Below are 57,671 nucleotides of genomic sequence, written 5' to 3' on the forward strand. Positions count from 1 at the left end.
CATCATTCAAACATCTTTATGCTCGGCGGCGAGAGCTATCGACTGAAGCAGAAAACATCCAGTTAGCAAAGAATGGGTGGGTCAATTTTATTGGCCAATAGTGGGTCAAAAGTAATGGCCATTGACACTCCACGTTGTCTGCTCAGGCATGCCCTCAGGAAAACGTGGGCAGTGCGCTGGCCATACAAAATAGCATCGGCTTCTCGCTCACGCTTGTTGCAATCTGGCTCGTGACAAGCCTGTATGCCAGCCTGGGCGCCCACGCAACATGGATCCTGCTGCCTGGACCGTTGATCGGCCTGTGGGCCATGCGAGGACTTGTGTACAGGCGTCGTGGACGTCTAGATCTGTAAGGTCAGTCGGGGCGTCCCGAATTCATCGCCACGCCACTATGCGCAGGGACTGAGCATTGCCACGTACCACACGCCACGAGACCCTCTACTGTCTTGTGCAGCAGGTCTTGGACTTTGATTGCTGCGATCGACATCGGCAAGGTTGCCGATCTGCCGGAGTAAATGGACCGGGTCATCCTAGGGTTTTTGAGCAGGGAATCATTACGAAATCCCGCCATTAATAAAACCGCTCGGTACATTAGTCGGCAAGACTACTCTTTGAGTTGCTGTTTACCGGGCGCTCGTTCAATGCACAAGAGGCCGCATCGCTCGGACTGGTGTGTCGTTTGACGGAAGACGGACAGGAACTTGAAGGTGCGCGGGTTCTCGCTCAGACCATATGTGGCAAATCCGCCGAAGTTGTTCGCATCGGGAGGACTGCATTTATGTACGCCAATGACAACGGCTATCGCCTAGCGGTTTCCGCAGCAGCGGACAGCTTCTGCAAGGTGGTGGCAACCGACGCAGCAAAAGAAGGCATTGCAGCCTTTGTGGAAAAGCGAAAGCCGATCTGGTAAGACTATTGCGGTCCTCGACGGACCATCCGGACGGGTTTGATATCGCTGCATCAAGAAGAAAAATTGGCACCTTTCTTGGCTAGTTAAGTTCTCACGTCCCACGAGGATCTTATTGTTGGAATACAAGTACTGTTATCCTTGGCGTTCACCGAGCAGCGCAATGGGTTGTCGATGCGACCAGCCAGTTTGCGCATGCTATCCATCAGAATCACCACAGGCATGCGCAGGCGCTTGACGAGCAATGACCAACATCGCAACAGAAGGGCATGAGGAAGAAGAAGGCGCTAAAGCCTGCGGTGGATGCCGCTCGGGCGAGCCCATGGATTTTGATTTCGACTATGCCTTCCAACCTATAGTCGACATGGATGATCGCTCGATCTATGCGCACGAAGCGCTCGTTCGCGGACCTAACGGTGAAGGAGCAATGTCGGTACTGTCGCAAGTGAACGAGGCGAACCGCTATCGCTTCGATCAGGCATGCCGGGTCAAGGCCATTACAACGGCTGCGCGACTCAATATCCGCGAGCGGATTTCCATTAATTTCCTGCCCAACGCCGTGTACAAACCTGAGGTGTGCATCCGCAGTACGCTGGAAGCCGCCCGCATGCACCACGTCTCGTTGGATCGAATCATTTTCGAGGTGACCGAGGGCGAGCGCGTACAAGATGGGCCATGGTTCACCACAATACTGCGAGAATACCAGCGTTGCGGATTCCTGACAGCCATCGACGATTTTGGCGCGGGCTATGCCGGGCTGACGCTACTGGCTGATTTCACACCTAATCTGATCAAACTGGATATGGCTTTGGTGCGAAATATCGAGCAGAGTCATTCCCGGCAAGCGATCGTAAAAGGCTTGCTGCATACTTGCCAGGATATGGGTGTAACGGTGATCGCCGAGGGTATTGAATCGACCGGCGAGCGGGATTTCCTTTATGAGGCCGGTGTGCGCCTGATGCAGGGCTATTTGTTCGGTAGACCTGCTTTTCAGGCGGCCGGGACAGTGGACCCGGCCGCCTGGAGCAAGTAAGGGTCAGCCGGGCCGAGACGTAGCGCACTGGGACGTATGACCCATGCCTGCCCGGAGGCAGCTTACCTAAAATATCCCCGTCCATCGACGGGAGAACACTATGCGCAGGCGGCTTCTTATTCTTCTGGCGCTTGCGGCTTGCGCCCTATCGTATAACGCCCATGCGGATCTCATCGTCTGCAATAAAAGTCCCACCAAGGCAATATCCGTTGCGCTTGCTTACCAACGCGGCACATTCATTACCACGCCCTACTATGTCAGCGGCTGGGAACATATCACCCCAAGCCGGTGCGAATTCATGGGTCGAGGCGACGTGACGGGAAGCCAGTTTTGGCTGCATGCCGTCTCGGAAAATACTATTTTGCCTCTAGGTTCACGCCCGCAATTCACCCGTCTGCATGCATCGGATCAGGAGTTCTGCATCGCCGACAACGATTTTGAATATGAAAGCCGCGGAGCTGGTGCAACACACGACTGTGCCGAAGGTCGGCGCCTGGCGACTTTCCCCATCACGATCTGGCATACGTCCGACCTTACCGATCTGACCATTGATATCAATCCCGATGATTTTGTACCCCAAGCCTCCAGCCAGGGCAGCGGACAAGGCCCCAAGCTGCCTGACTTATACGGAACCATAGGCAGGACCGACCTCGCCGTCTATACCAACAGGTTTGCGAGCACAGAGGCCGAAGGAAGAGCATCGGTTCTTGCGAATTGCCGCGCCAACAGCTTTGGCGCCAATGATCCGTGCGAACCCATACGGTATTCAAGCTTCAAGAATCAATGTGCCGCCATGGCATTCGCGCCAAACAGTGGAGTATTCTGGGTCTTGCGTGGGGAGCCCGATTGGAGCGAACAGAAAACAGTCAGCGTAGCGCTCGAAGAATGCAATAAAAAAGACGGTGGACAAGGCTGCGCCAAAGCCGCTTCGGTCTGCTCAACCTACACCGCCTTATCCGCCCAGAAAGCGCAACAAGACGCACAGGCCCAACAGCAAATATGGAACATGCTCGGTGGGGCCTTGCGCGGTTTAGGGTGGTGAAGCCAGCGTCTCGACGCCGTCATTGCTCTTATAAACCTATTAGGTTAATATCAGTTCCATGGAGAAAGGCACCCCGCACACCAAGCTCGATCGTGTAAAGACACTTGTGCGAGACGGAAAGATCCGGGCCACATTCTCTTCCATATCCGATGCGGCAAAGCTAGGCATGAGTGTCGCCGATATGGGCGCAGTCATAGAGGCCCTTACCATCCAGGACTTTTACAAGAGCATGACCACGCACGCCGATCACCGGATCTGGCAAGACGTCTATCGGCCCCACACTGCGGCAGGCCCCGTCTACCTGAAGCTCACCGTGGTGAAAGACGTGCTAATCGTTTCATTCAAGGAGCTATGACCATGAAATGTCCTATTTGTGGCGGCGCCGAACTGATCTTCACTATCCGCGACCTTCCCTACAGTTACAAGGGTCACAACACAACCATTAACGGCATCTCGGGCCACCACTGCCCTGCCTGCGACGAGTTCATACCGGAGCAGACGGAGGGCGAGCGCGTCAGCGATGAAATGCTGTCCTTTAACCGTTGGGTGAACGAGCAGGCCGGCCTGCCTCAGAAGGTGGCGCGTGTCCGCAAGAAACTCAAGCTAAGTCAACGCGAGGCAAGCGACATATTCGGTGGCGGCGTGAACGCATTCTCTCGCTATGAGCGTGGATACGCTACGCCGTCGGTTGCGCTAGTCAAACTACTGGACGTGCTTGAGCGTCACCCCGATCTGCTGCATGAAGTGCGCGAGTCCAAGGTCGACGACGTCCACTTCGTGCATACGTAAGGAAATGGGTTGTCCCGGTCATGAAAGAGTGACTTAAGTGCCAGCACGCGCATGCCGAATTTGGCTGCGGTCACCGCCCAGAGAACCGGTTCAATCCCCCTACTTCTGGTCCTTTTTCAGGCAATCCGTCATGCAGCGGGCGTTCTGCGTATCTGGACGATCATCGACATAAAAACCGTCGCGATTAGGCATCTTGACCTTCGGCAGGCTTTTCGCATCAAGCGACGCATTCTCGTCCAAAATACCGTTCATGTGCAGGACGTAGGCAGTCACGCTGTAGACCTCGTCATCGGTGAGGCTTTGCGGTGCGGTAAAGGGCATAGCGCGGTGGATGTAGTCGTAGAGCGTCGTGGCGTAGGGCCAGTAGCTACCCACCGTCTTCTTAGGCTTGTCAGTGGCAAGGCTGTCCTGCCCGCCGACCAGAGCCGGCCAGAAGGCCACCCCTTTCAAATCCGCACCATGACAGGAAAGGCATTGTGCCTGGTAAACCTGCTTTCCCTGCATGACCGTACCCGAACCAGGCGGCAGGCCATTGCCGTCCGGCAGCACGTCGATGTGCCAGCCCGCGATTTGTTCGTCGGTCGCCGGTGTACCCAGCCCGTAGCCTTCTTGCGCCCCGGCGGCACCCACCGACAGCGCGGCCAACCCGGTCAACCCGGTCAACAAAGCAAATTTAAGCGCGCCCATTGGTCAACTCCCCGTTTGCACCCACACGCCATGGCTGGATGGAATTATTGTGATAGAACGACACTTGGCCGCGAGCTTCGGTAAGCTGTTCGAGAGTAGGCTGCACATAGCCGGAAGTGATTAATCAGGGCTATCCAGCCAAGCTCGACCACGTATTTGCCACGGGGGAACCCTTCATCGGACGCGCGTTGCCGATTCAGTTACAGCGCTTGGCCGATGGTCCTTTAGAGCAGTGCTACATCGACCTGATTTATCAGCCCATGCGAGACCCACAGGGGAAGATTATGGGCATCTTCGTCCAAGGACACGATGTTACCGACGTCCATGAACTCGCTCAGGAAGTTTCTTACCAGGCTGCTCACGATTCCTTGACAGGACTGTACAACCGCCGGGAGTTCGCGAAACAAAGCCGCAAGGTTGAAGGGATTACTGGGCCTCATGCCTTGTTGTACTTGGACTTGGATCACTTCAAATCGTTAATGATCGGGGTGGCCATGCTGCGGGCGATGCGTTACTGATACAAGTGGCTGCGGTTCTGCGACGACACATCAGGACGTCAGACTTGCTAGCGCGCTTGGGTGGCGACGAGTTTGCCTTGATTCTCATCGGCTGCACGGAGGAAGACGCCCTTGAGTTGGCGCATACGCTGCTCCGAGAAATTCGCAACATTCCATTCATTTGGAACAAGCGTCGCTACAGCACCACCCTGAGCGCCGGTCTTGTGAGATTTGGCGATCTCCAGTCCCTCTCGTTTAATGAAGCTTTGAGCTTGGCGGATGTTGCCTGTTTTCTCGCTAAGGAAAAGGGCCGGAACCGTGTCCAAGTTAGCTGTGCCAGCGACCTGGAGATCACCCAGCGCCAGCGAGATATGGACTGGGCGGACCGCCTTAAGGATTCCCTCCGAGAAGACCGGGTTGTACTGCATGCGCAGCGCTTTACCGCCTTGCAAGCCCGGCACCAAGATGGTCTCGAGTGCTGCGAAGTGCTGGCCCGCCTACTGGATACCGAGGGCAATCTGGTCGACCAGGGATTTAGCTTTGCGTTGGACGATTTCGGTAGCGGCATGTCTTCTTTTTCTTACCTTGAGCAGCTCCCCGTCCAGTACATCAAGATAGACGGCGAGTTCGTCAAAGGTATTTTGACCCGTCCGGCAGGAGCCGCCATTGTGGAAGCTGTGGTGAAAGTCGCCCGTGCCATGAACATCCTTACGGTCGCCGAGTCGGTCGAGTTTCCTGAGTTGCTTCCCCACCTGCAAGCATTCGGCATCGACTACGGCCAGGGATTTGTATTGCATCGGCCAGAGCCGCTTTGACGTCCTCCTCGCCCTCAGCCTAGGGCTGCCGCGGCTAGCGCGGGAAGGACGAGGATTCCCGAGCCACAACAGCTCGGGGTTCCTTTTGCAAGACGGCCACGTCCGGCCGCTAGAATGTTTTTGGCCGCCGGTGCTTCACGAATCCGACAGCCGCCTCGATACAAGAAGTAGAAATAGTCCCGCAACGGCTAATACTAGCCCAATAGTGAATCCAAAATGTGTCGGCCTTACCTATGAGCCGTCTTGGCATCCCTCAGCCGTAGTTATTTCAGAATATCGACTTTTCCGGACCGCTTGCGAGGACTCCCAAATTTTCGCGCACGTTGTGGCGGCCTATCAGAGCCGATCGATCTTTATTTTTTCGCTTATCGGTATACATCGCAACATCAACGTCTTGCATCAACTCTTCCACGGATGAGAAGTGCGAAACCTGAACAATCCCTAGACCTGCCGAAAGATCGATGGACTCTTCTGCCACCCTAAGGTTTTTCAATGCTTGTTTTAACCGTTGTGCAATCTGCTGGGCAACGTGCTCGTCCGTGGAAGGCAGCAGGATCAGAAATTCATCACCACCCCACCGGGCTAAAACGTCCGCGGACCGGGTTGCATCGCGCAGATTCAGAGCCGCCGCTTTTAGGATTGCATCTCCGAACTTATGACCCCGCGTGTCGTTGACATTTTTAAAGTCGTTCAAATCTAGCATCAGAAGCATTGATGGCAACGCAGCAGATGTCACACTCTCAATTTCCAACTCAAGTCGTTTTTCGAAGGCGCGTCTATTCAGAAGCCCTGTCAGGTGATCCTGATAAGCGTGCGAGTGAAGATCCCGACGCATCAAATCCAGCTCCTGTATAGCTTCACGTTGAGTGAACTGAAGGCGTCGCGTTTCCAGAAGCCGCATGACTTGCCTGCGTAACAGATCGAGGGACTCGACTTGTTTCTCCGTCAGAGTCCGAGGACGGTAATCAAGGACACACAAGGTTCCAAGAACGTGTGGACCCGATTTGAGAAGAGCACCCGCGTAAAAACGAAGATCTTTATCTCCAGAAGACACCAGAGGATTGCTCGATGTCCGGCAGTCCGCCTGGGTGTCTTCAATCACCAGAATATCGTGTTCAACCAGCCCATGCTGACAAATTGAAATATCAATGGCTGTTTCGCGGATGCCCAGGCCGATTTCTGCTTTGAACCATTGGCGCTCCTGATCTATGAAGTTTATTACGGCGATGGGAGCATCACAGATCGTGGCGGCTAAAAGGACAAGCTCATGAAACGCCTCTTCGTATTCAGTGTCTAGAATTCGGTAGCTTGCCAGCGCCCTCAATCGGCGTCTGTCGTTAACGGCAGAATCAACGTGCTGAAAATGATTTACTGAATCCAATCGAAAGCCTTTGAGACGCTGGTGTATGTCTCGAGTAACGCACTCCATTTGCTGTTAGCTAAGTGGGACGTGCACGACCAGAGCACCTTCGCGCTGGGAAAACATACCAAAAAATCATCCCGAAGGGTGGCTTTTAGCTACATGCGTTTGAACTGATTACGCATAGCTTTGTCGATTATACCTTCCTTGTGAAGAGCGCAGGCTACGGCGAAGGGCCTGCGCCCGATGCGGTTAACGGACGTGCCGTTGAATGGGATCCAGCCTATCTAGAACTCATAGACCGCTTTTCTCTCGATGGATCCCGGCATTTGAACATTTCGGTGCTTCAAGGAAGAAATAAGGCAATCTCTAAGACCTTGCAGTCGGGAATGTTGTGCGTAGCTCTACTGGCCGACAGTCTACGGGTTCCAAAATCAGCCACTATTGAACAGGTAAAACGCCACCAAGGTACTAGAAAACCAAAGAAGGACTATGTGCAAGTACGCTTCAGCGTCTGGCTTACTACCGTATCGAAACTGACGATCGAGCGACGGCGCAGAGCGCACTTGAACGCGCCAAGGCGAGCGATTGCGGATATTGGAAGGAAGGGGGGACTGCTGGAACATACGTAACTCCGTGGAGATGGAGTACCGTATAAAAAGACGTCGGCACCTTGGAGCACGATTGGAGCATAAGGCCATTTCTTATGCTCCAATCCCCCGCAGCGAAAAACAAAAGGCCCCGTAAAACAAGGGCCTTTTATCGAAGGAACTGGTCGGGGCGACATGATTCGAACATGCGACTCCTGCGTCCCGAACGCAGTACTCTACCAGGCTGAGCTACGCCCCGATTCTAATGAAGCTTGGCGCCGGCCATCGTGTTGACAGACCGTCCGGCACCAACGGGATTCAATGATCGCGGTCCACCGCGAACGTACAAAATTCTATCAAAGATTCTTGATGCACGGAAATAGGGAAACCGGCCAATGAGTGGCGCGCAAGTTCAGCCTCGGCCACCGCTGCGTCACGGGTATATTCCAGGGCGCCGGTGTCGCGGATGGCCTGTGCCACCGCCGCAAAATCGGCGACGCCCGTGCGGATGGCGTCCTGGATCAGTTGCTTCTGCGCGCTGGTGCCGATTTCCATGACGCGTATCAGCGGCAAGGTGGGCTTGCCTTCACGCAGGTCATCGCCCACATTCTTGCCCAGAGCATCGACGTCGCCGTTGTAGTCGAGCACATCGTCGATCAATTGGAAGGCGGTACCTATGTGGCGGCCATAGGCGGCGGCAGCTTCTTCTTGTTCCGCCGTGGCACCGGCCACGATGGCGCCGACCTGGGCGGCCGCTTCGAAGAGCTTGGCGGTTTTGTAACGCACGACCTGCAGATAGCGCTCGAGCGACACATCAGGATCGTGGACATTCAGCAATTGCAGTACTTCGCCTTCTGCAATGACCGTCGTGGCGGCGGAGAGCACCGACATGGCGGGCATGGACTGGGACTCCACCATCATTTCAAACGAGCGCGAGTACAGGTAGTCGCCGACAAGTACGCTGGCCGCATTGCCGAACACCGCATTGGCCGTGCTGCGTCCGCGGCGCATGTCGGACTCATCGACCACATCGTCATGCAGCAAGGTGGCGGTATGAATGAATTCAACCACTGCCGCGAGCAGGTGGTGGGTAGTGCCTTGGTATCCCAGAGCCTTGGCCAACATAAGCACCATGGCCGGGCGCATGCGCTTGCCGCCGGCACCGACGATATAGTCTCCTATCGTGCGTATCAGGACGACATCGGAATCGAGGCGCTGGCGTATGACCGCATCGACCGCTTTCATGTCGTTCGTAATAGGGGCAATCAACTCGGTAAGATTCAAGGCACGGTCCGGCTTAGGTAGGTGTTGATAAGATCGGCGGGTCAAGCTTGGGATTATACGTGACGGGAATTTACCCAAAGCCGTCATTACTGGCCGCAAATTGGCGATAATGCTCGATTGTTTACGATTTATCACGGAGATTGCTTGTGACATCCACTGATCTGAGCACGCTCATCGGTCGCGCCGAACGCGTTCTGGCGCAACTGGAAGCGTGGCTTCCCCCTGCTCCGCCGGAAATAGACTGGACGGCTCACGCCTTTAGATGGCGTAAGCGCGGCGCGCGTGGATGGCTGGATGCGGTCGCGCACGTGTCGACGATCAATCAAGAAGACTTGCAGCACATCGAGCGCCAGAAAGGCGTGATCGATCGCAATACTCGGCATTTCCTGCACAAGAAGCCCGCCAACAACGTACTGATGACCGGCGCGCGCGGCACGGGGAAGAGCTCGCTGGTCAAGGCCATGCTGGCGTCATACGGCGACCAGGGCCTGCGCCTTATCGAAGTCGACAAGGCCGACATGGGCGATCTGGGCGACATCGTGGACCTGGTCAGCACACGCCCGGAACGCTTCATCATTTTCTGCGACGACTTGTCTTTCGAGGAAGGGGAACCGGGCTACAAGGCGCTGAAGTCGGTGCTGGACGGGTCCGTCAGCGCTTCAGGCGACAACGTATTGGTCTACGCCACGTCCAACCGCCGCCACTTGATGCCGGAATACATGAGTGAGAATCTCAGCGCCAAGCATCAGGCAGACGGTGAAATCCATCCCGGCGAAACGGTTGAAGAAAAAATCTCGCTCTCCGAACGTTTCGGGCTCTGGCTGTCGTTTTATCCGTTCAAGCAAGACGATTATCTGGATATCGTTTACTACTGGCTTAACGAGCACGGCTGCTCGGCGGATGATATCAAGGCTTCGCGCACGGAGGCCTTGCAATGGGCGCTGGAGCGCGGGTCGCGGTCGGGCCGGGTGGCGCGGCAGTTTGCGCGCGACTGGGCGGCCCGTCATGCATGAGGCTGCGTCGGCGGCGCAGGCACCTGATTCCAAGCTCTTCATTGATGTCGCCGCAGGCTTGATTACGCGGCCCGATGGCTCGCTGCTGCTGGCCGAGCGCCCAGTCGACAAGCCTTGGGCTGGATGGTGGGAGCTGCCGGGCGGCAAGATAGAAGCAGGCGAAAGCGTGCTGGACGCGTTGGCGCGCGAACTCAAGGAAGAGCTGAACATCGATGTCACCGAGTCCACCCCGTGGATCACGTATACGCATGAGTATCCCAAGAACATCGTGCGCCTGTCCTTCTGCCGCGTCACGGGCTGGACCGGCGAACCGTCCGGTATGGAAGGCCAACGGCTGGCCTGGGTTGATCCGCATCAAACACTGCCGGTAGGCCCATTGCTGCCGGCAACGGAGCCGCCATTGCGCTGGCTGAGGCTGCCCGATCACTACCTGCTGACATCCATAGGCAATCACACCGGCCTGGATTCCTTTCTTGAAAAGCTGGGGACCGCCCTGCACAAGGGTGTGAAGCTCGTGCAGTTCCGTGAACCCGCCTGGGCAGCTGCCGGATCACCTGCCGACGTCTATAAGGCGTTTCAACAGGTGGCGCAGCGCTGCCACGACGCCGGCGCGCGTTTCCTGATTAATAGCTGTCATCCCGAAGAGTGGTGGAAGCACGCGGACGGCGTGCATTTCAGGGCAGGCGATGCAGGTTCGGCCGCGGCGCTTGCCTATGCAAGCGCAATGAAGGCCTCTACGGCAGCTCCAGCCGAGCCAGCGGCGGCACCGGCAAATACAAGCACTTCATCCAGACACCTTATCGGCGTATCGGCCCACACGGCAAGCGATCTGGCTGCCGCGCAGGCACTCGACGCGGATTTTGTCGTGCTGGGACACGTGCTTGCCACGCCGTCGCATCCCGATGTCGCCGGCATGGGCTGGGAACGGTTTTCCGACTTGGCCGCACAAGCCGGTCGGCCTGTTTTCGCCATTGGCGGCCAATCGCCGCGCACGATTAAAACGGCGCGCCAGTACGGTGCTCATGGCATCGCGGGGATTCGGTTCCTGGAAATCTGAATGATGGCTCTTCCGCCGGCGATGCATAATACGGGAACTTGCCGCATAGGTTGAAGATGTACTTGGATAAACGGCTCAAGCCAAAGGCCCTGTTATGACCGACAACACGCCGTTAATCACCGAATGGTTGGCCGGTCAGCATGAAAACATGCTGGCGCTGCTTGAAGACCTGGTGAACATAGATTCCAACAGCTACGACAACGCAGGAGTCGTAGCCGTGTTCGAACGCCTCCAGACATTTTTCGGCACGTTCGACGTGAAGGTTGCCTGGCACGAGCACAAAGGCGTGAAGAACGCTATTTCGGTGAAAATCCCAAGCCAGCAGAATCCGGATAAAAAAGCCATCATGCTAATGGGCCATTGCGATACGGTCTATCCCAAAGGCGAAACACAAAAACGTCCTTTCAAGATGGATGGAAAACGTGCCTATGGGCCAGGCGTCGCGGACATGAAGTCTGGCATTGCAATGAACGCTTTTATCCTGGCCGCCTACGCCAAGTTCGGGGGCACCCACTCACCACTTGTGGGCCTGTTTACCAGCGACGAAGAAATCGGGTCGCCGACGTCCAAATTCATCATTGAAACGTTCGCCAAAAAGGCAGGCACGGTATTCAACTCCGAGCCTGGCCGCGCCAATGGCGACGTCGTCACGGGTCGTAAGGGCGGCGTGTTTCTCGAACTGGACGTTTTCGGCAAGGCAGCCCATTCCGGCGCCAACTTTTCTGAAGGCATAAGCGCCATCAACGAGCTGTGCCTGAAAGTCATAGAGCTAAACAAACTCACTGACTTAGAAAAAGGCATCACGGTGAATGTAGGCCTGATTTCAGGCGGACATTCGATCAATACCACGGCTCCTGATGCGCGTGCCGGGATTGATTTGCGCATTTTCAATCTTGAAGACCGTGAGAGCGCCGTGAAAGCCATCACGGCCATTACACAGCAAAGTTTTGTGCGAGGGACCAGATCGGAACTGAAGATCATCGGAGAATTCAGGCCTTTCGTGCCGACCTCTGCATCGACGCAGCTTTATCAACTCTACCGCGAATCACTACAAACGCTTGGTCATGATGCCGGTGGGCAATTCAGCGGCGGCTGCGCTGACTCCGGTATTACGTCGAGCCTGGGATGCACAACTCTGTGCGCGACGGGCCCGGTAGGCGGCAAGCCGCATACACCCGATGAATACATGGAGATCAATACTTTCGTCCCAAGGTCTCAAGCTATTGCGCTGACCATCTCGAAATTGCCCGCCTGATCTCTCGTACCGGGCACCCGGCTGAATCAAAGATCGGCCGCCCCAGCCGCCTCCCACCCACCACCCAGCGCAGCGATCAATTGCACGCTGGCGACCAGCCTGTCGGCCGTCAGCTGCAATGCCGCCCGTTCGGTGCTGAGCGCCGTCGTCTCGACCTGCACCACGCTCAGGTAATCGATCAGGCCGGCGTCGTACTGATTCTGGGTCAACCGCAGCGACTCACGGGCCGAGGCCAGCGCGCGGCCTTGAGTGACCTGCTCCTGACCCAGCACATGCAATTGCACCAGGTAATCTTCCACTTCCCTGAGTGCTGTGAGCACGGTCTGGCGATAGGCGGCTACCTGGGCATCGTACCCGGCCCGCGCCTGGTCCAGCTGCGCCTGCCGGGCGCCGCCATCGAATATCGTCAACGCCAATGCAGGGCCTAATGACCAGAAGCTGGCCGGCGCCACGAGCCATTGCGCCCATTGTCCACTGCGAAAGCCTGCCTGCGCGCTGAGTGTCAGATCAGGAAACCAGGCTGCCTGGGCGACCCCTATCTGGGCGTTCGCTTCGGCAGTACGACGTTCCGCCGCCGCCACGTCAGGACGCCGCTCCAGCAATTGCGAAGGCAAACCGACCGGTATCACGGGTACGGTCCCCAGGATCTGGGATGCATTCAAGGCAAATGCCGACGGCGGCTGCCCTGTCAGCACGGCAATGGCGTGTTCCAGCTGGGCACGTTGCCAGTCCAGCGCCAGCAACTGGGTACGGGTATTTTCCAGCTGCGTGCGTGATACCGCCACATCGGCCGGCGCCGCAATACCGGCCGCAAGGCGGTTCATCGTCATGGTGAGGGATCGCTCGTAGGCCTCGACCGTCTGGCGCAACAGGCGCTGCTCGGCATCCATGACACGCAAGCGGAAATAGGTCTGCGCCAACGTGGACTGCATGCTCAATCTGGTATTGGCCACATCGGCTGCCGAGGCCTCGAGGCCGGCGCGGCTGGACTCCACGCCGCGGCGCACCCTGCCCCACACGTCGGCTTCCCAGCTGACATCACCGCTGAGCATATATTGATTGACCACCCTATCGCGGCCAAAGGAATCGGAACCGGTACTGATTCGGTCCTCGCTGCCGCTACCGGAGCGCGTGCCGGATGCCGATGTGCCTACCGTAGGAAACAGGCCGGATCGCGTCGACTGCAACAAAGCCTGCGCCTGCCGGTACTGGGCTTCGGCCTGCGCAATACTGAAATTCGACGTTTGCAGCGTGTCCATCAAGCTGCTGAGGACGGGATCGTTGAACAATTGCCACCAATCGCCGCGCAACGCCTGATCGCGGGGCTGGGCCGGAACCCAGCCGGCATTGGCCGCCGGAATGGGGCTGGCATCTTGCCCGCCAGCCAACCCGCCTTGGGTGGCAGACGTCGCTTGCTTGTAGGCCGCACCCACTTCCATGCCGGGCCGGCGGTAGTCGGGGCCGACCGTGCAGGCGCTCAGCAAGAGCAAGACGCCGCAGGCCGCCCACGGCAGGAGTCGTGGCGTCGTAGAGGTGTCAGGTGATGCGGACATAGTCATGGATTCAAGTACTCTTCGTCTCGTACAAGGCACGTGGCTTGCGTTTGCGGTTGGCCCAAAGGCGGAAACGATCCAGGTACAGATACACCACCGGCGTCGTGTACAGCGTCAAAACCTGGCTCAGGATCAGCCCGCCTACGATCGTCAAGCCCAGGGGCCGGCGCATTTCCACGCCCGCCCCCGACGCCAGTATCAGTGGCAGGGCACCGAACAGGGCCGACACGGTCGTCATCATGATGGGACGAAAACGTACCAGGCACGCCTGGTAAATGGCTTCGCGCGAGGACAATCCATCGCGTCGCTCGGCCAACAAGGCGAAATCGACCATCATGATGGCATTCTTCTTGACGATACCGATCAGCAGGAACACCCCGATCAGGGCGATCAGGGTGAACTCTTCACCCAGCATGATCAAGGCCAGCAAGGCCCCGATGCCCGCGGATGGCAGCGTCGACAAGATCGTAATGGGATGCACATAGCTTTCGTACAGCATGCCCAGCACGATGTACATGGTCAGCAAGGCCGCGAGAATCAGCCAGGGCATCTGGCCCATGGATTCCTGCATGGCCTGCGCCGTGCCCTGGAAGCCCGCCTGGATTTGCTGGGTCGGCAGGCCCATGCGGGCCACGGCATCGTCGATGGCCCGCGTAGCAGCTTCCAGGGACACCCCGGGCGCCAGGCTAAACGACACGGACTCCGCCGCGAACAAGCCCTCGTGGTTGACACTGAGGGGCGCATTGCCCACCTCGAAACGCGTGAAGGCCGACAGCGGGACACGGTTGCCGTCTTGCGTCACCACCTCTACACGCTTCAGCGACTCGGCGTCCTGCGCATACTGATCTTCGACGCCCATGACCACGTGATATTGATTCAATGGGCCATAGATCACAGACACCTGCCGCTGGCTGAACGAATTATTGAGCGTCGAGGCAATCAGCGACATGTCGACCCCAAGCCGCGTGGCCGCGTCGCGATCAATGATGAGCTCTACCCGTCTGCCCTTGTCTTCCACATCGGAATCGACATCGACGAGTTCCGGCAACGACGCCATGGCGCGCTGTACGCGGGGCAGCCAGGTCTTGAGCAACGTCAGGTCGCTGCCCATCATGGTGTAGTCATAGGAGCCGGCGCTGTTCTGGCGCCCGCCTACGAAAATATCCTGCTGCGGCACCAGCGTCAGGCGTGCTCCGGGCACACCCAGGAACTTGCCGCGCAAGCGGTTGACCACCTCGGTGGCGCTGACATCGCGTTCGGACAGCGGCTTGAGCTGGATCTGCATGAAGCTGGAGTTGCTGCCGCCGCGCCCGCCCGCATAGCCGCTTACGCTTTGGATCGCGGGATCCTGCAACAGTGTTTGCCTGAACCGATCCAGCTTGGGCAGCATGGCGTTGAAGGAGGTGCCCTGGTCCACCCGGAAGAAACCCAGCAATTGGCCGGTGTCCTGCTGCGGGAAAAAACCCTTGGGGACCACCGCATACAGATAAAAGTTCAGCCCTATCGTGGCAAGCAGCAACAGCAGCATGATGCGCCCATGTGCCAGGGACCACGCCAGGGAACGCTTGTAGCCGCTCCAGAACCTGTCACCCATGACCTGGAAGGTACGCGTAAGCATGCCGGCAGTCCGCGGCTTGTGCTGGCCCTTGGCGCGCAGCATATAGGCGCACATCATGGGAGTCAGCGTGACCGACAGCACCAGCGACACCAGAATGGAGACCGACAGCGTAACCGCAAATTCCCGGAAAAGCCGCCCCGGCAAACCGCTCATCAGGAGCATGGGGATGAAGACGGCCACCAGGGAAAGACTCATGGCCAGAACCGTGAAGCCCACCTCGCGTACACCCCGGATGGCCGCGCGCAATGGCGCGACTCCCCGCTCGATGTGACGCATGATGTTCTCGAGCACCACGATGGCATCGTCGACCACGAAACCCGTGGCAACAATCAAGGCCATCAACGAAATGGTGTTCAAGGTATAGCCGAACCAAAGCATGAGGCTGAAGGTGGTGATCAGGGAAGCAGGCACAGCTATCGCAGGTATGAGCGCCGCCCGCCAGTTGCGCAGGAACAGCAACACCACCAGCACCACCAGGACGACAGCGATGATCAAGGTAAGCTCAGCCTCATGCAAGGAGGCGCGGATACTGGGAGTGCGGTCTTGCGCAACGGTCAGGGTCACGTCGGCCGGCAGCATGGCCTGGAAGGCCGGAAGCTGATTGCGGATGGCGTCGACCGTTTCAATGATATTGGCGTCGGCCTGGCGCCTGATGACCAGGAGCACGGCCCGCTGCTCGTTGAAAAATCCGGTGTTGAAAAGATTCTCGACGGAGTCCTCCACCGTGGCAACGTCCTGCACGCGTATCGGCGAGCCGTCGCGCCAGGCCACGATCAGTGGCCGGTATTGCGCCGCCTTGGTCAACTGGCCGCCCGAACTGACCTGCCAATGATAGGAGTCATTCTCCACGCCGCCATTGGGGCGCATGGTGTTGGCATTGGACAAGGCCGCGCGCACCTCGTCCAGCGACACGCCCGCGCTGGTCAAGGCTTGAGGATTCAGGCTCACGCGTATGGCTGGCAGCGAGCTGCCTCCCACCTCGACCTCGCCCACGCCAGGCACTTGCGACACCTTCTGGCCCAGCACCGTGGAAGCCAGATCGTACAGGCGGCCCTGCGTCGACGTATTGGACCTCAAGGCCAGGACCATCACAGGCGCCGACGCCGGATTGACCTTGTGATACGTTGGATTGTTGCGCAGGCTGGACGGCAGCATGGCGCGAGCGGCATTGATCGCCGCCTGCACGTCGCGCGCGGCACCGTTGATGTCCCGGTCCATATCGAACATCAGGAAAATGCGCGTCGATCCCTCGGAGCTGCGCGAACTCATTTCGGAAACGCCCGCAATGGCGCCCAATGACTGTTCAAGCGGCGTCGCCACGCTGGAGGCCATGGTCTCGGGACTCGCGCCCGCCATGCTGGCCGACACGGAGATCATGGGAAAATCCATCTGCGGCAACGGCGCCACAGGCAGGAAAAAGTAGGCCAGGCCCCCTGTCAGCACCAGTGCCACGCACAGCAAGGTCGTGGCCACCGGGCGCATGATGAACAGGGTGAACCACCTCATGGGGCCGACTCCGCCGGGTTAGCGTCGGCCCGGCGATTCGCCTTGACTCGCTGCGCAATGCGGTCAAACATCAGGTAGATGACCGGCGTTGTAAACAAGGTAAGCACCTGGCTGCACAGCAGCCCACCGACCATGACCAAGCCCAGCGGCTGGCGCAGCTCCGAACCCGAGCCGGTGGCCAGCATCAGCGGAATCGCACTGAACAGCGCCGCCAGCGTGGTCATGAGGATGGGGCGGAATCGCAACAGGGCTGCTTCGTGTATGGCGGCCCGGGGAGTTAGCCCCCGCTGGCGCTCGGCATCCAGCGCGAAGTCGATCATCATGATGGCGTTCTTCTTCACGATGCCGATCAATAGAATGATGCCGATAATCCCGATCATGTCCAGGTCGGAACCGGTAATCAGCAAGGCCAGCAGCGCGCCGACCGCCGCCGACGGCAAGGTGGAAAGGATGGTGATGGGATGGATATAGCTTTCATACAGTATGCCCAGCACGATATACATCGTTGCCACCGCGGCAAGCAGCAGCCACAAGGTTGATGACAATGACGACTGGAAGGCCTTGGCGGCACCCTGGTATTTCAGCTCGACGGATGCAGGCATTCCGAGCGCTTGCTGCGCCACGCCGATGGCCTCTACCGCGTCCGACAGCGCAACGCCGGGTGCCAGATTGAACGAAATGGTCGTGGCCGGGAATTGCCCCAGCCGCTCGATGGACAACAGCGCATCGCGCTGGCTGATCTGTGCCAGACTGCTGATCGGCACCGGTGTGCCGGACGCCGTGGGCACGTGGATCTGGGCCAGCGCCTGCGGATTCTGGCGAAACTGCGATGCCACCTCCAGCACCACGCGGTACTGGGTGGACTGCGTAAAGATGGTGGAAATCAGGCGCTGGCCAAAAGCGTCGTACAAGGCATCGTCGATGGCCGCATTGCTCACCCCCAGTCGGGCCGCCGCATCACGGTCTATGGTCAATACCGTTTGCAGTCCATCCCCTTGCAAGTCGTCCACGACATCGACCAGCTCGGGCAGCGCCTGCAAGGCATCCACCAGGCGCGGCGTCCATTCAAGAAGCACGGCGTGATCCGGCTCGGACAGGCTCATCTGGTACTGCGTGCGGCTGATGCGGTCATCCACCGTAAGGTCTTGCACGGGCTGCATGAACACCTGAATACCGGAGAGTGATTCCAGGCTCTCGCCGAGTCGCCGGATGACCGTCGAGGCATTGTCGCTACGCTCTGCCAAGGGCTTGAGCGCGATCTGCAGGCGCCCGGTATTCAAGGTGGCGTTGGTGCCGTCTATGCCGATGAACGACGACACCGCCGCCACATCGGGATCCTGCAATATCCGGTCAACGGCCAATTGCTGGCGCTGCGCCATGGAACTGAACGACACGGTCTGCGGGCCCTGGCTGATGGCCTGGATCAGGCCGGTGTCCTGCTGCGGGAAAAATCCCTTGGGCACCGCCACATAAAGCAGTCCGGTGAACACCAGCGTACCGAAGGCGACCCACAAAGTCGCCCGCTGATGGGCCAGCACCCAGATCAGGCCACGGTCATAAGCACTGACCAGCCGGTCCATGGCGGCACCTGACCAGCGCTGGAAACGCCCATACTTCATCTCCGATTCCGGCTTGAGCAGGCGCGCGCACATCATGGGTGTCAGCGTCAGCGAGATTGCGAGCGACAGCAGTATGGCGACGGCCAGTGTGATGGCAAACTCGCGAAACAGGCGTCCAATCACGTCGCTCATGAACAGCAGCGGAATGAGCACCGCAATCAGGGACAACGTCAGCGACACCAGCGTGAAGCCAATTTGCGAGGCGCCCTTCAGCGCGGCCTTCATGGCGCTTTCGCCCTTCTCGATATGCCTCGCGATGTTCTCGATCATGACGATGGCGTCGTCCACGACAAAGCCGGTGGCCACCGTCAGCGCCATCAGCGTCAGGTTGTTCACGCTGAAGCCGGCCAGGTACATGATGCCGAAGGTCCCGACCAGCGACAAGGGCACCACCACGCTGGGAATAAAGGTCGCCGTCCAGCTGCGCAGGAACACGAAAGTAACCAGCACCACCAGCGCAATGGCCAGCAGCATTTCGATCTGCACGTGGTCGATCGAATCGCGTATGGTCTGCGTGCGGTCGGTGGCCACCACCACGTCCACACCCGCAGGCAAGGCCGTTTTCAGCGATGGCAGCATGGCCAGCACCTTATCCACGACCTCGATGACATTGGCGCCGGGCTGCCGCTGGATGTTCAGCAAGATGGCCGGCGTCTTGCCTATCCAGGCGGCCTGGCGCGTATTCTCGGCATCTTGCTTGGCCTCGGCCACGTCGCGCAAGCGCAGCGGCGCGCCATTCTCGTAGGCCACGATCAATTGCTCGTAATCTTCGATCGTCTTCAGTTGGTCGTTGGCATTGATGGTGGTGGAACGCTCGGGGCCATCGAGGTTGCCCTTGGGCTGGTTCACGTTGGCGCCGGTGATGGCCGTGCGCAGGCTGGACAAGGTAAGGTTGTGCGCCGCCAGCGCTTGCGGATTGGCCTGTATGCGCACGGCCGGACGTTGCCCACCCGCAATGCTGACCAGACCCACCCCGGAAATCTGTGAGAGCTTCTGGGCCACCCTGATGTCGATCAGGTCGCGGACTTCGTACAGCGGCAGCGTGGGCGAGGTGATCGCCAGGCTGATCACCGGCGTATCGGCGGGATTGACCTTGTTGTAGATCGGCGGAGCGGGCAAATCGTTGGGCAACAGGTTCGACGCTGCGTTGATGGCCGCCTGCACTTCCTGCTCGGCCACATCGAGAGCCAGGTCCAGGTCGAACTGCAGGGTAATGACCGACGATCCGCCGGAGCTCGATGACGTCATTTGCGTCATGCCCGGCATCTGCCCGAACTGGCGCTCGAGCGGCGACGTGACCAGCGCCGTCATGACATCCGGGCTGGCACCCGGATACAGCGTACTCACCTGTATGGTCGGGTAATCCACCTGCGGCAAGGCCGACACCGGCAGCAGGCGATAGGCCAGGATGCCCGATATAAGCAGCGCCACCATCGCGAGCGTGGTGGCAACAGGACGCAGGATAAAAAGGCGCGAAAGGTTCACGAACCGTCCTTACTGTGCGCTGGGTGCGCCGGAAACCGGCGCACCCGCGGCCGGCGCTCCGGTTCGGGGAGCGCGCGCCTTGGACGCCGCGCTATCGTCCGGGCCGGCCGGTGTCGCCGCTGTGTCGCTGACGACCTCAACCTTCGCCCCTTCGCGCAAGCGGTCCAGACCTTCCACTACGACACGCTGGCCGGCCGTGAGGCCCGAAGCCACCGCTACGCGTCTTCCGTCGACCCTGCCAATGACAATCGCTTGCACGTGCACCTTGCTTTCGTCATCCACCACATAGACGAACGCGCCGATCGAACCCTGCTGCACAGCCATAGTCGGCACGACCAGCGACTGGGCGGTGCCGACCCGCAGGCGCACGTTGACAAATTGATTCGGAAACAAGGACTCGTCTTCGTTGGCAAAGCGCGCCTTGAGCCTTACCGTGCCGGTGGCGACATCGATTTGATTATCCAGCGCCATCAATTCACCCGTAGCGATCTTGCGGATGTCGTCCCGGTCGTACAGCTCGACGGCCAGCGTTTGCCCGGCACGGATCTTTTCCTGCACATCGGGTAATTGCGCCTGGGGCAAGGTAAACATTACAGAAATAGGTTGCGTCTGCGTGATGACCACGAGGCCGTCGGTATTCGACGCGTTGATCATGTTGCCTTGGTCAAGTTTGCGTAAGCCCAACCGCCCTGAAATCGGCGCGATGATGCGCGTGAAACTCAGTTGCAGCGCTGCGCTGTCGACGGCGGCCTGGTCGCTTTTGCGCGACCCCAGGAATTGCTGGACCAGCGCCGCTTGAGCGTCCACCTGCTGCTTGGCAATGGAACTCTGCTTGAACAGCAACTGGTAGCGCTGCAGGTCGCGTTGCGCATTCTTCAACTGCGCTTCATTCTGCGTCTGCTGGCCCAATGCCTGGTCCAGTTCCACCTGATAGCTGCGCGGATCGATCTGCGCCAGCAAATCGCCCTCTTGGACCTTCTGGCCATCGCGAAAGGCGATTTTTTGAAGTTCGCCATCGACGCGGCTGCGTACCGTAACGGTATTGAAGGCGGTGACCGTGCCTATGGCTTTCAGCGTGTGATCGATTGGACCGGTTTCGACCGTGGCCAGCCTGACTGGAACCGGCATGCCCGCAGGCATCCCTCGCCGCATCGACTGCCCGCCCTGATTGGCGGGCGCCGTAGAGCCCTTGGCAAAAAACCAATAGCCGCCGGCAATCGCCAGCACCAGCAAAATGGCCCACAGCCAAAGGCCGCCGCGGCGACGGGAAGGTTCGGAGCTTGATTCCGACATGCACAGTTCTCCGGTTCATACGAAACAGCCGCCATTTTCGCCGATCGGAGACGCGACGGGCATCGAAATTCCGCATTTGTAATGCAACGCAACAACAATTTATGCGACGGCTATCCACGTAGCATGAGTAACGCCGGTGGCGTCTTCGATCAGGGAGCGCCGCGACAGCGGCGCGAAAGTGGGAGGCCGGGCGAGGGAAATGACGGGCGCTACGAACGGTGTGCTGTTTGCCAAACAGCGCACCAAGCCCTACACGTTACAACGGGCCAGTTTGAAGGGTACATCGGCGGTGACGGGCTGGGGCTTGAGTTCGCTGTCTTGCTTGGCAAACCTTACCCAGATCACGTATTTATTGGCGCTCATTTCGGGGAAAACGTTCAGGGCGGCATCCACCCATACCCGCAGAAGCTGGAACAACTTGCCGCCCAACATGTCCTGATAGGCGCCCTGGCGCGCAACCGCGTCGACCACGTCGCCGGAGTCCCGCAGCATACGCAGGATCAGGGCCAGGCCTTTGTACAGCGGCATAAAAGGCATGATCCACTGGCGCAGGTTGTCGGAACGCGCCTCGGGCGGCTTGATCTGCCATGAAAAATACGAAGGCATGTCGACCTGGGAAGATCCTCCGGGCACCGACACCCTGCCCCGCAAGCTTGCGAGCCATTCGTTATCGCGCAATTCCTGGCCGACCCGGCCTTGCGCGCCAAGCTCGGCCGCTGCCGCCTGGATCTCGGCAAGCATGGCGTCAAGCATTTGGGGATCGACGCCAGGATGCTGGCGCAGCGCTCCCAGCGCCGTGCGCTGGCGTTCAAGGTCTTGAAGTACGGCACCGCGCAAGTCGGTTCGATCACAGATATCGAGCAGGTCGAACAGTGTCGTAACCGCGATATGGTGATAGTGCGCGTCGATGCCTTTGGCGAAGAAAAATAGCCTGTCGAACAGATGCTCGACCCTTAACAGAGACCGAACACGCTCATTGCAAGGATATTCATAAAGAATCACGCGACCAAAAACCTTTTTAATTTAACGAGGGCTGCTGCTTGAAAACTGACCGGATGATTGCTGTGCCTGGGCACACCAGCTGACGTGCAGTGCCCAGGCGCGACGCTCGAGTTCTTCGACCTTGGTCTGCCCATCGTTCAACACTACATCGTCAGCCACGGCCAGACGGGCCTCGCGCGACGCTTGTGCGGACATAATACGCCCAATAGCCTCTGACGTCAGCCCGCTGCGGGCCTTCACCCGCGCAACCTGAGTCGCCGTATCACAGTCAACCACGCAGATCCGGTCAACCCGATCGCGCCACCGGCCCGACTCCACGAGCAAAGGCACGACGAAAACAAGATAACATCCTTGGGCGGATTCAGCCCTTCGTTTTGTAACCGATCCTATCAGCGGATGTATGATGGCTTCAAGCTGGCTACGAGCCTCGGGGCTTTCGAACACCAGCTCACGCATGGCCTCGCGATCCAAGGCGCCGGTGGGAGCGATGACATCGGGCCCGAAATGCTGGCGGATAGGCTCCATGGCCGCCCCGCCGGGTGCGGTGAGCTCATGGGCGATGACGTCGGTATCGACGATGGCGGCGCCCCATGAAGCAAAGAAGTCGGCAACACGGCTTTTGCCCGAGCCTATGCCGCCGGTCAGTCCTATCTTCAACATGCTGGGATACCTTTTCACCAAAAATACCAATGTAACTCAGAGCCGGTCAAGACAGAACCGGTCAAATGGGCATGATCAGGTAAGACCCGAGCAGCAGGCCAGCCGTTCCGCTGGCTGCCAGGAAAGGTCCGAATGGATAGGCGCCGTCCGGCGCCAACGAGCGCTGACGCAGCATGGCGAACAACACTGCGGCGACGCACGACGCCAACAACACCATGGCCAGCGCGCGCCATCCCAGCCATGCACCCAGGGCCGCCAACAGTTTGAAGTCGCCATAGCCCATGCCCTCGCGCCCGCTCAGGCACTTGAAGACCCAGAACAAGGACCACAGAAAGCCGTAACCCGCCATTGCGCCCGCAACGGCGTCGCCCAATGAAATGCCGAAACCACCCCACGCAAGCGCCAAGCCCGCCCACATCAACGGCAGGGTCAAGGCATCGGGAAGCAACCTGGTATGGGCATCGATCAGGGCCAGTATCAGCAGCGTGGCACTGGCGACAGCCAGGGCGAGGGAAAACAGCGTATAGCCGTGCACCAGCCCCAGGATAGCAAAACAGCTTGCCATGAGCACCGTACAAGCAGACATGATCTGGAAGGTAGCCACCACCTTTTGTGGAGTCGGCTGTAAAGCCCGCCCCAGCGCCCTGCGCAGGCAGGGAGAGTCCGGCTCGCCGCCGGCCATGAGCGCGGCAACATAAGCGTCGGCGACCAAGGCGCAATACGCACCGGCCAGGCCTCCGAGGACAGCGGCCGGCACAAGAGTCGCCATCGTGTAAAGCGTCTCTTGCATAGCCACCCCGCTTGCTAATGAGTCCGGCACCGCTGCGTTTCTACAAACGACGACTTACCGGTCGGGCAATAAATGCGTAGAATGCTCATTGCCCCCTGTTGACGGAAAATTGCCATGTCCTCCCCTGCCCAGCTCACCCGACTTTCGTTTTGCAAGCCCTTGGGCGCCGCCGTGTTCGCCATGGTTCTCGCTGGCTGTGCCCAGCAAAAAACATCGGGCTATTACGACACGCCGCATGACAACACCATGACCGATGCCCAGATGCAGGCGCAGGGCCGAGACGTGGCCAGGGCGCCATCGCAGATACAGTTGGGTTTCGGTAATGAAAATGAAAAGGCGAACAAACAGCAGTCCCCGCAACAGGCGGCGGAAAGCACAGCGGTAAAGGCGCGTGCCTTGGCAGAACCCAAGACCTTCCTGGGTACCGTGCCCTGCCTGGCCAATGCCGGCCCGGCCTGCTCCGCCTCGCGCGTAACGCTTACCCTGGCCCCCGCTGGACAGTGGCGTGCACGTACCGTTCTGCTTGATCATCCCGACGCCAAGAACAACATCGTTCAGCAAGGCTGCTGGAATGTCGTCGGAACGCAGCCCTTGCGCATTGTGCTGCAGATGGCCAACGAAGCCACTAAGGCCAACCTTTCGTTCGTCAACGACAATGTGCTGCGCATCAACATGATCAATGACATCAAGCCTACGCTTGATTACCACCTGACCCGGCAGCAAGACATTGATCCTATCGACGAAATTTCCAGCCAGGCACCGCTGCAGTGCGAATAACCGTTAAAACGGAACGCCTTGCGACATAATGCAGCGTGTTAATTCGACTGCATTCCTGACTTGCATTTTCTGGAAGATCCGGGCCCGATGGGCCTCGATGGTGCGCTGCGATACACCGAGTTCGGCAGCGATAATTTTGTTGGGCTTGCCCGATACCACGTAGTCCATGACGTCGCGCTCGCGTGGCGTTAACAGCGATAAAGGCGAACCGCCGTGACTGCGTCCCTGTAGCATGCTGATCTCCCGTCTATTGTCTATGCGCCATTCTGTCATGGCCAATAGACGGGGTCTCCTGTCAATTCTTACAGAACACTGCAACGGCGGCGCCGAGACACCGACTGCCGGTTTGCTGGCGCAGCGGTAATCGACCGGGTCAGATTTCCAGGTTATCGATGAGACGGGTACTGCCCAGCTTGGCGGCGGCCAGCACAACCAGGGGCTCGCGGGCCTTGATTTCGCTGGCGGTGGGCGCCAGCAGATCGCGTTGGCGCCGCAATGAAATGTAGTCGACCTGCCAGCCGCGATCGCGCAAATGGTCAATGGCGTGACGCTCCAGCGCGTCCAGGTCGGCATGGCCTTCCTCTACGCGCGTCTTGACGGCCTGCAATGCGGCATACAGCTGGGGCGCTTCGGCACGATGTTCGGGCTGCAGGTACATATTGCGCGACGACAGCGCCAGGCCATCGGTGTCGCGCACGGTTTCATGGGCCAGGATATTTACCGGCAGTTGAAATTGCCGGCACATCCTGCGCACCACCATCAACTGCTGGTAATCCTTCTTGCCGAACACGGCAACACTGGGCTGGACACAGGAAAATAATTTGAGTACAACAGTGCTGACGCCAGTAAAGAAGCCGGGACGGAATTCGCCTTCCAGTATTCCGCCAAGATCATCCGCCGGCTGTATCTGGAAGCTTTGCGGCTCTGGGTACATTTCCCGCTCGTTCGGCGCGAACAACACATAGACGTCGCGCTCGCGCTCGAGCTTCTCGATATCGGCGACAAGCGTACGCGGGTATTGATCGAAATCTTCGTTGGGGCCGAACTGCAGGCGATTGACAAATATGCTGGCAACGACCGGATCGCCATGCTGGCGCGCCAGCTTCATCAATGACAAGTGCCCTTGATGCAAGTTGCCCATGGTAGGCACGAATGCAACCCGCAACTGGCCGCGCAATTGGTCGCGCAGTTCTTCAATGGTGTGAACGACTTTCAAAAAAATCTCCGTGCGGAATAGGATGTGCTTGCCATGTCAGGCGGCGGCGCGTATATAGGACAAACGCAAATAAATGGGGGCGTAGGGTTCGGCCTGGGTGATATCCAGCAGCGACTCGCGCGCCAGCTCCAGCATGGCCAGGAAATGCACGACAAGGATGGCCGCCGAGTCGCCATCGACCACGCGCTCGCTGAAAAGCTCGGTGAATTCCATGAATCGTACGTCGCTTAACCGTCGCAGGATCTGGCTCATGTGGTCGCGCACGGATAACTGTTCGCGGGTGATGCGATGATGTTGGTTGAGCTTGGCGCGGCGCATGATGTCGAGCCAGGCGCTGCGCAAGTCGTCGGGACTGACATCGGGCAAGAGGCGTTCAACTTCCAGGTCCATGAATGCATGCGTACGCTGGAAGTCCCTGCCCAGCTGCGGCAAGGCGTCGAGCTTGCGCGCGGCCAGCTTCATTTGTTCGTATTCAAGCAAACGCCTGACCAGTTCGGCCCGTGGATCGTCGACCTCTTCGCCGCTATCGGATTTCTTGACCGGCAGCAACATGCGCGACTTGATTTCGATAAGCAGCGCCGCCATAAGCAGATATTCGCCCGCCAGCTCGAGATTATGCTTGCGTATCTGTTCCACGTAAGAAAGATACTGCTTGGTAACCTCGGCCATGGGAATATCAAGGACGTTGAAATTCTGCTTGCGTATCAGGTAGAGCAGCAAGTCTAGCGGGCCCTGGAATGTTTCCAGGAATACTTCCAGGGCATCCGGAGGAATATACAAATCGTGGGGCATGGCAAACAACGGCTCGCCATACAGGCGAGCCAAGGCTACGCTATCGACCACGTCGGGGGTGCTATCGATGGCCGGCTTGACCAAAGCATCCATTCCCGCGCCTCCAGCCCCGGACAAAGGCATGGGACCGATTAGTTGGTCTGGTACACGTATGGCTTTTGCGGAACACGCCCGGCACGATAACCGTCTTGAAGTTCCGGATCGATGTGCTTGTCCCAAAGACGTCCGCGCCCTTCGCGCTGACGCGCCTCGGTGTCAGGATGCTCTGCCTTGTACTTTTTCAGAAATTGCGTAATTTCCGACTCGAAATTCTTTGCCATAATGCGTAAAGACCAAATCTGGTTAACCGACGAAACCCAAGTTTACTTCACTCGAGCAGAACTGAGTGCCTGATGCCTCCTGAGACCGCCCACACGACACCCGAACCTTCCGTACATCCGATCTCCGCACGCGAACGCAGCGCCATCCGCATGATACCGTTTATCGTGGGCTGCGCCTTATTCATGCAGATGCTCGACGCAACCGTTGTCGCCACCGCACTGCCGGCCATGGCGCTTTCGCTAGACACCTCAGTCGTGCGCATGAACGTTGCCATCACCAGCTACCTGCTTGCCGTGGCGGTTTTTGTCCCGATCAGCGGCTGGGCGGCTGACCGCTATGGCGCAAAACGGGTTTTTATTGCGGCGATCCTGTTGTTCACCCTCAGCTCCATCGCCTGCGCCGCCTCTCAAAGCATTGCCCAGCTCGTTGTCGCGCGCGTGGTTCAGGGCCTGGCCGGAGCCATGATGGTGCCGGTCGGACGCATCATCCTGCTGCGCAAGATACCCAAGACGGAGTTGCTGAAGGCCATGGCCTTCCTGTCGCTTCCCGCCTTGCTGGGGCCCCTGATCGGGCCACCCCTGGGCGGATTCCTGGTGACTTACGCATCGTGGCACTGGATATTCCTGATCAATATACCGGTGGGAGTGCTGGGCATCGGCCTGGTGACGTATTACATACGCGAGGATTACCCGGTGACCGCCCCCCGGCTGGATTGGGTCGGCTTCATGCTGAGCGGCGTCAGCCTGGCCACGCTGGTTTCCAGCTTTGAAGCCATCGGCCATCAATCCTTGCCGCTGCTCCAGCTGTTGACGATGGTGGCGGTCGGCCTGGCCTGCGGCGCGCTCTATATCTGGCACGCGCGGCGCACCGAACACCCGATCATCGATCTGTCCTTACTGCGTGTGCCCACGTTTGCCATCGCAACGCTGGGCGGCAACCTGTGCCGCTTTGCCGTCGGCGCCAGCCCTTTCCTGCTGGCCATCCTGTTGCAGGTAGGCTTCGGGCTGACGCCCTTTTCGGCCGGCATGATCACCTTCACCGGCGCGGCGGGAGCCATGATCATGAAATTCGTGGCCACCCCGATCATCCGGCGTTATGGGTTCAAGCGCGTCCTCATCGTCAACGCCATTCTCACCGCGGCCTTCATCATGCTATGCGGGCTGTTCCGTGCCGATACACCCATGTGGATCATGATTGCCATACTTGTCATCGGCGGCTTTTTCCGCTCATTGCAATTCACGGCGGTCAATACGCTGACTTATGCGGACCTGGGCTCGGCCGAAATGAGCCGTGCGAGCAGCTTTGCCGCCATGGCCCAGCAACTGGGCATCAGCCTGGGCGTAGCCTGCGCCGCGGTCACCATGAATCTCAGCATGCAATGGCGCGGCGCATCGGCATTGGCGCTGACGGATATTATTTGGGGTTTCATCGTTATCGGCCTGATCACCGCCGCATCCGCCATTTCTTTCTCGCGTCTGCCGGCCACGGCGGGCGATAACTTGCACAAGACCAAATCGGTTAGCCGGGTTTGAGTAGAAATGCTTTACGCTTGGTGCAGTTCTTCCCGCAGAATGCGGCGCAACGCGTCCTCAGTGATGGCGCCCCCATCCTTGGAAGCGGCCGCTCGTAGCGTCTCATTAATCAGCGTCTGATAGCCCTTGCCCTGCTTTGCTGCGCGGGACTTGAATGCAGTGACCGTGCTGCAATCCACCCAAATTGTAATACGCGTCTTGCCATCATTGCCTAGCGGCGCGCCAATTTTGGCGCGGCCAAAGTCTTCGTCCGTCATCTCGCGGGTGTCAGGGTCAGTCAAGATTGCGGCATTGATCTCAGCGTCCTCTGCTGGTGTGGGCGAGATATGCCCTACTTTAAGTTTCGGCATAACGCTTTACCTCTCTATCGTTAGCTTTACGAAGGCTAATAATGCGGCGAACATCGTCGCGATCCACGAACACGACAACATATAGCCGTTTGCCAATATAGCCGGTACAAAGTTTGCGGCTTTCACCGTAAGGAAGACGGTCATCTTCGACCACCACAGCCGTTTCCCATTCGAGGCTCTCGGCGGCCGCGAGTGAAATGCCGTGTTTGGCTTCATTGGCGGCGCTCTTTGTGGGGTCGAATTCAATCTCCATGCACTTAAATATACATACAAAGCATGTATATCACAATAGTTTTGCTAGTATGCCCCCCCCGAAGCTCGCCTGACTCGCAACATGGTGCCACTCAAGGGAGTACCGACAACAGGCAAGACCATCCCAGTTTGGATGCGACACAACCAGTATCGAACTTGTGTCGCAGTTTAGGGGTATTGCTGGCGGGCGTGCACGACGTTCATAACTTCGATGGTCGAGTACGTCACTTTGTATACAACGATGTAGTTTGGGTGTGCGACGATTTCGCGTGTGCCGGATATACGACCAGGCTTATACAAGTAGGGATGTTCTGCAACCGGCAGCACGGCGCTTTCAATGTGCCGTCACGACCTTTATAGTGCGCGTGTTTTATCCCTGGCTTGGTGGCGTTTTTCCGCTTCTTCGATAATGGCGTCCATGTGGGCCATGACTTCATCGTGCGGAATGCGCGGGCTAGTGTCTGCCAAGCTAGCTTGCACTTTCGCACGAAACCAGCGGTCATAGCTGGCCGCTTGTTCTTCGGTCTCGAATTCCGAAACAATGGGAGAAAGGGCAACGCTCATGGAAAAGCTCCTTGTTGACTGCTCTAGTGTAAAAGAATTGGGCGCAACAATCACCCCCTACAGTCCAGAGGTTCGGTCTCGCCTTGAGTCGGAAGACGATCCAATCGGCCCATTATCCAGCAGCATCACGAGCTTGCAATCCAGCCGTGTCGCCAGCCGGAAGGTGATCTGCTGGTAGCGCAAGGTGCCCGATATAGGATGCTGGAACTCGCGCAGGCCGCCTTCTCGGTCAACGACGGCATGGCGCGTCCACCAATGCGCAAACAAGGAACTGGACTGCAGCAGTTCGTCCAGCAAGGCACGCACGTCGGGCTCGTCGGCATGTGCGGCCGCATCGGCCCTGAATTCCGCCACCACGCGGCTGGCGCGCTGGTCCCAGTCCACCACCAAGTGGCGGGCGGCAGGATCCTGAAATATATACCGCAACAGATTCGGCCTTGCATCCCGATCAGGCCAGCCATCGAAAAGATGCAATAAGGCGTCATTGCGAGCCAGGACATTCCAGCACCGATCCAGGATGTAGGCGGGTGCGATGATGCTGTGCACGCAATCGGCAAGCCCTTCGGGCAAGGGATGCGCATGCTCGCGGCCATGCTCCGGATCGGTGCATTCCGCCAGTTCGAACAGATAGTGCCGCTCGGCGCGCGCCAGGCCCAGCACCGATGCGAGCCTGGCCCAGACGCTTGGCGACACGGACACATCGCGACCCTGTTCTATCCAGGTGTACCAGGTGACGCTGATGCCGCAGAGCTGCGCGACTTCCTCGCGGCGCAAGCCGGGAGTACGGCGGCGCACACCGGCCGGCAAGCCCATGGTTGCAGGTTGCACGCGCGCTCGCGCGCTGCGCAGGAAGTCGCCCAGCGCTTTGCGCCGGGCCGAATTGACCTGATCCGCCGACGGCGGCGCGCCCTTGCTTTGCATGGCTCCCTTGTTTACTCCCGCTCTACCTCAAGAGGCTGGCAAGGCTGCGGCGCACATCGTCTTCATCGCGGCCGCTGCGCTGCACATAGTCCTTGACTTGGTCATCGGCAATGTTGCCGACATTGAAGTACTGCGACATGGGATGGCTGAAATAGAAGCCGGATACGCTGGATGCCGGATACATGGCGAAGCTATCGGTCAGCTGCATGTCGATGTCCTCGCAGTCCATCACGCGGAACATGTCTTTCTTAACCACGTGCTCCGGGCATGCCGGGTAGCCGGGTGCCGGGCGTATGCCCTGGTATTTCTCGGCGATGATCTCCGCGTCGGGCAAGTCCTCGTCGGGTACATATCCCCACAAATCGCGGCGCACCCGGGCGTGCAGGGTTTCGGCAAAACCTTCGGCCAGGCGATCGGCAATGGCCTTGAGCATGATGCTGGAATAATCGTCGTTATCGTCCAGGAACCGCTTGTCGTGCTTTTCGATGCCCAGGCCGCCGGTCACCGCGAACATCCCAATGTAGTCCGCCACGCCGCTGGACTTGGGCGCAATGTAGTCGGCCAGGCATTTGTAATCGACCCCTTCGCGCTTCTCCTGCTGCTGGCGCACATTGCGCCAGGTGAACAGGACTTCGGAGCGTGTTTCGTCGCGATAGACCTCAATGTCTTCGTCGTTGATCGTATTGGCCGGATAGAAGGCGATGACGCCGTTGGCCGTCAGCCAGCGGCCGTCCACGACCTTCTTCATCATCGCCTGTCCCTCTTCGAACAGCTTGCGGGCCTGCTCGCCGACGACCTTGTCCTGGAGAATGGCAGGATACTGGCCGAACAGGCTCCAGGTCTGGAAAAACGGCGTCCAGTCCACAAACTTCAGGATCTCGGTGAGATCGTAGTTCTTGAACGTGCGACGGCCGATGAACTTGGGCCGCGGCGGCGTGTAGTTGGACCAGTCTATGGAAGGACGTCCCGCCCGGGCGTCGGCCAGGCTCACCATGGGCGTCGCCTTGCGGTTGGCGTGGCGCGTACGCACCGTTTCGTACTCTTCCGCCAGGTTAGCCAGCCAGGTGTCGGCGCCGTCGGACATCAAGTGGGTGGCCACGCCCACCGAGCGGCTGGCATCCGGCACGTAAATGACCGGTCCTTCGTAATTGGGCGCTATCTTTACCGCCGTATGCACGCGGCTAGTCGTGGCTCCACCTACGAGCAGGGGCAGTTTCCGGCTGCGGAAATAGTCGTCGCGCTGCATTTCCGACGCTACATAAGCCATCTCCTCCAGGCTGGGCGTAATCAGGCCCGAGAGCCCCACCATGTCGGCCTTTTCTTCCTTGGCTTTGGCCAGAATCTGGGCGCAAGGCACCATGACGCCCATGTTCACCACTTCGAAGTTATTGCACTGCAAGACCACGGTAACGATATTCTTGCCGATATCGTGCACATCGCCCTTGACGGTAGCAATCACGATCTTGCCCTTGGCGCGCACATCGCCGCCGGCTGCTTCGATCTGGCGTTTCTCTTCCTCGATGAAGGGCACAAGGTGAGCGACCGACAGCTTCATGACACGCGCCGATTTGACGACCTGGGGAAGAAACATTTTTCCCGCGCCGAACAGATCGCCCACCACGTTCATGCCATCCATCAGCGGTCCTTCGATCACCTGGATCGGACGCCCGCCCGCATCGGCGATTTTCTGGCGCACTTCCTCGGTGTCTTCAACGATAAAGGTCGTAATGCCATGTACCAGCGCATGTGAAAGCCGTGCCTCGACCGATTGATCGCGCCATGCCAGGTCTTCTTCCTTCTTCGCGCCGGAACCCTTTACCGTTTCGGCCAGCTCGACCAGCCGCTCGGTGGGGCTGCGCTCATCGGCGGGATCGGCCTTGCCCAGGGGCACGGGCCGATCCAGCACCACATCCTCGACCATGTCCCGCAACGTGTTGTCCAGATCGCTGTACACGCCCAACTGGCCGGCATTGACAATGCCCATGGTCAGCCCTTCCCGGATCGCGTAGTACAGGAATACCGCATGAATGGCTTCACGCATGGCTTCATTGCCGCGGAAGGAAAAACTGACGTTGGAGATACCGCCGGACACGCGCGCGTGAGGCAAGTTTTCCGTGATCCAGCGCGTCGCCTCGATGAAGTCGACCGCGTAATGATTGTGCTCGTCGATACCGGTGGCAATGGCAAAGACGTTGGGATCGAAAATGATGTCTTCGGGCGGAAAGCCGACTTCATTGACGAGAAGGTCGTAGGCACGCTTGCAAATAGTCTTGCGCTTTTCCAGATTATCGGCCTGCCCTTCTTCATCGAAAGCCATGACCACGGCCGCGGCGCCGTACTTGCGGCACAGGCGCGCGTGCTCCAGGAATGGACCTTCGCCTTCCTTCATGGAAATGGAATTGACAACCGCCTTGCCTTGCACGCAGCGCAGTCCGGTTTCAATGACGTCCCACTTGGAACTGTCGATCATGATGGGAACCCGCGCAATATCGGGCTCCGAGGCGACCATGTTCAGGAAGCGGTGCATGCAGGCGGCCGAATCCAGCATCGCCTCGTCCATATTGATGTCAATGATTTGTGCGCCGTTCTCGACCTGCTGGCGGGCAACCGTCAGGGCCTCATCATATTTTTCTTCGCGTATCAGGCGCAGGAACATCTTGCTGCCCGTCACGTTGGTGCGTTCGCCGACGTTCACGAATAGCGAATCGCGATCGATATTCAAAGCTTCCAGACCCGACAATCGTGTCTTGACGGGCACCACAGGCGCCTCACGCACCGGCAGGCCGGCTACTTTATCGGCAATGGCCTTGATGTGCTCGGGCGTGGTTCCGCAACATCCGCCAGCCATATTGACCAGGCCGGACAAGGCGAACTCTTCAAGCAGCGCCGAAGTATCGGCGGGCGCTTCGTCGAACCCCGTGTCCGCCATGGGATTGGGCAGGCCCGCATTGGGATAAACGCAAAGATAGGTGTCGCACAGCTTGGACAGCTCGGCCACATAAGGACGCATCAACGCCGCGCCCAGTGCGCAGTTCAGTCCTATGGTGACAGGCCGGGCATGGCGCACCGAATTCCAGAACGCTTCAACGGTCTGGCCCGACAGGATCCGTCCGGAAGCATCGGTGACCGTGCCGGAAATCATGACGGGCAGGCGCACGCCGCGTTCTTCAAACACGGATTCGACGGCAAAGATGGCCGCCTTGGCATTCAAGGTATCGAAGATGGTTTCGATCAGGACGATGTCTATGCCGCCGTCGAGCAAGCCGTTGAGCTGCTCGCTGTAGGCCACGCGCAATTGCTCGAACGTGACGTTGCGCGCTGCCGGGTCGTTGACGTCAGGCGAGATGGACGCTGTCTTGGGCTGCGGCCCCAGGGCGCCCGCGACGAAACGCGGGCGATCGGGGGTGCTGAAGGCATCACAGGCCTGGCGTGCCAGCTTAGCGGAGACGACGTTCAGCTCGTAGGCGATTTCGGGCAGGCCGTAGTCGCCCTGGGCGATGGAGGTGGCGCCAAAGGTGTTGGTCTCGATGACATCGGCGCCGGCTTCGAGGTATTGCCGGTGGATTTCGCCGATTATGTCGGGACGCACGAGGGAGAGCAGTTCGTTGTTGCCTTTGACGTCCTTCCCGTGATCCGCGAAGCGTTCACCCCGGAAGTCGGTCTCGCCAAGTTTGTATTGCTGGATCATGGTGCCCATAGCACCATCGAGGATCAGGATACGCTTGGCGAGCTGGCGCGGAAATTCGGCGCCATGGGTATAGGAGGAGATGGGGTAAGGCAAGGACGGATAGGGCACTGGTTCACCTGGCAGTGGGCAGGACAGGCATACGGGAGGGGGCATGCCCTGCGGGCTTTGCATAGTGCTTTGGGTGCGTTATGCAGGGAGCTGTTTATTTAGTACGAGGATGTTTAGGTCTATTGTATCGTTCTGGTTTTTTTGGCGCCGGCGTATTCTACGAGTGACAGCACCCGTACAAGCATATAAGCATTTCCAGAGCTGATACCGTAAAGGGTATGTCGAACCCGAAGCCAGGGCCAGGAAGATCGACGCACGACATAACTGCATCTACAATAAGGGTCATGAATATCGAATTCGACGCCGCAAAAAGCGCGCGAAACGCTAAAGAGCGCGGCCTCCCATTTGATATGGCCGCAAAGTTAGATTTCGATACAGCGGTCATCAAGCCTGACATCCGCCGTAACTACGGAGAGCCACGATATCAAGCGTTCGGCCTGATTGACGACAGGCTTTATTTCTTGGCCTTTTCAGTGCGCGGTGATGCGGTGCGAATCATCAGCCTGCGCAAGGCCAACGCCAGAGAGGTACGTTTTTATGAGCAAGAAATCCAATCCCACGTTGATCGATGACGATGCCCCGGAATGGAGTCAAGAGGACTTCAAGACGGCGAAGCGGCTATCCGAAATGCCGGCTGACTTTCAGCAGGCCATCCGCCGTGCGCGTGGTCCGCAGAAGTCGCCACGCAAGGTACAGACTGCCGTGCGCTATGACGCTGACATCGTCGAAGCCTTCAAGGCAGACGGCCCAGGCTGGCAGACACGCATGAATGAAGCTTTGCGTGATTGGCTCAGGACCCATCAACGGGCGTAGACCCCGCCCGCCCCGCGTACGCGGGCATCTGAGGATTACGTATCGCATCGTCATGTTGAGTGACGCTGCTTCGCCTTGATCACGATGGGACTTTCACCCACTAGAATAAGCCCATGCTGGGCACGCCTCTCGGCTTGTCTCCCCGTTCCAGCTCCTTTGCACGGCGGGCTCATAATTCGCTTACCCGACATCCCGCACCCCGGCGTTACGTTTGCGATTAGTGGCGACTTGACGAGGCGTTTTTGGGGGCTCGCTTTCTTGGATCGGCGATCACTTTGAGACATGGACACTCCGAAGCCTTGAATCCTTAAACTTATGGATTCTTAGGTTCTTGGATTCGTGGATTTCTGAACCCTTAAATTCGTGAGTTCGAGAGTTCGTGAATTCGTGAATTCTAAACACAGTCCACGATGACCGGTTCGCCATAAGCCAGTTTCATCGTGGTTGATGCGGCGTGAAGCGCGATATCGTGGACGGAGGTGTGGCGCTGGCAGGCCAGCAGCATGCGGATGGTCCCGGCGTGGCAAATTACGATGGCGTCTTGCCGGGCGGCCAGTATCTGGGTGTGGAAGGCGTGGACGCGATGCGCCATTTCCAGGACGGTCTCGCCGGCGCCGGGCCGGTATGTGACGAGGTCCGCGGTCCAGGCGTCGATTTCGCTGCGGGCGATCTGGTCCCAGCTTTTTTGTTCCCAGTCGCCGAAGTTCATTTCGACGAGCCTTTCGTCGAAGGTGAGCGCCGAGGCGCTCAAGGCGGCGGCAAGGGGCTCGGCCAGGCATCGGCACCGCTGCAGCGGGCTGGAATACAGGGGAAGGCCTAGTGGCAGCTGTGATAACTTCGCTTGCGAAGCAATTGGGGGGGTGCTGAGGGCACCGAGGACGCGCTGCAGCTCCTGGGGGGCGACGGTGATGTCGGTGGCACCGTAGCAGACGGTGGGCGGCAGGAGCGGTACTGGATGGCGGATCAGGTAGAGACGCATGGCCGTCGGTCTGTCAGTGGGGCGTACTGCTGTAAATAAAAGCGAGGATGCCCAGGTAGATGCCAACTTCGGAAAGCTGCTGGACGGCGCCCAGGCAGTCGCCGGTGAAGCCGCCGATGCGGCGCTGGAAGTAGCGGGCCAGCCATGCTGTGGCAAGAGCACCGGCGGCAATACCGGTCAGGATGGCGGGCCACGGAATCCAGCCGCCCAGGGCTATCGCGGCCAATGGCAGCAGCGTGGTCATGGCGGCTATGGTGATTTCGGGGGCGGTCATGGATTGGGCCAGGGGCTTGGCCTTGCCTTCGTCCCTGGCGTATTCCATGCGCCAGATCAGCACTGCTGAGAACAGGCGCGACAAGGGATGGGCAATGAACAACGCGGCAATAACGGCCTGGAACTGCAGGTGCGCGAGGATGGCGCATTTCAGGAGCAGCAGCAGCCCGATGCCTATCGCACCGTAGGCGCCGACGCGCGAGTCCTTCATGATTTCAAGGACGCGCTGCCGGGTGTAGCCACCGCCAAAGCCGTCGCAGACATCCGCGAATCCGTCCTCATGGAAGGCGCCGGTCAGGTAGATGCCCGCGATGGTCGATAGCAGCACCGCGATGGCGGACGGCAGGATCAGGGCAGACAGAAAGTAAACGGATCCGGTGACGGCGGCCACCACCAGGCCGACCAGCGGGTAATAGCGCGATGCGTGTTGCAGCCAGGCCGGCTCGTACCCGACCCAACCCGGTATCGGTATGCGGGTAAAAAACTGAAGCGCAATGAAGAAGAGCCGCGATTGGTGTACGGTGGCTGCAATCACAATGGCTCCGACTTCACACTCACCTGTGCCGAATCGAAGGTGGCCATCTCACAAAGGAAATTCACGGCGGCCTGCACAATAGGCAAGGCCAGCGCGCAACCGGTGCCTTCGCCCAGGCGCAGATCCAGCTGCAGCAGCGGCGTGGCATCCAGTTTTTCCAATACGTGGCGATGCCCATGCTCGTCGGAGCAATGGCAGAACACGCAGTAATCCGAAATAGACGGCTGCAGCCGCGCAGCCACCAGCAAGGCGGATGTCACGATGAAACCGTCGATCAGCAATATCATCCGCTGCTCGGCGGCCTTCAACATGGCGCCGGCCATCATTGCAATCTCGAATCCGCCGAACGTGGCGAGCACATCCAGGGGCTCCGATACGTGCGCATGATGCGCCACGGCCATCTCGATAACGCGCCCTTTGTGGAGGACCGCATCCGGTGACAGGCCCGTACCCGCTCCAACGCAATCGGCAATAGGCGTGTCGGCGAGCTTATGGATGATGGCGGCGGCCGCCGTCGTGTTGCCGATGCCCATTTCGCCAAAGCCCAGCACATTCACCTTCGTGGCCAAGTCATTGACGAGCGCCATGCCGTGGCGCAGCGCCATGTCGCATTCGCTGGCTGTCATCGCGGGGGTGTTCGAAAAGTTGCGGGTGCCCGGACCAACCTTGCGCGAAATGAGACCGTCACGCTTGCCGAAGTCGTGATTGACGCCGGCATCGACGATGTGCAGAGCCATGCCATTCTGGCGCGCGAACACATTGATGGCCGCGCCCCCTGCCAGGAAATTTTCCACCATCTGCCAGGTAACGCTTTGCGGATAGGCGGACACGCCCTCGTCGACCACTCCATGGTCGCCGGCAAAGACCAGCATAGAGGCTCCCTGCAGCCGTGGACTTATCGTCTTCTGGATCAGTCCGGCTTGCTGGGCCAGTGTCTCGAGCATGCCCAGGCTGCCTCGCGGCTTGGTCTTGTTGTCGATGGCGGCGGCCAGGGCCTGCGAGAGCGCGGCATCCCGGGTTGGCGGCACATAGGGAAGATCCATGAAGGTCACATCCAGAGTAGGGTTACGGGGCGGCATTATAGGAGGCCTGTGATATATTTCGCGACGACAAAGGTGCTTTCGGAGTAGAAAAACGCGGCTGTAGCCTTATACCGCCCACACTCTGCGAAAGTTAAACGGGAAACAGATGCGCGCTTGCACTCAGCAAGACTCAACGCGCCCAGACTGTGCTGCCCCCGCAACGGTAAGCATGCCTCGCATGCCAGCCCGACACCGGCCTTGATCATCCCTTAGTCCATTTCCAGTTCCGTTTTTCCGGCCGCAACCACGCGTCCGATGCTGAGCCGAAAATGTCTTATTGCTTACAACGTGCGGGGACGCGCGTTTTCCAGGGTCTTTCATGCCTTTCATCTTAAACCGGCAAGCGTTTGCCGTACTCACCACCTTCATCTCCGCGACCGCCTGCGCCCAATCGGCCAGCCCCGTCTACAAACTTGACCAGATCGTCGTCACCGCATCGCGTAGTGCCCAATTGCAGAAAGACGTGCTGGGCGATGTAAGCGTCGTCAGCAAAGACCAGCTACGGAAAGCCGGACAGGATAGCGTCGCCGAAATTCTTTCACGGCAGCCGGGCGTCCAGTTCTACAGCAATGGCGGCCCTCAAACCACGACAGGCGTATTCCTGCGCGGAACCAGTCCGACCCAGACACTGGTGCTGATCGACGGCATACGGATCAACAGTTCCACCCAAGGCGGCGCCAACTGGGGCGCCATCGACCCGAACACCATAGAGCGCATCGAAATCGTGCGCGGCGCGGCCAGCAGCCTGTACGGGTCCGACGCAATTGGCGGCGTGGTCAACATCATCACGAAGAAACCGGATGGCGATCGCCCCTTGAGCGCCTGGGGCAATATCGGCTACGGTTCCTACGACACCTTCAAGTCCAGCATTGGCATTTCGGGCGCCCAGAACGGCTGGGACTATGCCCTGTCGAGCAGCATGGCCGACAGCAGCGGGTTCAACGCCACCAACCAAAACAACACCTTTAGCTATCATCCGGACCAGGACGGCTACCGGCAAAACTCACTCTCCGGCTCTCTGGGCTATACCTGGAAGCCGGGCCATCATGTTGGGCTCACGGCCTATAACGGCTATATGAATGGCGACTACGATGCCGGCGAATACGCGCACCCGGCCTATGGCATCACGCGCCAGCAAGCCTACACACTGACCAGCACGGATGATATCAACGATCATTGGCAAAGCGTCCTGCGCTTCGGCATGAGCAAGGAGTATGTCGAGAACCGCGCTTATGACTCGCATTACAGCAGCCTGCAGCGTTCCTATACCTGGCAGAACAATATCAAGCTTACCGAGAACCAGCAGATTTCCACCGTGCTGGAGCGTCTGGAAGAACGCCCGTCGCATTCGTCGTCAAGCTATTCGGTCAATCGCCGCGACACAAACTCGGCGGGCCTGGTCTATCGCGGCGACTTCTCGGCGCATCACCTCCAGGCCAGCGTGCGTAATGACAATATTTCGGGCTATGGCAACCAGGCCACCGGCGGCTTGGCGTATGACTACGATTTGAACGATCAATGGAGCATGGGCGTCGCCGGCAACACCGGGTTCCGTGCCCCGACGTTCTCGGACCTCTACAGCCCCTATGCGCCTAACCCGGACTTGCAGCCGGAGAAATCCCGCAATGTGGAGTTGAATCTGCACTACCAGACGGACGATACGCGGCTGGGCCTGGTCGCCTATCAAAACAAGATACGCGACCTGATCACGCTGGACGCCAACCGGAACTGGGCCGCGTACAACATCGATTCCGCCACCATACGGGGCGTGACGCTTACGGCCGAACATGATGTGGGCAACACCGCCTTGCGCGCCAGCGCCGATTTCATGAATCCACGCGACGATGCCAGCGGCAAGCAGTTACGCTGGCGTGCCAGGCAGGTTTACCGTGCCAGTATCGACCATCGCTTCGATGCCGTAACGGTAGGCGCCGAGTATCAGTTCACCGGCAAACGCTACGACGACGCCGACAACCAGATCAGCTTGGGCGGGTATGGCCTGCTCGGACTGACCGCCGGCTATGATTTCAGCAAGAACGTCGGCGTCCAGGTACGCTGGAACAACATCCTGGACAAGGACTACACCAATGCCTATGGCTACAACATGCCGGGCTCCAACGTGTTCGTGAATGTCTCTTTCCGGATGTAGCCGCATGAAGACCGCCGCGTGGAGCCGAGGAATCCTGCGGGTGATGCGTGCCTGCAACCTGGCTGCTCTGCCGGTCCTGGCTGCGCTCTCGCTTCACACTGCGGTCGGTGCGGCAGAGCACGCGGCGCCCGCGCATGCCATCACGCTCACGCCGCACATCACGGAGCTTATCTTTGCGGCCGGCGCAGGACATCTGATTGTCGCCACCGTGACCAGCAGCGACTATCCGCCCAGTGCCCTTGCCATTCCCCGAATTGGCGACGGCATGAACATCAGTATAGAGAAGGCCCTGTCCTTCCGCCCGGACCTGGTGGTGGCGTGGCAGGCATCGAGCGCGGCGCTCACACTGGCTCCTGCCTTGGATCAATTGCACATACCGCTGCTCTATTCAACCCCGCGTACCCTGGGCGACATCCCCCGCGAAGTCAGGCGATTCGGCGCGTTGTTCCATACCCAGGACATCGCCGAGGCGGCCGCGCAGGACCTGAACACACGCCTGCAGACATTGGAAAACGACTACTCCACCCGCACGTCTGTTCCCGTCTTCATAGAGATCGGGACCAATCCCGTCTACACCGTGGGCAACGATCCTTTGCTCAATGATGCCTTGCGCGTCTGCGGCGCGCGAAACGTCTACGCCGATGCCTTCAGCGCCGCGCCGCAGGTCAGCGCCGAAAGCGTCTTGGTGGCGCAACCTGCCGTCATCATTACGTCGGCGACTGATACCGACGCGCTGCAAGCCGCCACGGCGCGCTGGTCCAGGCTGCACCTGCCGGCAGCGCTGCGGGGCCATGTCTATGGCATCGATCCCGACACGCTCTTCCGGCCCGGGCCCCGGCTGATCGACGCCGTTGAAGCGCTGTGCCAATACATAGATAAATCACGTTAGCGCCATAAATGGATTATGCTTTTATATAGGACTCGCACAGCCCAACGCGAATATTTTCGTCGTTGCGGTCTACCCACCCGCGCATAGAACCATGAATCAAGCAGATACCCTTACCATTGCAGGCCGTTCGTTTACATCACGCCTACTCGTAGGCACCGGAAAATACAAAGATTTCGAACAAACCCGCCAGGCCATAGACGCCAGCGGTGCCGAAATCGTGACCGTCGCCATACGCCGCACCAATATCGGCCAGAATGCGGGCGAACCCAATTTGCTCGACTTCCTGCCTTTGTCCCAGTTCACCATCCTGCCCAATACGGCGGGCTGCTATACCGCCCAGGACGCCGTACGCACGCTGCGCCTGGCGCGCGAACTACTCGACGGCCACGACCTGGTCAAGCTGGAAGTGCTGGGCGACAAAGATAACCTGTTCCCCAACATGCCCGCAACGCTCGAAGCAGCGCGCACACTGGTCAGCGATGGCTTCAAGGTGATGGTGTATTGCACGGACGATCCTATCCAGTGCCGCATGCTCGAGGATATCGGTTGCGTTGCCATCATGCCGCTGGCCTCCCTGATCGGCTCGGGCATGGGCATCCTGAATCCATGGAACCTTCGCCTGGTCATCGACCAGTCCAAGGTCCCCGTACTGGTGGACGCGGGCGTCGGGACTGCCTCCGATGCCGCAGTGGCCATGGAATTGGGCTGCGATGCCATACTGATGAATACCGCCATTGCCGGGGCAAAAAATCCTGTCCTCATGGCCAGCGCCATGAACAAGGCAGTGCAGGCGGGACGTGAAGCCTTCCTGGCCGGCCGCGTGCCGCGCAAGTTCTACAGCGCCGATCCCAGCTCGCCCACCGAAGGCTTGATCCAGTCCAAGGCTTGACCCCATGATCCCGAATACCCTTAGCATCGCCGGCGTCGACCCCTCCGGCGGTGCCGGCATACTGGCCGACATCAAGGCCATGAGCGCCCTGGGCGCGTATGGCACGGCCGTGGTCGCCGCGCTTACCGCGCAGAATACCCAGGGCGTGACCGCCATCTCGGCGGTTCCCCACGAATTTGTCACCGCGCAGATCGACACCCTATTCGCCGACGTGCGCATCGATGCCGTGAAGATCGGCATGCTGGGACAGAAGCTGGTGACGCGCGCCGTGGCCGAGCGCATGGAGCACTGGAAGCCCGCCCACTTGGTGCTGGATCCGGTAATGGTGGCCAAAAGCGGCGACCATCTGCTGGAACGTGCCGCGGTCAATGAGTTGCGCGACAGCCTGCTGCCGCAGGCCACCATGCTGACGCCTAATTTACCCGAGGCCGGCGTGTTGCTGGGCTCCAGTCCCGTGGATTCCGTCCGCGAGATGCGGCGCGTAGCCGAAAAATTGCGTCGCCTGCTAGATGATCGCGGCGAACGATGGGTGTTTCTGAAGGGGGGGCATCTTCCCGGCAATGACACCATCGACGTCCTTCACGACGGCGATCGCATGATCGAGCTTCCCGGTACCCGCATCATCACACCGAATACCCACGGCACCGGTTGCACGCTGTCGGCCGCACTGGCGGCACTGCTGCCCCAAGTCAACGACGTGCCGGAAGCAGCAAGGCGCGCCAAGGCCTATTTGGTGGCTGCCATCGCGCGGTCGGGGGAACTCAGCGTGGGCAGCGGGCATGGCCCGGTGCAGCACTTTCACGCATGGTGGCCGGCGCCCTGAAGACGGGTCGGTTGCGCAAATGGGCTATAGTACATGCCATCGGCGCCCGCCCTGTATGGCACTCGCGGGCCATCCGGCATACAATTTATTACCCTTTTGTTTTTCTTTATAGAAGCTATGAACGTCACTGCGCTTTCAGAAATCGAACAAGCCCGGTTCAAAATGGTCGAACAACAGATTCGTACCTGGGAAGTGCTTGATTTCAAGGTACTGCAAGCCCTTTTCGAAGTGCGGCGCGAACGCTTTGTGCCCGCTCCCATGCAAGGCCTGGCCTTCTCCGATGTCGAACTTCCGCTCGTCATTAACGCAGTAGACACGCGCGAGACCATGCTCTCGCCCAAGGTCGAGGCCCGGCTCGCACAAGAACTGCAGCTCAAGCCCACCGACTGCATTCTTGAAATCGGCACCGGCTCGGGCTATCAGGCGGCACTGCTGTCCAGGCTGGCCCAGCAGATCACCAGCGTTGAAGTCGACAGTCGGCTGGCCGCGTTCGCGGTGCAAAACTTGCAACGCAACCATATCGACAATGTCACGGTTGAAACCGGCGATGCGCATGCGGGCTGGGGCACTACCGAGTACGACGCCATCCTGGTGACCGGTTCCGTACCCGTCGTACCCGACGCGCTGAAGTATCAATTGCGCATCGGCGGACGCCTGGTCGTGGTCGTGGGCCAGAACCCCGTCATGACGGCCTGTCGCATCACCCGCACCAGTGCCGCCAGCTTCGACACGAAAACCCTGTTCGACACGGTGATCAAGCCATTGCGCGGCGCAACCGTTACTCAGTTCAAATTCTAGAATGCCCATAGCCTCCCGTTACGCGAGGCTATGCTTCGCGCTGGCATTAATCGCCGGCGCCGCCCCGGTGCACGCCCAGGACCTGCTGCAGGTATGGCAAAAGGCGCTGCAACGCGACCCGATTTACGCCGCCAACAGCGCCAGCCGCGATGCCGACCAGGAAAGAGTCCCGCAGGCGCGCGCCCGCCTGCTTCCGTATATCACGGCAGACGGCGTCGCCGAGGTTGACCACCGCCGCCGCTTGCGCGACCTGAGCAGCAGCAACAGCCAGCGCCGCGCCTTTTGGGCACTTACCCTCGTGCAGCCGATCGTCAACATCGGCGCCTGGGGCGAGCTCAAGCGGGCCGACTACATCGCCAAGTCAGGCGACGTGGCAAAAGCGGCATCCTACCAGGACCTGGTCTTGCGGGTTTCGCAAGCGTATTTCGACGTGTTGGCGGCCCAGGATACCTTGCGGGCGCTGGAGGCCGAGAAAACGGCCGTGCAGTCGCAGTTGCGCGCCGCCCGGCAGAGCTTCGAACTGGGTAGCACGACCATCGCCGATACCTATGAGGCGCAGGCGCGCCTGGACCTGCTCAATGCCGGCGAGTTCCAGGCCCGCAATGTATTACAGGTCAGCGCAGACCAGCTCGCCCGCATCATCAACGAGCGGCCGGGCCCATTGGCGGAGCTCGCGCCCGACACGGTGTTACCTGGGCCTACACCCAATCGCCTGACCGACTGGACAGCGCAATCGTCGCATGCCAACCTGGCGGTCGCGCAGGCCGACCTGGCGGCAAAGATTGTTGAAAAACAAATCGACATTGCCAAGAGCCAGCACTACCCTACCCTGCAGTTGCAGGCGCAAACGGGCAGTGCGTCGGACAACGGCCTGTACAGTCCGGACGGCGGACCGCGATCGCTGGACACCACCGTCGGCCTGCAATTGTCCATTCCCATCTTTACCGGCGGCGAGATCTCATCGGTCGTGCGCGAACAATCGTCGCGATTGCAGCAAGCCCGCTACCAGCTTGAAGACGCCCGGCGCCAGGCGATCCAGTCGACCCAACAGTATTTTTCCGGTGTCACATCGGGCCTGGCCCAGATCGAGGCGCTTCAGTCTGCCGAAAAGTCCAGTCTGGCCTCGCTCAACGCCAACCAGACGGGGTACGAGATAGGCGTGCGCATCAACATCGACGTCCTGAACGCCCAGCAGCAACTGTACGAGACCCAGCGAAGCTTGTCCCAGGCACGCTACAACACGTTGATGAACAGCCTTCGGCTGAAGGCCAGCAGCGGCATCCTTAGCGACCAGGACATTGTCGCCATCAACCACCTGCTGACCATCAAGCGCTGATTACCGGGCATCAAGCCCGGGCGCGGCTTAGCCGCGTATCTTGGTCAACAAGCGCGTGGTCGAGCGTTCGAACTCGAATGGAATGGCCACCGCCCTGCCGCCCCAGCTCTTGACACTGGCGGTTTCGGGAAGGGTATCCATGTCGTAGTCGCCGCCCTTCACAATGAGGTCCGGGCGCAGCTGTTCGATAAGGGTTTGCGGCGTGTCTTCGCCAAAGTCGGTGACCACCGACACACAAGCCAGTGCGGCGATCAAGGCGGCGCGATCGGCCAGCGTATTGAGCGGCCGGTCTGCGCCTTTGCCAAGGCGCCGCACCGAATCGTCGGTGTTCAGCGCCACGATAAGCGTGGCGCCCAGTTGCGCCGCCTCGTCCAGGTAGGTGGCATGCCCCCGATGCAGAATATCGAAGACCCCGTTCGTAAAGACCAGCGGGCGCGCAAGGCGCCCGTCCTGGACCGCAGCGATGCAGTCTTGCCGCGAAAGCATCTTGGACTCGAAGCGCGCTGCCATTATGCTGGCGTGCCGTCCTTCAGCAAGCCCTTGCGATACCTGTTCAGGTCTTGAACTGTATTGAAGCTGGTTTCCATCAGCAGCGACATATTATGCAGAATGCGCGAACTGACCTTGCCTTCCCATTCCTTGTCGAAGTGAATCTGGTTGTCCAGCCAGTTCTCGAGCCAGCCCGGCGTCGGCAGCTTGGACTGCACCGTGTCCAGCGGATACATGTCTTTGTTGACGTGCAGGTTGGTGGGGTGCAAAGCCTGCGGCGTACGATGCGCCGAGGCCATCAGGACGCCGATCTTGGCGAAGGCCATGCGGGCGCTGGCGCCGAATTCCTTGCTTTGATGCATGAGGGCGCGCTTCATGTAGCGCAAGTAGGCGCCCGCATGACGTGCCTCGTCTTGCGCAATGATTTTGTAGATGGACTTGATGACGGGCTCGGTATGCCAGTCGGAAGCACGGCGATACCAGTGGTTCAGCCGGACTTCGCCGCAGAAATGCAGCATCAGGGTTTCCATGGCAGGCGCCGGATCGAATTCAAAGCGTACTTTATGCAGCTCTTCTTCGGTAGGTACCAGTTCCGGCCGGAAACGGCGCAGGTACTCGATAAGGGCCAACGAATGCTTTTGTTCCTCGAAGAACCATACCGACATGAAGGCACAAAAATCGCTGTCGTCGCGATTGTCGCGCAGGAACATTTCCGTAGCCGGCAAGGCCGCCCATTCGGTAATGGCGTTCATTTTGATCGTGTAGGCCTGGTCGTCCGTCAGCTTGGTGCCGTCGAACTCATCCCAAGGAATATCGGTGCCCATGTTCCAGCGCACCGCTTCCATCGATTTGAACAATTCAGGATAAAGCATAGGAATCTCTCTTAAATATGACGCGTAAGCGCCCAAATGGCTACACCCAAAGCCACCGCCAGAACGGCCGTCAGCACCGTCAAGAGCCGGTTCGTCTGTTGCTGGGCCAGACGAAGGCGCTCAAGCTCCAAGTTTAACCTAGGCCCGGTGTCAGGCCTGTTAAGGTTGGTGTAGACCAGCCGCGGGATCTGGGGCAGGAGCTGTGCCCACTGGCTGGCTTCTTTGTCGAGGCGTTTGCGCAAGCCTGGCAGGCCTATGCGCTCGTGCATCCACTTTTCGAGGTAGGGCTTGGCGGTTTGCCATAGATCCAGGTTGGGATCCAGGTCGCGCCCCATGCCCTCGACGTTCAGCAATGTTTTTTGCAGCAGCACCAATTGAGGCTGGATCTCGACGTTGAACCGGCGCGACGTCTGGAACAACCGCAGCAGCACCTGCCCCAACGATATTTCAGAAAGGGGCCGGTCGAAATACGGCTCGCAGACCGCGCGCACCGCGCCTTCGAGATCTTCTTCCCGCGTGGTGGCGGGAACCCAGCCCGACTCGATGTGCAACTGCGCCACCCGCCGGTAATCGCGCTGGAAGAATGCCAGGAAATTCTGCGCCAGATAGTTTTTGTCGAATTCGGATAGAGACCCGACAATACCGAAATCCAGCGCAATGTAACGGCCCAGCGTTTCAGGCGCATCCGACACATAAATATTACCCGGATGCATGTCGGCATGGAAGAAGCCGTCGGCAAAAACCTGCGTAAAGAAAATTTCCACGCCGGTACGGGCCAGCGCTTTTATATCGATATTGGCCGCCTCCAGCCGCTGGATCTGGCTGACTGGAATGCCGCGCATGCGCTCCATGGTGAATACCGTCGTCGCGCAATATTCCCACACGACTTCGGGCACCATGAGCAAGTCGCCACGGCCCGTATCAGGTCCGAAGTTGCGCCGCAGCTGGCTGCAATTGGAGGCCTCGCGAATAAGGTCGAGCTCGTCGTGCAGATAGATATCGAACTCGGCAACGACCTGGCGCGGCTTCAGGCGACGCGCATCGGCAGCCAGGCGCTCGACCAATCCAGCCAGCGCGCGCATAAGCGTGAGGTCTTTCTCGATGGCCTCGCGCATGCCTGGACGCAATACCTTGACGGCCACTTCGCGGCCATCATGCAGTACGGCAAAGTGCACCTGCGCGATGGAGGCCGACGCAACCGGGTCGGCGTCAAAGTGCTTGAACAGGGTATGTGGCGAGGCACCCAGAGCCGCCTCGATCAGTGCGGCCGACTGGTCCGACGGGAACGGCGGCACGCGGTCCTGCAGCAGCGCCAGCTCAATGGCGATATCCAGGGGAATCAGATCGCGCCGCGTGGACAGCACTTGCCCGAACTTGACGAAAATGGGTCCCAGCGATTCCAGTGCCACGCGCAGCCGTACGCCGCGGGCCATCTTGGGCTTGCGGCCCAGCCGGACGATACGCAATAGACCGTAGGCGATGGGATGCTTGATGCTGGACAGGACGAGATCGTCGAGCCTGTAGCGCAAAGCAACGATGATGATGTGAATGAGCCGGAGAAAGGTGAACATGCTCAGCCCTTCTGCAAAGGGCTGACGGCGGTCGCCGCAGGACGGCCGCCAAGGCTGCGGCCTGCAGCGTGCACCGCTGGCGGCTTGAGCCTGGACACGCGTGCATCGAGCTGGTCCAGCCTTGCGCACATGGCTTGCAATTGCGCGGTGGTGTCGTCGAAAGCTGGCCGGCTTGCCATCATGCCGCTTTCATGGGACAGGAATTCACTGACATTGCCGGCCAGGCGCTCGGCCGATGACTGCATGCCTGCGGCGATGTCCTTTCCGGTCTGCAGCAGGCGCCGCGCGGCCATGTCGCCAACCAGCCTGGACAGGTCCTCTTCGGGGTCCCAGCGCAGGTCGCGCGCCAGGTCCGACACCAGATGCGCCAGCCCCGCGTCGCCTTCGATATGCATGAGCTCGGTGAGCAGCGATGGATCGCGGGCGCGAAGCACTGCGGGCAACTGCGCTATCTTGGAGGCCGGAATCGTAAGTGTGACATCCGGCAAGATGGCCGGATCGGAGGACTGGACCAGCCCCCCCGCTTGCACGGTCAGGCTGGTCTTGATGTTGCCCACGATGAAACGTGCCGTCTTGCCGGCGTGGCGGCTTAGTCGGTCTCGCGCCCAGTCTTCGCGCTGCAGCAGCTTGTTGAGCATGCGGGCATGGATCGCCGCCGGAGCAAGAAAGGAGGGCAAAGGAAACATGTTGGTGGTATGCGGCAAAGCCGGTTCAGGTGAGCGTGTAAGGCAAGAACTCAAGTTTAACGGTTTTACGTGACATCAATCCTGAGAACCCGCGATGAGTCCGTGCCGGCGCGCTATGGCAAAGGGGCACCATTGCGGTGCCCCTTTTCGCGCCTTATATCTTTATCACACGCTTAGCTGGCGTACTCGACGGGGATTTGCTGAATGCCTGCCAGCAACCAGCCTGCGCCGTCGCCCTTATACAGGTTCCAGACTTCCTCGAAGCGGAAGGCTTCGGCTTCCTTGGCTTCGCGCAACATGCCTGAATAGCGCACGCTGGCCAGGTGGCCGCCCGAAACCGCCTCAATACCCAGCAGTTCGGCATTGAGCAATACGACCTGCGTTTCGTTGCCTTCGCTGCGTGCCAGGATTTCAGGCTTGACTTCGGCAATGAGGTCGTCGGTCATGTATTCGCGCAGTTTGTCGAGGTCGCCGCTGTCCCAGACTTGCTGTATTTCGATGAACTGCTTCTTGGCATTGGCCAGGAACGTGGAGCTGTCGAAATCGCCGGGAATGAACCATTTGTCGTCCACCGGAGGCGCAGGCACCGCGGCAACGGCAGCAGCCGTGGCGGCGGATGTTGCGGCAGAAGTCGCCGCCGAGGCAGGCTGGCTGGACTCGCGCCAAGTATTCTGCGACTGCGTTCCTTGCGACTGCGTATGCTGGCGATGCAAGGGGTTGGGGGCCGAGCCGGCCTGTTGCATGGCCGGACGCGCTGCGCCGCCACGCAGCTTGCGCACGATGAAGATGACGGCAAACACAAGCAGGCCGATCAGCAACATGCTGGACATCATTTCAAGAAACGCGCCGGACAAGCCCATGCTGGAAAGCAATGCGGCAATACCAAGGCCGGCTGCTATGCCCGCGATGGGGCCCAGAAAGCGGGACATGCCGCTTTTGGCGGCTGTGCCGGCGGCTGCGGCGCCCGCTGCAGGCGCTGCATTGCGCGTCATGTTGTTGGCGGCAGGCGGCGTAACGGCCTGGCGCTGCTGCGTTACGTTGGAAGACTGCCGGCCGAAACTTTTGCCGCCGCCCGCACGGCGCGCTTCGGCGTCGAAGGACACCGAAAGCATCGCGCCGGCCGAAACGACCATCAACGCAATGGCTATAAACCGTGAAAACCCATGGGTCATGTAGTGCTCCTGTTGTGTGGGGCGCTGACCGCGCACCACCGAAATATAGATTTCGTCTTAATGAATTCAGTGACAGCAAAAAAATCTTACTGGAACCTGAACGTTAGCATAAATTAAGACGCTGCAACACACAAAAAGTTCCTTCGCACGAGAAGACAAGCCTTCGCGAAGCAGCCATACTGTGTGACGCGATGGGAATCAGCCCAGATTGACGCCTTCGTGCAAGGCGACCATGCCGGCGCTGAGATTGAAATAGCGAACCCGCGACAGACCGGCGGTTTCGAGCATGCCCGCAAGCGTGGCCTGGTCGGGGTGCATGCGTATGGATTCGGCCAGGTAGCGGTAGCTTTCTTCGTCGCCCGCCACCTTCTTGCCCAGCCACGGCAGGATATTGAAGGAATACCAATCGTAGGCCGGCGCCAGCGGCTTGGCCACGCGCGAGAACTCCAGCACCAGCAGTTTGCCGCCCGGCTTGAGCACGCGCCGCATTTCCGCGAGCGCACGGTCTTTGTGCGTCATGTTGCGCAAGCCGAAAGCGACGCTTACGCGATCGAAATAAGCCGATGGATAGGGCAGTTTTTCGGCATCGCACACCGCTGTGGGAATAAGCATGCCGCTGTCGGTAAGGCGATCGCGCCCCACCCGCAGCATGGAGTCGTTGATGTCGGTAAGCCAGACTTCGCCCGAAGGACCGGCCCGCTTGGCGAATGCGCGTGCCAAGTCGCCCGTGCCGCCGGCGATATCGAGCACCTTCATACCGGGGCGCACATCGGCGCGGCCGATAGTGAACGCCTTCCAGACACGATGCAGCCCCACCGACATGAGGTCGTTCATGACGTCGTAACGACTGGCCACCGAGTGGAAAACCTCGGCGACCTTGCCTGCCTTTTCTTTTTCGCCTACGGTCTTGAAACCGAAATGCGTGCTGGCTTCGGCGGACGAAGCGGATGGGCCGTTATCTGGCGAGGGAGTACGGGTATTTTGCATGGTTTGATTATCGTACAACATTATGTCCCGCCTCACGGCAAAAAAACCGGCACCGCATGACCGTTTTCACAAACCTGAAATATTGGCGCCATATTATGCCTAGTATGCATTTTTCCTGAACTATCATTCATCTTCAATACTGACCAGACCCTATGAGCACCACCATACTAGTTGTAGAGGACGAGCCGGCGATCCAGGAGCTGATCGCGGTAAACCTTTCGTTTGCCGGTCACAAGGTGCTGCGCGCCTTCGATGCCGAACAGGCTCAAACCTTGATCCGCGCCGAGCTCCCCGACCTCATCGTGCTGGACTGGATGCTGCCCGGTGCTTCCGGCATCACGCTGGCCCGGCAATTGCGCTCCGACGAGCGTACGCGCCAGGTGCCCGTCATCATGCTGACCGCCAAGGGCGCCGAGCACGACAAGATCGAAGGGCTGGAGGCCGGTGCCGACGACTACATCACCAAGCCGTTCTCGCCGAAGGAACTGATGGCACGTATCAAGGCGGTTCTGCGCCGGCGCGCGCCCCAGCTGACCGACGATCTGATCCAGATCGGCACCTTGCTCCTGGATCCGGCCACGCACCGGGTCAGGGGCGGAGAAATATCGTTGACCGTCGGTCCCACCGAGTTTCGCCTGCTACACTTTTTCATGACGCACACCGAGCGCGTCTTTTCGCGGGCACAGTTGCTGGACCAGGTCTGGGGCGATCATGTCTTCGTCGAAGAACGCACGGTGGACGTACATATCCGGCGCCTGCGCAAAGCCCTGGAACCCAGCCAGCACGAGAACCATATCGAGACCGTTCGCGGCGCGGGCTACCGGTTCACCGCCCAGCCGCCCAAGTTCGCATAGCCCTGCCATCAAACACGCTCACCACGATTCCCCTTGAAACCTTGCATACATGACTAAGACATTAATAACCATAGGTATATGGGCGGCATTGGGGTGGTTGACGGGATCATGGCTGGGAGCAAGCACCGGCTGGGCAGTATTTGCCTTCGGCCTGCTCCTGATGATATTGGTCAGTGGCCTGCAGCTCTCGCGCATCTCGAAGTGGGTCAGGAATATCGAGGAGCCGCCCCCGCCGTCTGTCGGGCCCTGGGACGAAGTGCTGGCGCCCATATACCGCAAGCTGCGCCAGGACAGGAAGGAAATCGACGAGCTCACCCGCCAAGTCGATGTCATTATGCTCGCCGCCGAGGCCTTGCCCGACGGGGCCATAACCCTGAATGAGTCGATGCTGTTGACCTGGTGCAATCAGACTGCCTGCGATCATATCGGTCTCCAGCTGGAAAAGGATCGCAACCACAGCATTTTCAACATACTGCGCGCTCCTGAATTCAACCGCTACGCGCGACAAAGCACCTGGCCCGGCCCCGTATTGCTGCACCTGCAGAACGAGGGCCAGGAAAAATCCCTGCTGGTGCAACTGGCGCCTTATGGCGTAGGCCGGTTCCTGATCGTCACGCGCGATGTCACCCAGGTCGAAAAACTGGAAACCACGCGCAAGGATTTCGTGGCCAATGTGTCCCATGAGCTGCGGACGCCGCTGACTGTGCTGTCCGGCTTCCTGGAGACGATGCGCGACATGCCTGCCGAGTCGCTGAGCGCCGAACAGAAAGAGCGCTACCAGAACATGATGCTGGAACAGGCCGAGCGCATGCAGGCGATCGTGGCAGACCTGCTGACCTTGTCCACGCTGGAGTCCGCGCCCACGGCCAGTGGCGAGCCGGTGCGCATGAGCACCGTCATTCACGAGGCGTTGCGCCAAGCGCAGATACTGTCCCGAGGACAGCACGTCTTTATCGAGAATATCGCCGAAGACTTGTGCGTTACCGGCATGGAAACCGAATTGGCGTCGGCTGTGTCCAATCTTCTGACCAACGCTATACGGTATACCCCCAAAGATGGCACGATCACGGTCAGCTGGTACCGCACGGAAAGCGGCCACGCCTGCTACTCGGTGCAGGACACCGGAATAGGGATTGCGTCGCAAGACATTCCACGCCTGACCGAGCGCTTCTACAGGGTGGACCGAGGTCGTTCGCGCGCCACCGGCGGCACGGGCCTGGGCCTGGCCATTACCAAGCATGTCGCCATGCGCCACAACGCCGAACTGACCATACACAGCCGCCTGGGGGCGGGCAGTATTTTCTCTGTGGCATTTCCTCCGAACCGGGTCAGTATCGAGGAGTCGTAGGGGGTACGTCAATTGCAGCAATATTTAGCGAAATAACATTAAAATGGCCGCTGACCTGATATGGAGCCTTTGATGTCGCAAACTACCATCCCCCCATTCCACCTTGCATTTCCTGTGCGCGACCTGGCTGAGGCGCGCACATTCTATGGCGAATTGCTAGGCTGTCCCGAAGGCCGTTCATCCAATGAATGGATAGATTTCAATTTCTTTGGCCACCAGATCGTCACGCACCTGGCGCCCGATGAATGCGGCAGCACGGTTACGAACAATGTCGATGATCACAACGTTCCCGTACGCCACTTCGGCGCGGTACTCGACATGAACGTCTGGGAATCGCTGGCCGAGAAGCTGAAAGCCGCCGGCACCAAGTTCGTCATCGAGCCCTATGTGCGCTTCAAGGGCGAAGTCGGCGAGCAAGCCACCATGTTCTTCCTTGATCCCTCGGGCAATGCACTGGAGTTCAAGGCGTTCAAGAATATTGAGTCCCTGTTCGCCAAATAAGGGCGTCTCACCGCATGCCGTGGGAAATCGTGCCGCAAGGCGATCGCTGCCTGGTGCTGGTCTTCGGGGACCAGGTCAATATCGAGATCGGCCTGAAATGCGCCACGGCCGCGGCTGCGCTGCGTGCCGCCCGCATCGACGGCATCAGCGACATCGTTCCCACGTTCAATTCGGTTGCACTGCATTATCAGCCCCGCCCATCCGGGGCGGACACCGGCTTCCGGCACCTGGCCGGCGAAATCGATAAAGTCCTGGAGCAGGCATTCGCCCGGAATGCCGCGCCCATTACACCCCGGCAAATCAACATTCCCGTATGCTACGGCGACGCCTATGGCCCCGACCTGGCCCACGTTGCGCAGCACTGCCATCTTTCGCAAGACGAGGTAATTCGCCTGCACAGCGAGACCCCTGCGCACGTTTTCATGCTGGGATTCGCACCGGGCGCGCCGTATATCGGCATGCACGACCCAAGGCTGGCCATCGGCCGGCGCAGCACTCCGCGCACCGACGTACCCGCCGGTTCAGTGGCCATCGCCAACTTGCAAACGATGATCTATCCCAATATGTCGCCGGGCGGCTGGCATATCATCGGCGCAACGCCGCTGGTGTTGTTCGATCCATTCGAAAGTCCGGCCGCCTTGCTGGCGCCCGGAGACACGGTCCGGTTTATTCCCATCAGCGCCGAAGAATTTCTTGCCGCAAGGCACGAGCGCGCATGAGCATCACCGTTATAAAGCCGGGCTTGCTGTCAAGCTTCCAGGACCTGGGCCGATTCGGCCATCAGCACCTGGGCGTACCGGTGGGCGGCGCAATGGATGGCCGGGCCCACCGGCTGGCCAATCTGCTGGCCGGCAACACCGGGGATGAAGCTACGCTTGAGGTCACACTGGTCGGGCCCACATTGCGCTTTGACGCAGCGGGCTGCATCGCCATCAGCGGCGCTCACCTGAGCCCCACGCTTAACCAACAGCCCATACCCAATAATCGTCCGCTGATCGTGCGTGCCGGCGATGTCCTTGCGTTCGGCGCCCGGACCGCTGGATTGCGCTCATATATCGCCTGGAACGGCGGCATCGCACTGCCTTCGGTGCTGGGCAGCCGCAGCACTTACCTGCGCGGAGGCTTCGGCGGTTTCCATGGACGGGCGCTCAGGAAAGGCGATGTGCTCAACATGCTGGGCGAACTGGACGCAAGCGCACTCGACGACCTGGAGCAGGAGCTCTGGAGGATCAAAGTGTATTTGCCGGCGATACTGGGCCTGGTCCCCAGGGCGTCGATACGTGTCATGCGCGGCGCGCACACCCCGCTGTTTACCGATGGCTCGATTGCCGATTTCTTTGCCGGTGAATACCGCATCGGCCCACAGTCCGAGCGTATGGGCTACCGCCTGCAGGGTGCGCAACTGTTGCTCAAGAGCAGCACCCAATTGCTGTCGGAAGCCACCAGCTTCGGCAGCATACAGGTCCCGCCTGACGGCAATCCCATCATCCTTATGGCGGACCGCCAGACGACCGGCGGCTACGCAAAAATCGGGCATGTGGCCACCGTCGACCTGCCCGTTATCGCGCAATGCATGCCGGGCGAAACCCTAAGCTTTACGGAAATTGCGCTGACTCAAGCCCAACGGCTGGACAGCCAAAGGGAAGAGGCCTTCGCGCAATTGCACCGGGACCTGTCCCCTCTGCGCGCCCTATTCGAGCGCTAAGGCCGTGGCCCGGCTATCCACCACAGTGAGTATGGACAAAAAGCCGCTGATGTCGAAGACTTCGTGCACATGAGGCTGCATGCCGCACAAGACCAGGCGACCGGACTTCTGCTTCAAACGCTTGGCAAGTAAAAGCATCACCCGCAATCCGGCGCTGGAAATGTAGTCGAGCCGGCCCATATCGAGGACCCACCGGTGCTCGCCTTGTTCGACCAGGGCCAGGAGTTCGGATTCCAGCGCTGCGGCATTGGCGCTATTGATCTGGCCGGCCGTGGACACGACCAGTACTTCTCCGATTTTTTCGCTAGTAAGGCTCATGGGACTACCATAATGTTGGAAGTAAATTGTTGATTGAAGAATCAAATAGTATCTGGACAATATAATACGCGACAAAACACGCTGGCCATACCAGTACGCTGTTTGGCTACCAAACAGCGTACTGCCGTAGTCGGAACCTTCAAAGGTCATCCCCGTGAAAAAAATAACGCTGCCGCCGCTCCCGCCCAGCACGCGCCCCCCCGACCTGGCCTACGCCTCATCGGAGATACCGCCGCACTTTGCCCTGATAGGGCTGGCCCTGCAACATGCGGCAACGGCGCTTGCCCTGATCGCCTATGTGCTGGCCTCGGCAAAGATCTCGGGGCTGAGCGGCGACGTTACACGCAGCATGGTAACGGCCACCATCATCGGGATGGCCATGGCAACATTCTTCCAGTCCTGGGGCGGACGGCTGGGGTCAGGCACCCTGCTTGTGCATATCCCCGACCCGCTCCTTGTCGTGCTGTCGGGCATGGTAGCCGCGGAGTACGGCGCCGGAGGACTGGTCGCGGTCGGATTGGTGAATGGCGCCATGGCGCTGGGTGCCGGCTACCTGGTTCCACGCCTGCGGGCTGTTCTGCCGCCCACCGTAGCCGGCGTCGTCATCTGCATTGCCGGCCTGTCGCTGACGGCATCAGCCTTGTCGCACACCACCGGCATGGGCCAGACGGGTGAGGTGGATGGCCGCGACGCGCTGATAGGCGGCTGTACGCTGCTGGTCATCATGGCACTGTCCATATGGGGCAGCCGCCGCGTCAAGCTGTTTGCCTTGTTGTGCGGCCTGATTACCGGTGTGGCACTGGCGGCCATCCTGGGCAATCTTCACGGTGTCGAGACATTGGCGACAACCCCGGTATTCGGCCTTCCACATATTCCCGTCCCGGTGCTTAATGTCGACCCCGGCCTGCTGGTGGCTATCGGCCTGCTGGCCGTCATGACGCAACTCGACACCTTCGGCAGCGTCGTGCTGATGCAGAAAATGAACGACAGCGACTGGCGGCGCGCGGATATGAACATGGCCGGCCTCGGCATCAGGGCCAACGGCCTGGCGAATCTGCTCGGCGCATGGCTGGGAGCCTACCCCAACGCCACCTCGTCCGCCAATATTGCGCTATGCCATATAAGCCGGTCCACATCGCGCTGGATCGGCCTTGGCACGGCAGGCGTGTTGGCGCTGCTGGCCTTCCTGCCGCAGGTGTCCATGGCCTTGACATTGATTCCCACTCCCGTCATCGGTGCGGTTGAAATCTATGCGGCCGCCTACCTGGTGGTCTCGGGCATTGAACTCATTGCCTCGCGTGCGCTGGATTCGCGAGGCATCTTCATGGTGGGCCTTTCGTTCATTGCAGGAATGGGCGTCATTTTCCTGCCAGGACTGGCCGATACGGCACCCGCCTATGCGCAATTTTTGGTCAAGAACGGCATTATCGTTGCCGGGATCACCGCCATCAGCCTGAACCTGCTCTTTCGCCTCGGCACATCGCAACGCGCCACGCAGGTACTGGACACCAAGGCCATCGACATCCCGCTTACGCAGCAGATCGTGAATTTCGTTGAAAGCAAGGGCGCCGGCTGGAGCGCGCGCCGCGAGGCCGTAAGCCGTGCGGCGCAAGCGGCGCTGGAAGCTGCGGAAGCCATACAGTCGGCAGACGACCGCCAACTGGTGGAGATCCGCGGCAGCTTCGACGAATTCAATCTTGATATCGAGCTCCTGCACCGTGGGCCCCCGCTGATACTGGACGCATCCCGGGCCGCGTCCGACCCCAACCTGCTGGATATCGAGGACGAGGCGTTCAATGCGGCGCTGGACCAGGCGTTGGCGGGCGTATCGCACACGCTGCTCAAGCGCCTTACCGACAAGCTCAGTAGCGGAATTCGAGGCGAATATTCCTACGTCCGGTTACACTTCGATCATTAGCCTCTTTTTTTGACGCCATGTCGACACTTGCCACCCTGTCGCTGATCCCAGGCCCCCAAGCCATACCGCAAGCGCTGGCGTGGCTGGAATCCGTCGCCGAGCAGCAACATTGGGCCCCGCGCATGGCCTTCAAGCTGCAACTGTGCCTGGACGAAGCACTGACAAATATTGTCACCTACGGCTTTGGCGACCAGCCTGGGCGCGATGCGCAGGGGCATATTGCATTGTCCATAAGCGCAGAGGGCCAACGACTCGCATTGGATATCATCGATAATGGGATCGCCTACGATCCAACGCAGGGCCAGCCG

General features: G+C 59.5%; 55 protein-coding genes, 1 tRNA gene, 1 pseudogene and 1 riboswitch (1 of these 58 running past the window's edge). Of the genes and pseudogenes, 26 read left to right on the top strand and 31 right to left on the bottom strand.

The window, feature by feature from the left end:
* The first annotated feature begins 616 nt into the window (after positions 1–616).
* The 5 genes from CR159_RS15760 (at position 617) to CR159_RS15780 (ending at position 3,771) form a co-directional block, all read left to right on the top strand.
* Entirely contained in the window at positions 617–910 is a 294-nt protein-coding gene (locus tag CR159_RS15760; protein ID WP_102074929.1) for an enoyl-CoA hydratase/isomerase family protein, read from the top strand.
* Between the two features lie 241 nt (positions 911–1,151).
* Positions 1,152–1,940: an EAL domain-containing protein gene (locus CR159_RS15765; protein WP_102074930.1), complete on the top strand. Its 789-nt coding sequence runs from the start codon at positions 1,152–1,154 to the stop codon at positions 1,938–1,940.
* 100 nt (positions 1,941–2,040) lie between these two features.
* A complete protein-coding gene (locus tag CR159_RS15770; RefSeq protein WP_102074931.1) occupies positions 2,041–2,982 on the top strand; it encodes a DUF1036 domain-containing protein in 942 nt (313 codons plus the stop codon).
* Between the two features lie 58 nt (positions 2,983–3,040).
* The gene (locus CR159_RS15775; protein WP_102074932.1) at positions 3,041–3,337 is read left to right on the top strand and encodes a type II toxin-antitoxin system MqsR family toxin; all 297 of its coding nucleotides are present in this window, start codon (positions 3,041–3,043) and stop codon (positions 3,335–3,337) included.
* 2 nt (positions 3,338–3,339) lie between these two features.
* Positions 3,340–3,771: a type II TA system antitoxin MqsA family protein gene (locus tag CR159_RS15780; RefSeq protein ID WP_102074933.1), complete on the top strand. Its 432-nt coding sequence runs from the start codon at positions 3,340–3,342 to the stop codon at positions 3,769–3,771.
* 99 nt (positions 3,772–3,870) lie between these two features.
* Here the strand turns inward: CR159_RS15780 and CR159_RS15785 are convergent, their stop codons facing one another.
* Positions 3,871–4,458: a c-type cytochrome gene (locus tag CR159_RS15785; RefSeq protein WP_199173338.1), complete on the bottom strand. Its 588-nt coding sequence runs from the start codon at positions 4,456–4,458 to the stop codon at positions 3,871–3,873.
* A 284-nt stretch (positions 4,459–4,742) separates the two neighbouring features.
* Between CR159_RS15785 and CR159_RS22350 the strand changes: the two are divergent.
* A pseudogene (locus CR159_RS22350) lies at positions 4,743–5,770 on the top strand (diguanylate cyclase).
* 268 nt (positions 5,771–6,038) lie between these two features.
* On the opposite strand, the gene CR159_RS15805 reads toward CR159_RS22350, so the two are convergent.
* From CR159_RS15805 to CR159_RS15815, 3 genes are all read right to left on the bottom strand, one after another.
* Positions 6,039–7,151 (bottom strand): GGDEF domain-containing protein, encoded by a 1,113-nt coding sequence (locus CR159_RS15805; RefSeq protein WP_158238550.1) that lies wholly within the window; start codon positions 7,149–7,151, stop codon positions 6,039–6,041.
* A gap of 751 nt (positions 7,152–7,902) precedes the next feature.
* Positions 7,903–7,979: transfer RNA gene (locus CR159_RS15810), tRNA-Pro, on the bottom strand.
* Positions 7,980–8,038: 59 nt separating this feature from the next.
* Complete coding sequence (locus CR159_RS15815) at positions 8,039–9,004, bottom strand: polyprenyl synthetase family protein (protein WP_102074937.1); 966 nt, start codon at positions 9,002–9,004, stop codon at positions 8,039–8,041.
* Positions 9,005–9,150: 146 nt separating this feature from the next.
* On the opposite strand from CR159_RS15815, the gene CR159_RS15820 reads away from it, so the two are divergent.
* The 3 genes from CR159_RS15820 to CR159_RS15830 all read left to right on the top strand — a co-directional run bounded on the left by CR159_RS15820 (position 9,151) and on the right by CR159_RS15830 (position 12,329).
* A complete protein-coding gene (locus tag CR159_RS15820; protein ID WP_102074938.1) occupies positions 9,151–10,017 on the top strand; it encodes an ATP-binding protein in 867 nt (288 codons plus the stop codon).
* The gene (locus CR159_RS15825; RefSeq protein WP_102074939.1) at positions 10,010–11,074 is read left to right on the top strand and encodes a Nudix family hydrolase; all 1,065 of its coding nucleotides are present in this window, start codon (positions 10,010–10,012) and stop codon (positions 11,072–11,074) included. The genes CR159_RS15820 and CR159_RS15825 overlap by 8 nt, the downstream gene beginning before the upstream one ends.
* A gap of 94 nt (positions 11,075–11,168) precedes the next feature.
* The gene (locus CR159_RS15830) at positions 11,169–12,329 is read left to right on the top strand and encodes a M20 family metallopeptidase (protein ID WP_102074940.1); all 1,161 of its coding nucleotides are present in this window, start codon (positions 11,169–11,171) and stop codon (positions 12,327–12,329) included.
* 26 nt (positions 12,330–12,355) lie between these two features.
* Here the strand turns inward: CR159_RS15830 and CR159_RS15835 are convergent, their stop codons facing one another.
* From CR159_RS15835 to CR159_RS21925, 7 genes are all read right to left on the bottom strand, one after another.
* Positions 12,356–13,882 (bottom strand): efflux transporter outer membrane subunit, encoded by a 1,527-nt coding sequence (locus tag CR159_RS15835; protein WP_102074941.1) that lies wholly within the window; start codon positions 13,880–13,882, stop codon positions 12,356–12,358.
* Between the two features lie 10 nt (positions 13,883–13,892).
* Positions 13,893–17,006: an efflux RND transporter permease subunit gene (locus tag CR159_RS15840; RefSeq protein ID WP_102074942.1), complete on the bottom strand. Its 3,114-nt coding sequence runs from the start codon at positions 17,004–17,006 to the stop codon at positions 13,893–13,895.
* Complete coding sequence (locus CR159_RS15845) at positions 17,003–20,110, bottom strand: MdtB/MuxB family multidrug efflux RND transporter permease subunit (protein WP_102074943.1); 3,108 nt, start codon at positions 20,108–20,110, stop codon at positions 17,003–17,005. The genes CR159_RS15840 and CR159_RS15845 overlap by 4 nt, the downstream gene beginning before the upstream one ends.
* A 9-nt stretch (positions 20,111–20,119) precedes the next feature.
* Positions 20,120–21,403 carry an MdtA/MuxA family multidrug efflux RND transporter periplasmic adaptor subunit gene (locus CR159_RS15850; protein ID WP_102074944.1) on the bottom strand — a complete coding sequence of 428 codons (1,284 nt, stop codon included), beginning with the start codon at positions 21,401–21,403 and terminating at the stop codon, positions 20,120–20,122.
* A 249-nt stretch (positions 21,404–21,652) separates the two neighbouring features.
* Positions 21,653–22,405: a cell division protein ZapD gene (zapD, locus tag CR159_RS15855; protein ID WP_102074945.1), complete on the bottom strand. Its 753-nt coding sequence runs from the start codon at positions 22,403–22,405 to the stop codon at positions 21,653–21,655.
* A gap of 21 nt (positions 22,406–22,426) precedes the next feature.
* Positions 22,427–23,065, bottom strand: a complete 639-nt coding sequence (gene coaE, locus CR159_RS15860) for a dephospho-CoA kinase (RefSeq protein WP_102075027.1) — start codon at positions 23,063–23,065, stop codon at positions 22,427–22,429.
* A gap of 61 nt (positions 23,066–23,126) precedes the next feature.
* Positions 23,127–23,855, bottom strand: a complete 729-nt coding sequence (locus tag CR159_RS21925) for a prepilin peptidase (RefSeq protein ID WP_102074946.1) — start codon at positions 23,853–23,855, stop codon at positions 23,127–23,129.
* 114 nt (positions 23,856–23,969) lie between these two features.
* Between CR159_RS21925 and CR159_RS15870 the strand changes: the two genes are divergently transcribed.
* Positions 23,970–24,632, top strand: a complete 663-nt coding sequence (locus tag CR159_RS15870) for a hypothetical protein (RefSeq protein WP_102074947.1) — start codon at positions 23,970–23,972, stop codon at positions 24,630–24,632.
* A 3-nt stretch (positions 24,633–24,635) separates the two neighbouring features.
* Here CR159_RS15870 and CR159_RS15875 read toward each other — a convergent pair whose 3' ends face one another.
* The 4 genes from CR159_RS15875 to CR159_RS15890 form a co-directional block, all read right to left on the bottom strand.
* Positions 24,636–24,866, bottom strand: coding sequence for a response regulator transcription factor (locus CR159_RS15875; protein WP_102074948.1), 231 nt, complete (start codon positions 24,864–24,866; stop codon positions 24,636–24,638).
* Between the two features lie 139 nt (positions 24,867–25,005).
* Entirely contained in the window at positions 25,006–25,848 is an 843-nt protein-coding gene (gene panC / locus CR159_RS15880; protein ID WP_102074949.1) for a pantoate--beta-alanine ligase, read from the bottom strand.
* A 36-nt stretch (positions 25,849–25,884) separates the two neighbouring features.
* On the bottom strand, positions 25,885–26,763 hold the full coding sequence (locus tag CR159_RS15885) for a segregation and condensation protein A (protein ID WP_102074950.1): 879 nt from the start codon (positions 26,761–26,763) through the stop codon (positions 25,885–25,887).
* Positions 26,764–26,771: 8 nt separating this feature from the next.
* Complete coding sequence (locus CR159_RS15890; protein WP_102074951.1) at positions 26,772–26,960, bottom strand: DUF3460 family protein; 189 nt, start codon at positions 26,958–26,960, stop codon at positions 26,772–26,774.
* A gap of 72 nt (positions 26,961–27,032) precedes the next feature.
* Here CR159_RS15890 and CR159_RS15895 point away from each other — a divergent pair, with 72 nt between their 5' ends.
* A complete protein-coding gene (locus CR159_RS15895; protein WP_439650555.1) occupies positions 27,033–28,493 on the top strand; it encodes a DHA2 family efflux MFS transporter permease subunit in 1,461 nt (486 codons plus the stop codon).
* A gap of 11 nt (positions 28,494–28,504) precedes the next feature.
* Here the strand turns inward: CR159_RS15895 and CR159_RS15900 are convergent, their stop codons facing one another.
* From CR159_RS15900 to metH, 6 genes are all read right to left on the bottom strand, one after another.
* Entirely contained in the window at positions 28,505–28,843 is a 339-nt protein-coding gene (locus CR159_RS15900; RefSeq protein WP_102074952.1) for a BrnA antitoxin family protein, read from the bottom strand.
* Complete coding sequence (locus tag CR159_RS15905) at positions 28,830–29,096, bottom strand: BrnT family toxin (protein WP_102074953.1); 267 nt, start codon at positions 29,094–29,096, stop codon at positions 28,830–28,832. The genes CR159_RS15900 and CR159_RS15905 overlap by 14 nt, the downstream gene beginning before the upstream one ends.
* A 167-nt stretch (positions 29,097–29,263) precedes the next feature.
* Positions 29,264–29,434, bottom strand: a complete 171-nt coding sequence (locus CR159_RS15910; RefSeq protein WP_102074954.1) for a type II toxin-antitoxin system RelE/ParE family toxin — start codon at positions 29,432–29,434, stop codon at positions 29,264–29,266.
* Positions 29,435–29,449: 15 nt separating this feature from the next.
* Complete coding sequence (gene relB, locus CR159_RS15915) at positions 29,450–29,659, bottom strand: type II toxin-antitoxin system RelB family antitoxin (protein ID WP_102074955.1); 210 nt, start codon at positions 29,657–29,659, stop codon at positions 29,450–29,452.
* 57 nt (positions 29,660–29,716) lie between these two features.
* Positions 29,717–30,580: a helix-turn-helix transcriptional regulator gene (locus CR159_RS15920; protein ID WP_102074956.1), complete on the bottom strand. Its 864-nt coding sequence runs from the start codon at positions 30,578–30,580 to the stop codon at positions 29,717–29,719.
* 22 nt (positions 30,581–30,602) lie between these two features.
* Positions 30,603–34,376, bottom strand: a complete 3,774-nt coding sequence (metH, locus tag CR159_RS15925; protein ID WP_102074957.1) for a methionine synthase — start codon at positions 34,374–34,376, stop codon at positions 30,603–30,605.
* Between the two features lie 284 nt (positions 34,377–34,660).
* Between metH and CR159_RS15930 the strand changes: the two genes are divergently transcribed.
* A complete protein-coding gene (locus CR159_RS15930) occupies positions 34,661–34,948 on the top strand; it encodes a BrnT family toxin (RefSeq protein WP_102074958.1) in 288 nt (95 codons plus the stop codon).
* Positions 34,914–35,189, top strand: coding sequence for a BrnA antitoxin family protein (locus CR159_RS15935; RefSeq protein ID WP_102074959.1), 276 nt, complete (start codon positions 34,914–34,916; stop codon positions 35,187–35,189). The genes CR159_RS15930 and CR159_RS15935 overlap by 35 nt, the downstream gene beginning before the upstream one ends.
* 394 nt (positions 35,190–35,583) lie before the next feature.
* Here the strand turns inward: CR159_RS15935 and CR159_RS15940 are convergent, their stop codons facing one another.
* The 3 genes from CR159_RS15940 to cobT are packed head-to-tail and all read right to left on the bottom strand — an operon-like array spanning position 35,584 to position 38,019.
* Positions 35,584–36,234: a histidine phosphatase family protein gene (locus tag CR159_RS15940; RefSeq protein ID WP_369406256.1), complete on the bottom strand. Its 651-nt coding sequence runs from the start codon at positions 36,232–36,234 to the stop codon at positions 35,584–35,586.
* Positions 36,182–36,976: an adenosylcobinamide-GDP ribazoletransferase gene (locus CR159_RS15945; RefSeq protein WP_439650556.1), complete on the bottom strand. Its 795-nt coding sequence runs from the start codon at positions 36,974–36,976 to the stop codon at positions 36,182–36,184. The genes CR159_RS15940 and CR159_RS15945 overlap by 53 nt, the downstream gene beginning before the upstream one ends.
* Entirely contained in the window at positions 36,973–38,019 is a 1,047-nt protein-coding gene (gene cobT / locus CR159_RS15950) for a nicotinate-nucleotide--dimethylbenzimidazole phosphoribosyltransferase (RefSeq protein ID WP_102074961.1), read from the bottom strand. The genes CR159_RS15945 and cobT overlap by 4 nt, the downstream gene beginning before the upstream one ends.
* A 69-nt stretch (positions 38,020–38,088) precedes the next feature.
* A riboswitch (cobalamin riboswitch) is annotated at positions 38,089–38,258 on the top strand.
* A 119-nt stretch (positions 38,259–38,377) separates the two neighbouring features.
* Here cobT and CR159_RS15955 point away from each other — a divergent pair.
* The 6 genes from CR159_RS15955 (at position 38,378) to CR159_RS15980 (ending at position 44,942) form a co-directional block, all read left to right on the top strand.
* The gene (locus tag CR159_RS15955; protein WP_102074962.1) at positions 38,378–40,207 is read left to right on the top strand and encodes a TonB-dependent receptor domain-containing protein; all 1,830 of its coding nucleotides are present in this window, start codon (positions 38,378–38,380) and stop codon (positions 40,205–40,207) included.
* Between the two features lie 4 nt (positions 40,208–40,211).
* The gene (locus CR159_RS15960) at positions 40,212–41,096 is read left to right on the top strand and encodes a cobalamin-binding protein (RefSeq protein WP_158238551.1); all 885 of its coding nucleotides are present in this window, start codon (positions 40,212–40,214) and stop codon (positions 41,094–41,096) included.
* A gap of 91 nt (positions 41,097–41,187) precedes the next feature.
* On the top strand, positions 41,188–41,985 hold the full coding sequence (locus CR159_RS15965) for a thiazole synthase (RefSeq protein WP_102074964.1): 798 nt from the start codon (positions 41,188–41,190) through the stop codon (positions 41,983–41,985).
* A gap of 4 nt (positions 41,986–41,989) precedes the next feature.
* A complete protein-coding gene (gene thiD / locus CR159_RS15970; RefSeq protein WP_102074965.1) occupies positions 41,990–42,808 on the top strand; it encodes a bifunctional hydroxymethylpyrimidine kinase/phosphomethylpyrimidine kinase in 819 nt (272 codons plus the stop codon).
* A gap of 117 nt (positions 42,809–42,925) precedes the next feature.
* Positions 42,926–43,606 carry a protein-L-isoaspartate O-methyltransferase family protein gene (locus tag CR159_RS15975; RefSeq protein WP_102075030.1) on the top strand — a complete coding sequence of 227 codons (681 nt, stop codon included), beginning with the start codon at positions 42,926–42,928 and terminating at the stop codon, positions 43,604–43,606.
* 1 nt (position 43,607) lies between these two features.
* Positions 43,608–44,942: a TolC family outer membrane protein gene (locus tag CR159_RS15980; protein WP_102074966.1), complete on the top strand. Its 1,335-nt coding sequence runs from the start codon at positions 43,608–43,610 to the stop codon at positions 44,940–44,942.
* Positions 44,943–44,969: 27 nt separating this feature from the next.
* On the opposite strand, the gene CR159_RS15985 is transcribed toward CR159_RS15980, so the two are convergent.
* The 6 genes from CR159_RS15985 to ubiE form a co-directional block, all read right to left on the bottom strand.
* Positions 44,970–45,455 carry an adenylyltransferase/cytidyltransferase family protein gene (locus CR159_RS15985; protein ID WP_102074967.1) on the bottom strand — a complete coding sequence of 162 codons (486 nt, stop codon included), beginning with the start codon at positions 45,453–45,455 and terminating at the stop codon, positions 44,970–44,972.
* Positions 45,452–46,303 (bottom strand): ferritin family protein, encoded by an 852-nt coding sequence (locus CR159_RS15990; RefSeq protein ID WP_102074968.1) that lies wholly within the window; start codon positions 46,301–46,303, stop codon positions 45,452–45,454. The genes CR159_RS15985 and CR159_RS15990 overlap by 4 nt, the downstream gene beginning before the upstream one ends.
* A gap of 11 nt (positions 46,304–46,314) precedes the next feature.
* Positions 46,315–47,874, bottom strand: coding sequence for a ubiquinone biosynthesis regulatory protein kinase UbiB (gene ubiB, locus CR159_RS15995; protein ID WP_102074969.1), 1,560 nt, complete (start codon positions 47,872–47,874; stop codon positions 46,315–46,317).
* Positions 47,875–47,876: 2 nt separating this feature from the next.
* Positions 47,877–48,560 (bottom strand): ubiquinone biosynthesis accessory factor UbiJ, encoded by a 684-nt coding sequence (locus CR159_RS16000; RefSeq protein ID WP_102075031.1) that lies wholly within the window; start codon positions 48,558–48,560, stop codon positions 47,877–47,879.
* A gap of 173 nt (positions 48,561–48,733) precedes the next feature.
* The gene (locus CR159_RS16005) at positions 48,734–49,732 is read right to left on the bottom strand and encodes a Tim44 domain-containing protein (RefSeq protein WP_102074970.1); all 999 of its coding nucleotides are present in this window, start codon (positions 49,730–49,732) and stop codon (positions 48,734–48,736) included.
* 198 nt (positions 49,733–49,930) lie between these two features.
* Positions 49,931–50,719: a bifunctional demethylmenaquinone methyltransferase/2-methoxy-6-polyprenyl-1,4-benzoquinol methylase UbiE gene (gene ubiE, locus CR159_RS16010; RefSeq protein ID WP_102075032.1), complete on the bottom strand. Its 789-nt coding sequence runs from the start codon at positions 50,717–50,719 to the stop codon at positions 49,931–49,933.
* Positions 50,720–50,871: 152 nt separating this feature from the next.
* Between ubiE and phoB the strand changes: the two genes are divergently transcribed.
* The 5 genes from phoB (at position 50,872) to CR159_RS16035 (ending at position 55,127) form a co-directional block, all read left to right on the top strand.
* On the top strand, positions 50,872–51,573 hold the full coding sequence (gene phoB / locus CR159_RS16015; protein ID WP_102074971.1) for a phosphate regulon transcriptional regulator PhoB: 702 nt from the start codon (positions 50,872–50,874) through the stop codon (positions 51,571–51,573).
* A gap of 49 nt (positions 51,574–51,622) precedes the next feature.
* Positions 51,623–52,921 (top strand): phosphate regulon sensor histidine kinase PhoR, encoded by a 1,299-nt coding sequence (phoR, locus tag CR159_RS16020; protein WP_102074972.1) that lies wholly within the window; start codon positions 51,623–51,625, stop codon positions 52,919–52,921.
* Between the two features lie 69 nt (positions 52,922–52,990).
* Positions 52,991–53,422, top strand: coding sequence for a VOC family protein (locus CR159_RS16025; RefSeq protein WP_102075033.1), 432 nt, complete (start codon positions 52,991–52,993; stop codon positions 53,420–53,422).
* Between the two features lie 14 nt (positions 53,423–53,436).
* On the top strand, positions 53,437–54,141 hold the full coding sequence (gene pxpB, locus CR159_RS16030) for a 5-oxoprolinase subunit PxpB (RefSeq protein WP_102074973.1): 705 nt from the start codon (positions 53,437–53,439) through the stop codon (positions 54,139–54,141).
* Entirely contained in the window at positions 54,138–55,127 is a 990-nt protein-coding gene (locus CR159_RS16035) for a 5-oxoprolinase subunit C family protein (RefSeq protein ID WP_102074974.1), read from the top strand. Before pxpB ends, CR159_RS16035 begins: the two co-directional genes overlap by 4 nt.
* On the opposite strand, the gene CR159_RS16040 is transcribed toward CR159_RS16035, so the two are convergent.
* A complete protein-coding gene (locus tag CR159_RS16040) occupies positions 55,113–55,445 on the bottom strand; it encodes an STAS domain-containing protein (RefSeq protein ID WP_102075034.1) in 333 nt (110 codons plus the stop codon). The genes CR159_RS16035 and CR159_RS16040 overlap by 15 nt on opposite strands.
* A 154-nt stretch (positions 55,446–55,599) precedes the next feature.
* Here CR159_RS16040 and CR159_RS16045 point away from each other — a divergent pair, with 154 nt between their 5' ends.
* Together CR159_RS16045 and CR159_RS16050 are read left to right on the top strand one after the other, a co-directional pair.
* Positions 55,600–57,363 carry a uracil-xanthine permease family protein gene (locus CR159_RS16045; protein WP_158238552.1) on the top strand — a complete coding sequence of 588 codons (1,764 nt, stop codon included), beginning with the start codon at positions 55,600–55,602 and terminating at the stop codon, positions 57,361–57,363.
* 17 nt (positions 57,364–57,380) lie between these two features.
* Positions 57,381–57,671 carry the 5' portion of an ATP-binding protein gene (locus tag CR159_RS16050; protein ID WP_102074976.1) on the top strand. It continues 153 nt past the right edge of the window, so the window shows 291 of its 444 coding nt (coding positions 1–291); its start codon is at positions 57,381–57,383; its stop codon lies off the right edge, out of view.

The organism is Pollutimonas subterranea (genome assembly GCF_002849655.1).
Taxonomy (GTDB): Bacteria; Pseudomonadota; Gammaproteobacteria; order Burkholderiales; family Burkholderiaceae_B; genus Pollutimonas; species Pollutimonas subterranea.

Excerpts from the sequence above, each read along its gene's own strand:
- CR159_RS15765 (WP_102074930.1), top strand. The coding sequence starts at position 1,152 with ATGACCAACATCGCAACAGAAGGGCATGAGGAAGAAGAAGGCGCTAAA.
- CR159_RS15770 (WP_102074931.1), top strand. The coding sequence starts at position 2,041 with ATGCGCAGGCGGCTTCTTATTCTTCTGGCGCTTGCGGCTTGCGCCCTA.
- CR159_RS15775 (WP_102074932.1), top strand. The coding sequence starts at position 3,041 with ATGGAGAAAGGCACCCCGCACACCAAGCTCGATCGTGTAAAGACACTT.
- CR159_RS15780 (WP_102074933.1), top strand. The coding sequence starts at position 3,340 with ATGAAATGTCCTATTTGTGGCGGCGCCGAACTGATCTTCACTATCCGC.
- CR159_RS15785 (WP_199173338.1), bottom strand. The coding sequence starts at position 4,458 with ATGGGCGCGCTTAAATTTGCTTTGTTGACCGGGTTGACCGGGTTGGCC.
- CR159_RS15825 (WP_102074939.1), top strand. The coding sequence starts at position 10,010 with ATGCATGAGGCTGCGTCGGCGGCGCAGGCACCTGATTCCAAGCTCTTC.
- CR159_RS15830 (WP_102074940.1), top strand. The coding sequence starts at position 11,169 with ATGACCGACAACACGCCGTTAATCACCGAATGGTTGGCCGGTCAGCAT.
- CR159_RS15835 (WP_102074941.1), bottom strand. The coding sequence starts at position 13,882 with ATGTCCGCATCACCTGACACCTCTACGACGCCACGACTCCTGCCGTGG.
- CR159_RS15840 (WP_102074942.1), bottom strand. The coding sequence starts at position 17,006 with ATGAGGTGGTTCACCCTGTTCATCATGCGCCCGGTGGCCACGACCTTG.
- CR159_RS15850 (WP_102074944.1), bottom strand. The coding sequence starts at position 21,403 with ATGTCGGAATCAAGCTCCGAACCTTCCCGTCGCCGCGGCGGCCTTTGG.
- coaE (WP_102075027.1), bottom strand. The coding sequence starts at position 23,065 with ATGTTGAAGATAGGACTGACCGGCGGCATAGGCTCGGGCAAAAGCCGT.
- CR159_RS21925 (WP_102074946.1), bottom strand. The coding sequence starts at position 23,855 with ATGCAAGAGACGCTTTACACGATGGCGACTCTTGTGCCGGCCGCTGTC.
- CR159_RS15870 (WP_102074947.1), top strand. The coding sequence starts at position 23,970 with ATGTCCTCCCCTGCCCAGCTCACCCGACTTTCGTTTTGCAAGCCCTTG.
- CR159_RS15875 (WP_102074948.1), bottom strand. The coding sequence starts at position 24,866 with ATGCTACAGGGACGCAGTCACGGCGGTTCGCCTTTATCGCTGTTAACG.
- CR159_RS15885 (WP_102074950.1), bottom strand. The coding sequence starts at position 26,763 with ATGCCTTTGTCCGGGGCTGGAGGCGCGGGAATGGATGCTTTGGTCAAG.
- CR159_RS15890 (WP_102074951.1), bottom strand. The coding sequence starts at position 26,960 with ATGGCAAAGAATTTCGAGTCGGAAATTACGCAATTTCTGAAAAAGTAC.
- CR159_RS15895 (WP_439650555.1), top strand. The coding sequence starts at position 27,033 with ATGCCTCCTGAGACCGCCCACACGACACCCGAACCTTCCGTACATCCG.
- CR159_RS15900 (WP_102074952.1), bottom strand. The coding sequence starts at position 28,843 with ATGCCGAAACTTAAAGTAGGGCATATCTCGCCCACACCAGCAGAGGAC.
- CR159_RS15905 (WP_102074953.1), bottom strand. The coding sequence starts at position 29,096 with ATGGAGATTGAATTCGACCCCACAAAGAGCGCCGCCAATGAAGCCAAA.
- relB (WP_102074955.1), bottom strand. The coding sequence starts at position 29,659 with ATGAGCGTTGCCCTTTCTCCCATTGTTTCGGAATTCGAGACCGAAGAA.
- CR159_RS15920 (WP_102074956.1), bottom strand. The coding sequence starts at position 30,580 with ATGCAAAGCAAGGGCGCGCCGCCGTCGGCGGATCAGGTCAATTCGGCC.
- CR159_RS15930 (WP_102074958.1), top strand. The coding sequence starts at position 34,661 with ATGAATATCGAATTCGACGCCGCAAAAAGCGCGCGAAACGCTAAAGAG.
- CR159_RS15935 (WP_102074959.1), top strand. The coding sequence starts at position 34,914 with ATGAGCAAGAAATCCAATCCCACGTTGATCGATGACGATGCCCCGGAA.
- cobT (WP_102074961.1), bottom strand. The coding sequence starts at position 38,019 with ATGGATCTTCCCTATGTGCCGCCAACCCGGGATGCCGCGCTCTCGCAG.
- CR159_RS15955 (WP_102074962.1), top strand. The coding sequence starts at position 38,378 with ATGCCTTTCATCTTAAACCGGCAAGCGTTTGCCGTACTCACCACCTTC.
- CR159_RS15960 (WP_158238551.1), top strand. The coding sequence starts at position 40,212 with ATGAAGACCGCCGCGTGGAGCCGAGGAATCCTGCGGGTGATGCGTGCC.
- CR159_RS15965 (WP_102074964.1), top strand. The coding sequence starts at position 41,188 with ATGAATCAAGCAGATACCCTTACCATTGCAGGCCGTTCGTTTACATCA.
- thiD (WP_102074965.1), top strand. The coding sequence starts at position 41,990 with ATGATCCCGAATACCCTTAGCATCGCCGGCGTCGACCCCTCCGGCGGT.
- CR159_RS15975 (WP_102075030.1), top strand. The coding sequence starts at position 42,926 with ATGAACGTCACTGCGCTTTCAGAAATCGAACAAGCCCGGTTCAAAATG.
- CR159_RS15980 (WP_102074966.1), top strand. The coding sequence starts at position 43,608 with ATGCCCATAGCCTCCCGTTACGCGAGGCTATGCTTCGCGCTGGCATTA.
- CR159_RS15990 (WP_102074968.1), bottom strand. The coding sequence starts at position 46,303 with ATGCTTTATCCTGAATTGTTCAAATCGATGGAAGCGGTGCGCTGGAAC.
- ubiB (WP_102074969.1), bottom strand. The coding sequence starts at position 47,874 with ATGTTCACCTTTCTCCGGCTCATTCACATCATCATCGTTGCTTTGCGC.
- CR159_RS16000 (WP_102075031.1), bottom strand. The coding sequence starts at position 48,560 with ATGTTTCCTTTGCCCTCCTTTCTTGCTCCGGCGGCGATCCATGCCCGC.
- CR159_RS16005 (WP_102074970.1), bottom strand. The coding sequence starts at position 49,732 with ATGACCCATGGGTTTTCACGGTTTATAGCCATTGCGTTGATGGTCGTT.
- ubiE (WP_102075032.1), bottom strand. The coding sequence starts at position 50,719 with ATGCAAAATACCCGTACTCCCTCGCCAGATAACGGCCCATCCGCTTCG.
- phoB (WP_102074971.1), top strand. The coding sequence starts at position 50,872 with ATGAGCACCACCATACTAGTTGTAGAGGACGAGCCGGCGATCCAGGAG.
- phoR (WP_102074972.1), top strand. The coding sequence starts at position 51,623 with ATGACTAAGACATTAATAACCATAGGTATATGGGCGGCATTGGGGTGG.
- pxpB (WP_102074973.1), top strand. The coding sequence starts at position 53,437 with ATGCCGTGGGAAATCGTGCCGCAAGGCGATCGCTGCCTGGTGCTGGTC.
- CR159_RS16035 (WP_102074974.1), top strand. The coding sequence starts at position 54,138 with ATGAGCATCACCGTTATAAAGCCGGGCTTGCTGTCAAGCTTCCAGGAC.
- CR159_RS16040 (WP_102075034.1), bottom strand. The coding sequence starts at position 55,445 with ATGAGCCTTACTAGCGAAAAAATCGGAGAAGTACTGGTCGTGTCCACG.